At 67.7% G+C, this 57,671-nt stretch carries 50 protein-coding genes and 1 pseudogene; 33 read left to right on the top strand and 18 right to left on the bottom strand.

From position 1 onward, the window contains the following. Positions 1–187: 187 nt before the first annotated feature. The 7 genes from rpsM (at position 188) to N800_RS09975 (ending at position 5,414) form a co-directional block, all read left to right on the top strand. Positions 188–544, top strand: a complete 357-nt coding sequence (gene rpsM / locus N800_RS10005; protein WP_036137825.1) for a 30S ribosomal protein S13 — start codon at positions 188–190, stop codon at positions 542–544. Between the two features lie 12 nt (positions 545–556). Continuing rightward, positions 557–949 carry a 30S ribosomal protein S11 gene (gene rpsK, locus N800_RS10000; RefSeq protein WP_036137822.1) on the top strand — a complete coding sequence of 131 codons (393 nt, stop codon included), beginning with the start codon at positions 557–559 and terminating at the stop codon, positions 947–949. A 14-nt stretch (positions 950–963) separates the two neighbouring features. After that, complete coding sequence (rpsD, locus tag N800_RS09995; protein WP_036137819.1) at positions 964–1,593, top strand: 30S ribosomal protein S4; 630 nt, start codon at positions 964–966, stop codon at positions 1,591–1,593. Positions 1,594–1,645: 52 nt separating this feature from the next. After that, positions 1,646–2,644, top strand: a complete 999-nt coding sequence (locus N800_RS09990) for a DNA-directed RNA polymerase subunit alpha (protein ID WP_036137816.1) — start codon at positions 1,646–1,648, stop codon at positions 2,642–2,644. Positions 2,645–2,840: 196 nt separating this feature from the next. Next, on the top strand, positions 2,841–3,212 hold the full coding sequence (gene rplQ / locus N800_RS09985) for a 50S ribosomal protein L17 (RefSeq protein ID WP_036137814.1): 372 nt from the start codon (positions 2,841–2,843) through the stop codon (positions 3,210–3,212). 220 nt (positions 3,213–3,432) lie between these two features. Further along, positions 3,433–3,933, top strand: a complete 501-nt coding sequence (locus tag N800_RS09980; RefSeq protein ID WP_036137812.1) for a disulfide bond formation protein B — start codon at positions 3,433–3,435, stop codon at positions 3,931–3,933. Positions 3,934–4,025: 92 nt separating this feature from the next. Beyond that, entirely contained in the window at positions 4,026–5,414 is a 1,389-nt protein-coding gene (locus N800_RS09975; RefSeq protein ID WP_036137810.1) for a class II 3-deoxy-7-phosphoheptulonate synthase, read from the top strand. A gap of 490 nt (positions 5,415–5,904) precedes the next feature. On the opposite strand, the pseudogene N800_RS09970 reads toward N800_RS09975, so the two are convergent. The 3 genes and pseudogenes from N800_RS09970 to typA all read right to left on the bottom strand — a co-directional run. After that, positions 5,905–7,563 (bottom strand): annotated as a pseudogene (locus tag N800_RS09970) (amidase); the annotation flags it as partial. A 171-nt stretch (positions 7,564–7,734) separates the two neighbouring features. After that, a complete protein-coding gene (locus N800_RS09965; RefSeq protein ID WP_036137807.1) occupies positions 7,735–8,205 on the bottom strand; it encodes a DUF2127 domain-containing protein in 471 nt (156 codons plus the stop codon). A 20-nt stretch (positions 8,206–8,225) separates the two neighbouring features. Beyond that, positions 8,226–10,073, bottom strand: a complete 1,848-nt coding sequence (gene typA, locus N800_RS09960) for a translational GTPase TypA (protein ID WP_036137804.1) — start codon at positions 10,071–10,073, stop codon at positions 8,226–8,228. A gap of 183 nt (positions 10,074–10,256) precedes the next feature. Here typA and N800_RS09955 point away from each other — a divergent pair, with 183 nt between their 5' ends. The 4 genes from N800_RS09955 to N800_RS09940 all read left to right on the top strand — a co-directional run bounded on the left by N800_RS09955 (position 10,257) and on the right by N800_RS09940 (position 13,602). Further along, positions 10,257–10,763: a peptidylprolyl isomerase gene (locus N800_RS09955; RefSeq protein ID WP_036137801.1), complete on the top strand. Its 507-nt coding sequence runs from the start codon at positions 10,257–10,259 to the stop codon at positions 10,761–10,763. Positions 10,764–10,980: 217 nt separating this feature from the next. Continuing rightward, entirely contained in the window at positions 10,981–12,186 is a 1,206-nt protein-coding gene (locus N800_RS09950) for a pyridoxal phosphate-dependent aminotransferase (RefSeq protein ID WP_036137798.1), read from the top strand. Positions 12,187–12,201: 15 nt separating this feature from the next. Then, positions 12,202–12,558, top strand: a complete 357-nt coding sequence (locus tag N800_RS09945; protein ID WP_036137796.1) for a glutaredoxin family protein — start codon at positions 12,202–12,204, stop codon at positions 12,556–12,558. A gap of 60 nt (positions 12,559–12,618) precedes the next feature. Next, complete coding sequence (locus N800_RS09940; protein WP_036137794.1) at positions 12,619–13,602, top strand: malate dehydrogenase; 984 nt, start codon at positions 12,619–12,621, stop codon at positions 13,600–13,602. A gap of 107 nt (positions 13,603–13,709) precedes the next feature. Here the strand turns inward: N800_RS09940 and N800_RS09935 are convergent, their stop codons facing one another. The 3 genes from N800_RS09935 to N800_RS15385 all read right to left on the bottom strand — a co-directional run bounded on the left by N800_RS09935 (position 13,710) and on the right by N800_RS15385 (position 16,810). Beyond that, a complete protein-coding gene (locus N800_RS09935; protein ID WP_156962950.1) occupies positions 13,710–14,786 on the bottom strand; it encodes a DUF5694 domain-containing protein in 1,077 nt (358 codons plus the stop codon). Between the two features lie 177 nt (positions 14,787–14,963). Next, the gene (locus tag N800_RS09930) at positions 14,964–15,710 is read right to left on the bottom strand and encodes a LytR/AlgR family response regulator transcription factor (protein ID WP_198032519.1); all 747 of its coding nucleotides are present in this window, start codon (positions 15,708–15,710) and stop codon (positions 14,964–14,966) included. A gap of 23 nt (positions 15,711–15,733) precedes the next feature. Next, positions 15,734–16,810, bottom strand: coding sequence for a sensor histidine kinase (locus N800_RS15385; RefSeq protein WP_156962949.1), 1,077 nt, complete (start codon positions 16,808–16,810; stop codon positions 15,734–15,736). 329 nt (positions 16,811–17,139) lie between these two features. Here N800_RS15385 and prpE point away from each other — a divergent pair, with 329 nt between their 5' ends. The 3 genes from prpE to prpC all read left to right on the top strand — a co-directional run bounded on the left by prpE (position 17,140) and on the right by prpC (position 21,465). Continuing rightward, positions 17,140–19,038 carry a propionate--CoA ligase gene (gene prpE / locus N800_RS09920; RefSeq protein WP_036137786.1) on the top strand — a complete coding sequence of 633 codons (1,899 nt, stop codon included), beginning with the start codon at positions 17,140–17,142 and terminating at the stop codon, positions 19,036–19,038. 141 nt (positions 19,039–19,179) lie between these two features. Beyond that, on the top strand, positions 19,180–20,064 hold the full coding sequence (gene prpB, locus N800_RS09915) for a methylisocitrate lyase (RefSeq protein WP_036137783.1): 885 nt from the start codon (positions 19,180–19,182) through the stop codon (positions 20,062–20,064). A 249-nt stretch (positions 20,065–20,313) separates the two neighbouring features. Next, positions 20,314–21,465: a bifunctional 2-methylcitrate synthase/citrate synthase gene (prpC, locus tag N800_RS09910; protein WP_036137781.1), complete on the top strand. Its 1,152-nt coding sequence runs from the start codon at positions 20,314–20,316 to the stop codon at positions 21,463–21,465. Between the two features lie 264 nt (positions 21,466–21,729). Here prpC and N800_RS09905 read toward each other — a convergent pair whose 3' ends face one another. The 3 genes from N800_RS09905 to N800_RS09895 all read right to left on the bottom strand — a co-directional run bounded on the left by N800_RS09905 (position 21,730) and on the right by N800_RS09895 (position 25,289). After that, a complete protein-coding gene (locus N800_RS09905; protein WP_036137779.1) occupies positions 21,730–22,347 on the bottom strand; it encodes a glutathione S-transferase family protein in 618 nt (205 codons plus the stop codon). Positions 22,348–22,463: 116 nt separating this feature from the next. After that, positions 22,464–22,922, bottom strand: coding sequence for a cell wall hydrolase (locus N800_RS09900; RefSeq protein ID WP_036137777.1), 459 nt, complete (start codon positions 22,920–22,922; stop codon positions 22,464–22,466). Between the two features lie 336 nt (positions 22,923–23,258). Then, positions 23,259–25,289 (bottom strand): NADPH-dependent 2,4-dienoyl-CoA reductase, encoded by a 2,031-nt coding sequence (locus N800_RS09895; protein ID WP_036137775.1) that lies wholly within the window; start codon positions 25,287–25,289, stop codon positions 23,259–23,261. Between the two features lie 346 nt (positions 25,290–25,635). Between N800_RS09895 and N800_RS09890 the strand changes: the two genes are divergently transcribed. The 4 genes from N800_RS09890 (at position 25,636) to N800_RS09875 (ending at position 28,707) form a co-directional block, all read left to right on the top strand. Then, a complete protein-coding gene (locus tag N800_RS09890) occupies positions 25,636–26,730 on the top strand; it encodes an OmpA family protein (RefSeq protein WP_036137773.1) in 1,095 nt (364 codons plus the stop codon). 220 nt (positions 26,731–26,950) lie between these two features. Next, positions 26,951–27,475, top strand: coding sequence for a hypothetical protein (locus tag N800_RS09885; protein ID WP_036137772.1), 525 nt, complete (start codon positions 26,951–26,953; stop codon positions 27,473–27,475). A gap of 90 nt (positions 27,476–27,565) precedes the next feature. Further along, entirely contained in the window at positions 27,566–28,294 is a 729-nt protein-coding gene (locus N800_RS09880; protein WP_036137771.1) for a pseudouridine synthase, read from the top strand. 161 nt (positions 28,295–28,455) lie between these two features. Next, positions 28,456–28,707 carry a hypothetical protein gene (locus N800_RS09875; RefSeq protein ID WP_036137769.1) on the top strand — a complete coding sequence of 84 codons (252 nt, stop codon included), beginning with the start codon at positions 28,456–28,458 and terminating at the stop codon, positions 28,705–28,707. A gap of 80 nt (positions 28,708–28,787) precedes the next feature. Here the strand turns inward: N800_RS09875 and kbl are convergent, their stop codons facing one another. Both kbl and tdh read right to left on the bottom strand, forming a co-directional pair. Then, the gene (gene kbl / locus N800_RS09870; RefSeq protein WP_036137902.1) at positions 28,788–29,996 is read right to left on the bottom strand and encodes a glycine C-acetyltransferase; all 1,209 of its coding nucleotides are present in this window, start codon (positions 29,994–29,996) and stop codon (positions 28,788–28,790) included. A 149-nt stretch (positions 29,997–30,145) separates the two neighbouring features. Then, on the bottom strand, positions 30,146–31,183 hold the full coding sequence (gene tdh / locus N800_RS09865) for an L-threonine 3-dehydrogenase (RefSeq protein ID WP_036137767.1): 1,038 nt from the start codon (positions 31,181–31,183) through the stop codon (positions 30,146–30,148). Between the two features lie 276 nt (positions 31,184–31,459). On the opposite strand from tdh, the gene N800_RS09860 reads away from it, so the two are divergent. The 11 genes from N800_RS09860 (at position 31,460) to N800_RS15380 (ending at position 47,159) form a co-directional block, all read left to right on the top strand. Continuing rightward, positions 31,460–33,610, top strand: coding sequence for a S46 family peptidase (locus N800_RS09860; protein ID WP_036137899.1), 2,151 nt, complete (start codon positions 31,460–31,462; stop codon positions 33,608–33,610). Positions 33,611–34,414: 804 nt separating this feature from the next. Continuing rightward, complete coding sequence (locus tag N800_RS09855) at positions 34,415–36,577, top strand: S46 family peptidase (RefSeq protein WP_036137764.1); 2,163 nt, start codon at positions 34,415–34,417, stop codon at positions 36,575–36,577. Between the two features lie 243 nt (positions 36,578–36,820). Then, complete coding sequence (locus tag N800_RS09850) at positions 36,821–37,462, top strand: histidine phosphatase family protein (protein ID WP_036137761.1); 642 nt, start codon at positions 36,821–36,823, stop codon at positions 37,460–37,462. A 53-nt stretch (positions 37,463–37,515) separates the two neighbouring features. Beyond that, positions 37,516–38,802, top strand: a complete 1,287-nt coding sequence (gene folC, locus N800_RS09845; RefSeq protein WP_036137896.1) for a bifunctional tetrahydrofolate synthase/dihydrofolate synthase — start codon at positions 37,516–37,518, stop codon at positions 38,800–38,802. A gap of 81 nt (positions 38,803–38,883) precedes the next feature. Beyond that, a complete protein-coding gene (locus N800_RS09840; RefSeq protein ID WP_036137758.1) occupies positions 38,884–39,885 on the top strand; it encodes an SPOR domain-containing protein in 1,002 nt (333 codons plus the stop codon). 36 nt (positions 39,886–39,921) lie between these two features. After that, on the top strand, positions 39,922–40,485 hold the full coding sequence (locus tag N800_RS09835) for a CvpA family protein (protein WP_052108137.1): 564 nt from the start codon (positions 39,922–39,924) through the stop codon (positions 40,483–40,485). Positions 40,486–40,521: 36 nt separating this feature from the next. Continuing rightward, complete coding sequence (gene purF, locus N800_RS09830; protein ID WP_036137756.1) at positions 40,522–41,991, top strand: amidophosphoribosyltransferase; 1,470 nt, start codon at positions 40,522–40,524, stop codon at positions 41,989–41,991. Then, positions 41,988–42,788 carry a ferritin-like domain-containing protein gene (locus tag N800_RS09825; RefSeq protein WP_036137754.1) on the top strand — a complete coding sequence of 267 codons (801 nt, stop codon included), beginning with the start codon at positions 41,988–41,990 and terminating at the stop codon, positions 42,786–42,788. Before purF ends, N800_RS09825 begins: the two co-directional genes overlap by 4 nt. Before the next feature lie 195 nt (positions 42,789–42,983). Further along, positions 42,984–45,287 (top strand): TonB-dependent receptor family protein, encoded by a 2,304-nt coding sequence (locus N800_RS09820; protein WP_156962948.1) that lies wholly within the window; start codon positions 42,984–42,986, stop codon positions 45,285–45,287. 54 nt (positions 45,288–45,341) lie between these two features. Beyond that, a complete protein-coding gene (locus tag N800_RS09815; RefSeq protein ID WP_198032518.1) occupies positions 45,342–46,577 on the top strand; it encodes an alkaline phosphatase D family protein in 1,236 nt (411 codons plus the stop codon). Positions 46,578–46,676: 99 nt separating this feature from the next. Next, positions 46,677–47,159, top strand: coding sequence for a COG3650 family protein (locus tag N800_RS15380; protein ID WP_052108136.1), 483 nt, complete (start codon positions 46,677–46,679; stop codon positions 47,157–47,159). A gap of 1 nt (position 47,160) precedes the next feature. On the opposite strand, the gene lpxH is transcribed toward N800_RS15380, so the two are convergent. Continuing rightward, the gene (gene lpxH, locus N800_RS09800) at positions 47,161–47,889 is read right to left on the bottom strand and encodes a UDP-2,3-diacylglucosamine diphosphatase (protein ID WP_036137749.1); all 729 of its coding nucleotides are present in this window, start codon (positions 47,887–47,889) and stop codon (positions 47,161–47,163) included. A 184-nt stretch (positions 47,890–48,073) separates the two neighbouring features. Between lpxH and gltX the strand changes: the two genes are divergently transcribed. After that, positions 48,074–49,480, top strand: a complete 1,407-nt coding sequence (gltX, locus tag N800_RS09795) for a glutamate--tRNA ligase (RefSeq protein ID WP_036137747.1) — start codon at positions 48,074–48,076, stop codon at positions 49,478–49,480. Between the two features lie 9 nt (positions 49,481–49,489). Next, positions 49,490–49,987, top strand: a complete 498-nt coding sequence (locus N800_RS09790) for a transcriptional repressor (protein WP_036137745.1) — start codon at positions 49,490–49,492, stop codon at positions 49,985–49,987. Between the two features lie 79 nt (positions 49,988–50,066). Here the strand turns inward: N800_RS09790 and N800_RS09785 are convergent, their stop codons facing one another. From N800_RS09785 to N800_RS09775, 3 genes are all read right to left on the bottom strand, one after another. Then, entirely contained in the window at positions 50,067–50,621 is a 555-nt protein-coding gene (locus N800_RS09785) for a DUF1003 domain-containing protein (protein ID WP_036137741.1), read from the bottom strand. A gap of 75 nt (positions 50,622–50,696) precedes the next feature. Then, positions 50,697–51,932, bottom strand: coding sequence for an MFS transporter (locus N800_RS09780; protein WP_036137739.1), 1,236 nt, complete (start codon positions 51,930–51,932; stop codon positions 50,697–50,699). A gap of 145 nt (positions 51,933–52,077) precedes the next feature. After that, positions 52,078–54,261 carry a TonB-dependent receptor gene (locus tag N800_RS09775; protein ID WP_084087470.1) on the bottom strand — a complete coding sequence of 728 codons (2,184 nt, stop codon included), beginning with the start codon at positions 54,259–54,261 and terminating at the stop codon, positions 52,078–52,080. Positions 54,262–54,344: 83 nt separating this feature from the next. Here N800_RS09775 and N800_RS09770 point away from each other — a divergent pair, with 83 nt between their 5' ends. Both N800_RS09770 and N800_RS09765 read left to right on the top strand, forming a co-directional pair. After that, positions 54,345–54,755, top strand: coding sequence for a MerC domain-containing protein (locus N800_RS09770; protein ID WP_036137736.1), 411 nt, complete (start codon positions 54,345–54,347; stop codon positions 54,753–54,755). Between the two features lie 143 nt (positions 54,756–54,898). Beyond that, positions 54,899–55,090, top strand: a complete 192-nt coding sequence (locus N800_RS09765) for a 30S ribosomal protein THX (protein WP_036137733.1) — start codon at positions 54,899–54,901, stop codon at positions 55,088–55,090. 128 nt (positions 55,091–55,218) lie between these two features. Here the strand turns inward: N800_RS09765 and hutI are convergent, their stop codons facing one another. From hutI to N800_RS09750, 3 genes are all read right to left on the bottom strand, one after another. After that, complete coding sequence (gene hutI / locus N800_RS09760; RefSeq protein ID WP_036137730.1) at positions 55,219–56,448, bottom strand: imidazolonepropionase; 1,230 nt, start codon at positions 56,446–56,448, stop codon at positions 55,219–55,221. 9 nt (positions 56,449–56,457) lie between these two features. Further along, on the bottom strand, positions 56,458–56,964 hold the full coding sequence (locus N800_RS09755) for a methylated-DNA--[protein]-cysteine S-methyltransferase (protein WP_036137727.1): 507 nt from the start codon (positions 56,962–56,964) through the stop codon (positions 56,458–56,460). Further along, on the bottom strand, positions 56,961–57,671 hold a 711-nt coding region (locus N800_RS09750; RefSeq protein ID WP_198032517.1), incomplete at its 5' end, for a DNA-3-methyladenine glycosylase family protein. The genes N800_RS09750 and N800_RS09755, both read right to left, overlap by 4 nt.

Raw genomic sequence — 57,671 nt, 5'->3', positions numbered from 1 at the left:
GTTAGACAGCCTCTCCCAGACAGCTCCCTCTCGTCGCCGGAGCATGGGCACACTCCCCATGCCGGAGTACCTGCGGTGCCTTCGGGCTCCGCAGGGCTTCCTGTTGAAACGAGACTTTGATAAACTTGTCGATTCACTCCGCCGGGTGACCTCAATCCGGCCGCCAAACCTAGTTGGAGATCGCGTTATGGCGCGTATTGCTGGCGTCAACCTGCCTGCCCAGAAGCATGTCTGGGTCGGGCTGCAAAGTATTTACGGCATTGGCCGTACCCGTTCGAAGCAGGTCTGCGATGCCGCAGGCGTGACTTCGACCACCAAGATCCGCGACCTGTCCGAGCCTGAAGTCGAGCGCTTGCGCGCCGAGATCGGCAAGTACGTGGTCGAGGGCGACCTGCGCCGTGAGGTGGGTATCGCCATCAAGCGCCTGATGGACCTGGGCTGCTACCGCGGCCTGCGTCACCGTCGCGGCCTGCCGCTGCGCGGCCAGCGTACCCGGACCAATGCCCGTACCCGTAAGGGTCCGCGCAAGGCCATCAAGAAGTAAGGGGTATAGATCATGGCCAAGCCTGCTGCAGCCAAGACCAAGAAGAAGATCAAGCGCGTCGTCACCGACGGCATCGCCCACGTCCACGCTTCTTTCAACAACACCATCGTCACGATCACCGACCGCCAGGGCAATGCACTGAGCTGGGCGACCTCGGGCGGCGCCGGTTTCCGCGGCTCCCGCAAGTCGACCCCGTTCGCGGCCCAGGTTGCCGCCGAAAAGGCCGGTCGTGCTGCCCTCGATTACGGCCTGAAGACGCTCGAAGTGCGTATCAAGGGTCCGGGTCCGGGTCGCGAGTCCGCCGTTCGTTCGCTGAACAACGTCGGCTACAAGATCGCCAACATCATCGACGTCACGCCGATTCCGCACAACGGCTGCCGTCCGCCGAAAAAGCGCCGCGTCTGAGGAGCTGAAGAGACATGGCACGTTATATTGGTCCCAAGTGTAAGCTCTCCCGCCGCGAAGGCGCCGACCTCTCGCTGAAGTCGCCCGTCCGCGCCCTGGATTCGAAGTGCAAGCTGGAGCAGAAGCCCGGCCAGCACGGTCCGACTGCCCGCAAGGGCAAGCTGTCCGACTACGCCACCCAGCTGCGTGAAAAGCAGAAGGTCAAGCGTATCTACGGCCTGCTGGAGCGCCAGTTCCGCAATTACTACAAGAAGGCCTCGAACAAGAAGGGCAACACCGGTGAAAACCTGTTGCAGCTGCTCGAGACCCGCCTGGACAACGTCGTCTACCGCATGGGCTTCGCGGTGACCCGTCCGGCCGCCCGCCAGCTGGTCTCGCACCGTGGCGTGACGGTCAACGGCAAGTCGGTGAACCTGCCGTCTTACCAGGTCAAGGCCGGCGATGCGATCGCGCTCTCCGAGCGTGCCCAGAAGCAGCTCCGCGTGCAGGAATCCCTGTCCGTGGCGCAGCAGATGGATCTGTCGCCGTCGTGGGTCGAGGTGGACAGCAAGAAGTTCGCGGGCGTCTTCAAGGCCGTCCCGGACCGCGCTGACCTGCCGGCCGACATCAACGAAGCGCTGATCGTCGAGCTGTACTCGAAGTAATGACTTTGAATCCCCCGGCCCCCGCCGGGGGAACCGCAGGAGACACCACCCAATGACGGTAACCGCAAACCAGGTTCTGCGCCCCCGCGGTCCCCAGATCGAACGCCTCACGGGCAACCGTGCCAAGGTCGTGATCGAGCCGCTGGAGCGTGGCTACGGCCACACCCTCGGCAATGCGCTGCGTCGCGTGCTGCTGTCGTCCATCCCCGGCTTCGCGATCACGGAAGTCGAGATCGACGGCGTGCTGCATGAGTACACCACCGTGGAAGGCCTGGAAGAGGACGTGCTGGAGGTTCTGCTGAACCTCAAGGACGTCGCGATCCGCATGCACACCGGCGACGCGTCGACCCTGTCCCTGTCCAAGCAGGGCCCGGGCGTCGTCACCGCCGGCGACATCAAGACCGACCACAACGTCGAGATCCTGAACCCGGAACATGTGATCTGCCACCTGACCAAGGACACGGCACTCAACATGCGCCTGAAGATCGAGCGTGGGTTCGGCTACCAGCCGGCCGCCGCCCGTCGTCGCCCGGACGAGGAGACCCGCGCCCTGGGTCGCCTGATGCTGGACGCCAGCTTCTCGCCGGTCCGCCGCGTCGCGTATGCCGTGGAAGCGGCCCGCGTGGAGCAGCGCACCGACCTCGACAAGCTGGTGCTCGACATCGAGACCAACGGCACGATCGATGCCGAGGAAGCCATCCGTACCGCCGCCGAGATCATCACCGACCAGTTGTCTGTGTTTGGTGACTTCACCCAGCGCGGTCCGGGCACCCAGAAGCCGGCCACGGCCGGTATCGACCCGATCCTGCTGCGTCCGATCGATGACCTGGAGCTGACGGTGCGTTCGGCCAACTGCCTGAAGGCCGAGAGCATTTACTACGTCGGCGACCTGATCCAGAAGACCGAGGTCGAGCTGCTCAAGACCCCGAACCTGGGCAAGAAGTCGCTCACCGAGATCAAGGAAGTCCTCGCCCAGCGTGGTCTTTCGCTCGGCATGAAGCTTGAGAACTGGCCGCCGGCGGGCATCGCCTCGCACGGCATGATGGGCTGAGTTCAGCAGTAACGTGGACCCCCGCCCGCAAGGCGGGGGTTCATTGCAACACCGCAGTACCCCGCCGACAGGCCCCAAGGCCCGCGGCATGTCCGGTCACGGAGGGCCGGCACGGACCATCCGCAGTCCAAGCAGCAACGCCGGGATGGCGACAGCGAAGTTCAACAGTCACAGCATTCACTAAGGAAACCGACCCATGCGCCACCAGAAGTCCGGCCGCAAGTTCAACCGCACCAGCGCCCACCGCGATGCTATGTTCACCAACATGGCCGCCTCGCTGATCAAGCACGGCCTGATCCGCACCACCCTGCCGAAGGCCAAGGAGCTGCGCCGCGTCGCCGAGCCGCTGATCACCCTGGCCAAGGTGGATGGCGTTGCCAACCGCCGCCTCGCCTTCTCGCGCCTGCGCGACAAGGAAGCCGTGGGCACCCTGTTCACCACGCTGGGCCCGCGTTACGTTGCGCGCAACGGCGGCTACACCCGCATCCTGAAGTGCGGCTTCCGCGCTGGCGACAACGCGCCGATGGCCTACGTCGAGCTGGTCGATCGTCCGGCTGCTGCGGAGTAATCCGCACGCCACAACGCCGGCACTTCGATGCCGACGCACCGCAAAGCCCCGGTTCGTCCGGGGCTTTTGCTTTTCTGGCGCCGCCACCGGGATTCCGATCGAACCCTGCGGCCTTGGCGCCGGTATTCCTCGACGCGTCGAGGGTGGTGGGCCGACGCGCGGAGCTTTCGCGGCGTCGTGCGGGTTCCGCACCCTTGCATGCAGCGGTTAAGCTGCGCGAATGATCAACTCTATTCTGCGCGGTTCTTTCCGCACCCAGTTCCTGCTCGGTTTTGCCGCGTGCGTAGCGCTGCTGGCGTACGCGATCTACCTGCAGCTCCACGATGGCCTTGAGCCCTGCAACCTGTGCATCTTCCAGCGTCTGGCGTTCGCCGGGCTGGGTCTGGTCTTCCTGCTGGGTGGCCTGCACGCGCCACGGGCGGGTGGGCGCCGCGCCTATGGTGTATTCGCTGGGCTGGCGGCGCTGGCCGGCATCGCCATCGCCGCGCGCCACGTGTGGATCCAGCTGTTCCCATCGCCCACTGCCAGCTGCGGCGTGCCGCTGTCGTTCATGCGCGAGACGATGTCCACCACCGACGTGATCCGCAAGGTGATGACCGCAACCGGCAACTGCGGCGACATCGACTGGACCTTCCTCGGGCTGTCGATGCCATGGTGGAGCCTGGTGTGGTTTGTGCTGCTCGGTGCGTGGGCGTTGTTCGCGGCGTTCCGGCGCGGCTGAAAGCGCGTTCAAGGTTGCCCACGTAACGGTTGCAGGCCGGTGGAGTGGGGCGGATGATGGGTTGCTGCTCCGCAACAACCGCCGTGAACGCCATGCCCAATGCCCCCCGCAACCTGCAATCCGTGAACCTGCCCAGCGAGTGGACGCCGTCGTCCTGGCGCGCCTATCCGGCGCTCCAGCTGCCGCAGTACCCGGATGCGGAGGCGCTGGAGGAGGCCTTGGTGGAGCTGCGCACGCTGCCGCCGCTGGTGACCTCCTGGGAGATCCTGGCGCTGAAGCAGCAGATCGCCGATGCGCAGGAAGGCAAGCGCTTCCTGCTGCAGGGTGGTGATTGCGCGGAGACGTTTGCGTCGTGCTCGTCGGAGGTCATCTCCAACCGGCTGAAAGTGCTGCTGCAGATGAGCCTGGTGCTGGTGCACGGCCTGCGCAAGCCGGTGGTGCGCGTGGGGCGCTTCGCCGGCCAGTATGCGAAGCCGCGCTCCTCGGATACCGAGACCATCGAAGGAGTGACGCTGCCAAGCTACCGGGGCGACCTGGTCAATGCGCCGGCGTTCACCGCCGAAGCCCGCGTTCCCGACCCGCGTCGGATGATCAAGGGCCATGCTCGGTCGGCGATGACGATGAACTTCGTCCGCTCGCTGATCGATGGTGGGTTCGCCGACCTGCACCATCCGGAGTACTGGAACCTGAGCTGGGTAGGTCACTCGCCGCTGGCGGACGAGTACCGGCGGATGGTGAATGGCATCGGCGATGCCGTGCGCTTCATGGAGACGCTGTCGGGCTCGCAGGTCCACAACCTCAATCGCGTGGATTTCTACACGTCGCACGAGGCGCTGTTGCTGCCATACGAGGAATCGCAGACGCGGCAGGTGCCGCGTCATTGGGGCTGGTTCAACCTCAGCACCCACTACCCGTGGATCGGCATGCGTACGGCGGCGGTGGATGGCGCGCACGTGGAGTACTTCCGCGGCATTCGGAATCCGATTGCGATCAAGGTCGGACCTTCGGTCACGGCGGACCAGCTGCTGCGCGTGATCGACGTGCTGAACCCCGAGGACGAGCCGGGCCGAATGACCTTCATCCACCGGATGGGTGCGGCGCAGATCGCCGAAAAGTTGCCGCCGCTGTTGGAGGCCATGCGTCGCGACGGCCGCCGCGTGCTTTGGGTCTGTGACCCCATGCACGGCAACACCGAGAGCACCACCAACGGATACAAGACGCGTCGCTTCCGCAACATCCGCAGTGAGCTGGAGCAGTCGTTGGACCTGCACGCGGCCGCCGGCACGCGTCTGGGTGGCGTGCACCTGGAGCTCACGGGCGAAGACGTCACTGAGTGTCTGGGCGGCGCGCGCGAGCTGACCGAAAGCGATCTGGAGCGCGCCTACCACTCGACGGTCGACCCCCGTCTCAACTATGAGCAGGCGCTGGAAGTGGCCATGCTGATCGTGCGCAAGCAGGAGCAGATTTCCGCGCCGGTTTGAGGGTGGCGGGAGCGCTGCGTGGCGGCGTGGTCGTTGCGGAGAGAGCCAAAAAAAGGCCGCGGGGTGACCCGCGGCCTTTTGCCATCTGCGAACGCGATCAGCGGGGCTGGTCGGTGGACGCGCCGGGCAGGGTGGTGGCGCGGGGGCGCGGACGCCCCGGACTGGTCGCAGTCGCCGTACCCGCGGGAGGTGGGCTGGTGGTCGACGCGGCATCAGTCTCCAGCCTGGAGGCAGTCGGCGCCAGCGCAGAGGTCGTTTGCGGCGCCGTTGCCGTTCCTGGCCTCGTTGCCGTTGTCGGGGCGACTGCCGCTGCAGGTGTCGGCGCCCTTGCCGGCACGGGCGCACTCGTTGTTGCCGGAGCGGTGATGGGCGCTGCGGGCCGTGCGGCCGCCGCCGTCGTGGCGGCCGCACCCGGCGAGGTGGCTTGGGCGGCGGCCGGGGCCGCCGGCGCGACTGCTGCGGCTGAGGGCGCAGTGGCGGCGTTGGGCGCGTTGCTCGCAGCCATGGCAACTTGTTGTGGTGCCGACGATGCTGGATCCGGACCGATGCTGGCCACGAAGCGCGGTGCTTTCCGGGCCTTGGCAGCCTGTTCGAAACTGTAGGCCAGCCCCAACAGCCGCGGCTCGCTCCAGGCGGGCCCCATGAACACGACGCCGACCGGAAGGCCTTTCACGTCGCCCATGGGCACCGTCACGCTCGGCGTGCCGGCCACGGCCGCCAAGCCATAGCCGGCCCCCAGGAAGTGGTCGCCGTGCGCGAGATCGGTGCGCCAGGCCGGGGCGGTGGCCGGCGCAATGAGGGCGTCCAGGTCATGGGCTGCCAACGTGGCGTCCAGCCCTTCCGTGCGTGCCAGACGCCGGGCTTCGGATCGCGCGGACAGGTAGGCCGGATCCCCCAGCGAGCCCTTGGCCTGTGCCTGTTGCAGCAGGTCCTGGCCAAAATAGGCCATCGTGGTCTGGTGGTGACGCTGGTTGAAGTCGATGACGTGGGTCAGCGTGGTCACGGGCGCACCGCTGTTGAGCAGGTAGTGCTCCACGCCGGCCTTGAACTCGTAGAGCAGGACCTGGAGCTCGGCGTCATCCCATTGGCCCCACGTGGGGACGGTGACGTCGACCACTTGGGCGCCCGCCTTGCGCATGCTGGTGATCGCGCGCTCCATGACGGCGTCGGTCGCGGCGTGATAGCCCATCGCCTGGCGCACCACGCCAAGGCGCGCACCGCGCAGGGCATCCGGGCGCAGGCGCGCCTCGTAATCGAAGACGGCGCGCCCGGCGCTGTCACCGGTGATGGGATCGCGCTCATCACGTCCCACCATCACCGACAGCAGCGCGGCGGCATCGGCGACGGAGCGTGCCATCGGCCCGGCGGTGTCCTGCGTGCGCGAGATGGGGATGATGCCGGTGCGGCTGACCAGGCCAACGGTGGGCTTGATGCCGACCAGGCCGTTCGCGGCCGACGGGCAGATGATGCTGCCGTCGGTCTCGGTGCCCACGCCAACGGCGGCCAGGTTGGCGGCGATGGCCACGCCGGTGCCGGAGCTGGAACCGCACGCATTGCGGTCAAGGACGTAGGGGTTGCGCGTCAGCCCGCCGCGGCTGCTCCAGCCGGAGGTGGAGTGGGTCGAGCGGAAGTTGGCCCATTCGCTGAGGTTGGTCTTGCCCAGTATCACCGCGCCGGCATCGCGCAGGCGTCGCACGACGTGGGCATCTGCCTTGGGCTGGTGATCGGCCAGCACCAGTGAGCCGGCCGAATTGGCCATCGGCGTGGCGTCGATGTTGTCCTTGACCAGCACCGGGATGCCATGCAGCGGCCCACGGACGCGCCCGGCGCGGCGTTCGGCATCGCGCGTTTCCGCCTCCTGCAGCGCGCGCGGGTTGGTCTCGATGACGGCGTTGAGCTTGGGGCCGGCGTCGTCGATGGCGGCGATGCGGTCGAGGTAGGCCTGGGTCAGCGCCCGGCTACTGAGCTCGCCGTGCGACATGCGCGCCTGCAGGCTGGCGACATCGGCCTCGGCATACGCAAAGTCGTCGTCGCCTGCCGGTGCGGGCGCATCGGCTTTGTCGGTGTCGCTCAAGGACAGTTTCGGCGTGGACACGCGGTCGCAGGCAACCGTGGCGGCGACCAGCGCAGCCAGGACAAGCACTCGCATTGCGATTCCCCTTTCGCAGATTTGCCTGCCGAGAATAGCGTTACCGGGGGGGGCGCTGGCGGAACGAGTGCCCAGAGTGCGACCACGGTCAACTGACGCGGCGATCGCATCGGCAGCCGGTGGGCACAGGCCGGCTTCTGAAAGGGGCAGGGAGGCGGGGGGGCGGTCCCGTTACCGGCGGCGTTTGGCCAAGTCGCGGCCCAGCACCCAGACCACCAGCAGATTGACGGCGAGTACGCCGGCCTCAAGCCAGCCCGGGTGGGCGACAAGCGCGTACAGCTCGAAGGGCAGGTAGATGGCGGCGCCGATACAGCCCAGCCATGAGCCCCACGCCTTGGCCCGCCACAGCCCCCATGCCTCGACGAAGCGCATCAGCGCATAAGCCAGGGTGACGGCGATGGCCACGCCAAGGGATTCCGGGTTGATGCCCCGCAGCAGCGAAGCAACGGGCCCGTGCGAGGGGTTGAGGTGCAGCTTCACCGCCACGCCATCGAGGGTGTGTTGCAGGGCGGTGGGCCCCGCCCACGCGAGGCCCGCGGCGGCCAGAAGGGCGATGACGCCCTTGGCCGCCTCGAACACGGCGATGGCATGCAGTCCCGGATGCGCATGCGGATCCGGGTTGTAGCGGGACTGCGCCTCCACCGTCGTGCCGCGTGCCGCTATCAGGCCGCGCGCGAAGCGCGCTTGCGGTCGTTCTCGGTGCGGAACTTCTTGCGCAGGCGAATCTGCTTGGGCGTGACTTCGACCAGTTCGTCGTCGTCGATGAACTCCAGCGCCTGCTCCAGCGACAGCTTGATCGGCGGGATCAGGCCTTCGTCCTTGTCGGTACCGGAGGCGCGGAAGTTGGTCAGCTGCTTGCCGCGCAGGGCATTGACGGTCAGGTCGTTGTCCTTGGCGTTGACGCCGACGATCTGGCCTTCGTAGATCTCCTCGCCCGGCTCGATGAACAGGCGGCCGCGCTCCTGCATCGCGATCTGCGCGTAGGCCGGTGAAGGGCCGGTGCCGTTGGAGATGAGCACGCCGTTCTGGCGCTGGCCGATGGTGCCGTCCATCTTCGGTCCGTAGTGGTCGAAGACGTGGAACAGCAGGCCTGTGCCCGCGGTGAGGGTGCGGAACTCGGTCTGGAAGCCGATCAGGCCACGCGCCGGGATGATGTAGTCCAGGCGCACGCGGCCCTTGCCGTCGGGCTCCATGTTCTGCAGCAGTGCCTTGCGCTCGCCCAGGCGACCCATGACGCCGCCTTGGAACTGCTCGTCCATGTCCACGACCAGCGACTCGTACGGCTCCTGCATGATGCCGTCGATTTCCTTGATGATGACCTCGGGACGCGATACGGCCACCTCGTAGCCTTCGCGGCGCATGTTCTCGATCAGGATCGACAGGTGCAGCTCGCCGCGGCCGGAGACCTTGAATTTGTCGGCGTCGGCGGTGTCTTCGACCTTCAGCGCCACGTTGTGCGCGGTCTCGCGGGTCAGACGGTCACGCAGCTGGCGCGAGGTCAGGAACTTGCCGCCGCTGCGGTCCTTCACGCCGGCGAACGGCGAATCGTTGACCTGGAAGGTCATCGAGATGGTCGGCTCGTCCACCGCCAGCACCGGCAGCTGTTCCACCGCCGATGGGTCGCACAGGGTGTCGGAGATGCCGATGCCCTCGATGCCGCTGAACGCGATGATGTCGCCGGCCTGCGCTTCCTGCACCTCGACGCGCTCCAGGCCCATGAAGCCCAGCACCTGCAGCACCTTGCCGCTGCGGGTCTTGCCCTCGCGGTCGATCACGGTGACGGTCTGGTTGGGCTTGACCTTGCCGCGCTGGATGCGGCCCACGCCAATGATGCCGACGTAGTTGTTGTAATCCAGCGAGGTGACGCGCATCTGGAACGGGCCGTCCGGATCGACCGGCGGCGCGGGCACGTGCTCGCAGATGGCCTCGAACAGCGGGGTCATGTCGCCATCGCGCACGCTCTCGTCCATGCCGGCGTAGCCCTGCAGGCCGGAAGCGTAGACGGTGGTGAAGTCGAGCTGTTCATCGGTGGCGCCAAGGCGGTCGAACAGGTCGAAGGTCTGGTCCAGCACCCAGCTGGCGCGCGCGCCCGGGCGGTCGACCTTGTTGACCACCACGATCGGCTTGAAGCCCATCGCGAATGCCTTCTGGGTGACGAAGCGGGTCTGCGGCATCGGGCCGTCCATCGCGTCGACCAGGATCAGCACCGAGTCGACCATCGACAGCACGCGCTCGACCTCGCCGCCGAAGTCGGCGTGGCCCGGGGTGTCGACGATGTTGATGCGCCAGTCCTCACCCGTCTTCGGGTTCTTCCAGCGGATGGCGGTGTTCTTCGACAGGATCGTGATGCCACGTTCCTTTTCAATGTCGTTACTGTCCATCACGCGGTCTGGGACCACGGCGCGCTCGCTCAGGGTGCCCGACTGCTTCAGCAGCTGGTCGACGAGGGTGGTCTTGCCATGGTCGACGTGGGCGACGATGGCGATATTGCGCAGGCGTTCGATGGACATCGGGAAAGGGCACCACGGTCGGTGGCGCCTGTTTTTGGAAGGAAGCGGACCAGTATACCGGATCAGGCGGCAGCGCCGTGGCCGCTTGCCTGAACGTCCCACCCCCTTGTGAGACGGGGGTGTCGTCTCCATGTCGCGCGGGATGGGCCCAGTGCCCCGACCCCAACCCGAAAGGAGACGGCCATGAGCCTGATTGCCCATTTTGATACTGAACGCGGCCCGATCCGCATTGAACTGGCCGCCGACAAGGCCCCGCTGACCGTCGCCAACTTCGTGAACCTGGCCCAGCGCGGCTATTACGACGGCCTGAACTTCCACCGCGTCATCGCCGACTTCATGATCCAGGGTGGCTGCCCGGAAGGCAGCGGTCGCGGCGGCCCGGGCTACCGTTTCGAGGACGAGACCCGCAACGGCCTGAGCCATGAGCGTGGCGTGCTGTCGATGGCCAATGCCGGTCCGTCGACCAACGGCAGCCAGTTCTTCATCACCCACGTGGCATGCCCGTGGCTGGACGGCAAGCACACCGTGTTCGGCAAGGTGACCGAAGGCCTGGACGTGGTGGACAGCGTGAAGCAGGGCGACAAGATCAACTCGGTGAAGATCGAGGGTGACGCCGCCGCCGCGATTGCCGCCAAGGCCGATCGCGTGGCCGAGTGGAACAAGACGCTGGACGCCAACGCGCGCGCTTGAGTTGTCGGCAAGTGTAGAAGGCGCGAGCGCCCGCCCGGAATCCGGGCGGGCGTTTTCGTGCCAGCCGGCGCCGTCGCCAGGGAGGTGGTTGCAGCGGAAACGGGCCTTGGGTGAGACCATCGTCGGCCCGGTCCGGACGGGGCCCGCGTGGTACCATTTCGGGGTTCTGTACCGGGCTTTCCGCCCTCCCTACACGCTTCCCACGAGGTTCCTCGCGATGCCCCAGCTCGCCGCGCGCATTGGACGTGCCAAGCCCAGCGCCATCATGGCCGTTGCCGAGAAGGCCAAGCGCCTGAAGGCCGAAGGCCGCGACATCATCAGCTTCTCCATCGGCGTGCCGAACTTCCTGCCGGGCCCGCACGTGTACGAAGCCGCGCGCCAGGCGGTCGACAAGGACAGCGGCCAGTACGGCAGCAACCGTGGTCCCGACGCGCTGCTCGACGCGCTGCTCGAGCACATCGAGCAGATCGGCCTCACCGGCTACACCCGCGCCAACTGCGCGACCGGCATCGGCGCCAAGCACGTGATCTACAACCTGGCCGAGGCGCTGCTGGACGAGGGCGACACGATCGCCTTCCCGGCGCCGTACTGGACCAGCTACGTGGACATCGCCGAGATCGTCAACGCCAAGATCCAGCTGCTGCCATGCCCGGCCAGCCAGAACTACAAGCTGACCCCACAGCAGCTTGACGAAGCGCTGGCGAAGAAGCCGAAGGTGTTCCTGTTCAACAACCCGTCCAATCCGACGGGCATGGTGTACACCAAGGACGAGATCGTCGCGCTGGCGGACGTGCTGGTGAAGTATCCGGACACCTGGGTCATCGCCGACGACATCTACAACCGCATGCTGTTCGACGGTCTGGAGTACTACAACTTCGTGCTCGCCCGCCCGGAGCTGCGCGATCGCGTGATCTTCCTTGACTCGCTGTCCAAGACCTATGGCATGCCGGGCTGGCGCCTGGGCTTCATGGTCGGGCCGGAGGTCGTGGCCAAGGCGCTGGTCACGCTCAACTCCAACCACATCACCAACGTGCCGGAAGTGGTCAACGCCGCCGGCATCGCCGCGCTGACCGGTCCGCAGGACGTGCCGAACCAGAAGCGCGTCGAGTTCCAGGCCAAGCGCGACCAGGTCATGGACGTGATGAACGCGATTCCTGGCCTGGTGTGCCCGCGCCCGCAGGGCGCGTTCTACGTGTTCCCGGACATCAGCTGCGCGTTCGGCAAGACCCATGGCCCAAGCGGCACGAAGATCGAGAACGACGTCGACTTCTGCAACGCGCTGCTGGAAGCCAAGGGCGTAGCCTGCGTGCCGGGGTCGGCGTTCGGCGAGCCGCGAGCGTTGCGCATCAGCTATACCTGCCCGACGCCGCAGCTGGCCCCGGGCCTGCAGCGGTTCCAGGAGTTCTTCGCGGAACTCGTCTGATCCGGAGCGTCGGTCATGCGCATTGTCTGGGTGCTGGTGGTGTTGGCGGCGATTGGCGGATGGATGCATTTCCGCGGCGATCGCGAGCCCACCCTGCACCCGGACGATCCGCGGGTCGCGACCGGCGATGACCGCATCGTGATGATGGCGGCCGAATGGTGCGGTTACTGCCGCAAGCAGCAGAAGGCATTCGAGCTTGCGAACGTGCGTTACCGCATCCTCGACGTCGACACGCCGGAAGGCGACCGTGCCATGCAGGCGCTGGGTGCGCGTGGCGTGCCCACCACCGTCATCGGCCAGGAGGTGGTGTATGGCTACAACACCGCTGAACTGAAAGAGAAACTCACCCCGTTGGGCTACCGCGTGTTCTGACGCGCTGGCCGGCTCCATCCCAATCCGCCCCACCCCAACCCGTTACGCAAGGAAACTTCCATGAAGACCCCCGTCCGCGTTGCCGTTACCGGTGCTGCCGGCCAGATCGGCTACTCGCTGCTGTTCCGCATCGCTTCCGGCGAGATGCTGGGCAAGGACCAGCCCGTCATCCTGCAGATGCTCGAGCTGCCGATGGAGAAGGCCCAGGCCGCGCTGAAGGGCGTGATGATGGAACTGGAAGACTGCGCGTTCCCGCTGCTGGCCGGCATGGTCGGCACGGATGACGCGGAAGTGGCGTTCAAGGACGCCGACATCGCCCTGCTGGTCGGCGCACGCCCGCGCGGCCCGGGCATGGAGCGCAAGGACCTGCTGCTGGAGAACGCCAAGATCTTCACCGCGCAGGGCGCCGCGCTGAACAAGGTTGCCAGCCGCAACGTAAAGGTGCTGGTGGTCGGCAACCCGGCCAACACCAATGCCTACATCGCCATGAAGTCGGCGCCGGACCTGCCGGCGAAGAACTTCACCGCGATGCTGCGCCTGGACCACAACCGCGCGCTGTCGCAGCTGGCCAACAAGGCCGGCGTGGCCGTCGCCGACATCGAGAAGCTGGTCGTGTGGGGCAACCACAGCCCGACCATGTACCCGGACTACCGTTTCGCCACCGTCAACGGCGAGTCGCTGAAGGACAAGATCAACGACGCCGAGTGGAACGCCAACACCTTCATCCCGCAGGTCGGCAAGCGCGGCGCGGCGATCATCGAGGCGCGTGGCCTGTCCTCGGCTGCGTCGGCCGCCAACGCCGCCATCGACCACATCCGTGACTGGGTGCTGGGCACCAACGGCAAGTGGGCGACGATGGGCGTGCCGTCGGACGGCAGTTACGGCATCCCGGAAGGCGTGATCTACGGCGTGCCGGTGACCTGTGCCAACGGCGAGTACACCCGCGTGGAAGGCCTGCCGGTCGACGAGTTCAGCCGCGCGGCAATGGACAAGACGCTGGCCGAGCTCGAGGAAGAGCGCGCTGGCGTGGCACACCTGCTCTGATCGCAGCCAGGCTGGGACAGTGACAATGAAAGGGCGGCCTTTGGGCCGCCCTTTCTCTTTTGCGGAGATTGATTCGGGGCTGTCGTTGCTTGATGCGCGCAGGAACCTCAAGGGCCGAGTACGGCAGCGACGTCGACGACCTCCACGTCGCTCATCTGGCGGGCCCACTGGTCGTACCACGGCTTGTGCGAGGCGCCGACGATGTTCAGGACGCGCACGCCGGGAGTGCGGCTGATGGCTCCGCGGATGTTCGCGGCCATGCGCAGGTTCCGGGTTTCCCACCAGCCGACATACTGACGCCCGAAGCGTTTGGAGTGCGGGTCGGTGAGCGCACCGCCGAAGTCGAGCTGGATCGTGTCGTCGTTTGCGTGCGCGGCGTTGATAACCCTGTAGTAGGCCAGCAGGCTTTCACCGTCGTGCACGTGTTTTTCGACTTCGGATTGCTGGACCAACTGCGGCGAGGGCACGATGGCTTCGTATCGCGCTTGCTGCCACGGCTCGAAGGCCGGGTCCTGCATGCTGAAGATGGCGTCGCTGGTGTGATCGTCGACGGCATGGAGGCGATCCAGTCCTACGCTCGCGGCGACTTCCGCGGCGACGTCGATGCTTTCGTTCATGGTGCCCGACGAGCGCGTGAGGTGCTTCACCGCTCGCTCGCTCAGGGTGTCTCCCGCGCGGCGCTCGGCCGGCGGCAGCCGCAACCATTGGACCATCGCGGAGCCGAAGTCGCCGGCCGCCAGGAACAGCATCGCCAGTTCGCGGCGCTGGGCGGGCGTTGGCGTGCGCGGCCAGGTGGCCAGTTGCTGCTCCGCGCGTGCTTCGGCTTCGGCCTGGGTCAGTTTGAGGCTGCGTTGGAAGGGCGTGGCGTCCGTGCAGTAGGTGTCGTACGTCTCGGCGTAGCGTCCAGGCAGGGCGCGCATCATTTCGCATTGCGAGCCGGAGAGGTTTTCGATCGTGATCAGTTGCGGGCGCCAGGCGATGATTCGCGCGCGCAGGGGGGTGAGCCACGCAACCTGCCAGTCTCCGGAGTGGCCGGAAAGGTGGATGCTGGCGAGCGTCGCCATCTGCGTCCGCGCACCGGCAACTTCCGGCCGGGCGCCAAGCGGCGGGGCAAACTGGGCGTGACAGGGGGCGACCTGGGCTGCGACGGAGACGGCGAGCAGCACTGGCAACAGATATCGCATGTGGGAACACCTGGTCTTGGTGACGGGCGAGGCGAGGTGCCGCGCACGGCCCGGTCGAGGGCGAAGCCAGCATGGCCGCAGCTGCACTACGTGACGCGCGGAAACGATGCGAAGCGGGAAATGCGTGGCGTGAACCTGCGCAAGCCACACTCGAAGCCAGCAATCCAACCAGGGGATTCAGCGATCCAGCCAGTCGCGCAGCGCCCCTGCGCGCTCCTGGCTGACGGTGCAGGCTTCGGCCAGCGGCGGGGTGAGGGTCAGTTCGAGTCTGCTCTTGAAGCCTCGATCGATCCTTGCGATTGCCTCCGCCCGGACGATCACTTGCCGGTTGACCCGAATAAAGACGGTCGGGTCCAGCGTCTGTTCAAGTTCGTCCAGGCTCTGCGAAACCGGGTAGGCACGGCCGCCGTGGGTCACCACGCGAACGACCAGGGCTTTGTGGAAATACGCGACGTCTTCGAGTGCGAGGGAAACCAGCGTCTCCCCCGACTGCACCAGGATGCGCCTGCGGTACTGCCGGGATGCGTGAAAATAGTGGCGAGCGGCAGCAGGCCCCGTGGGCGGGTCTGCCGGGATGTTCGACTCGCGCAGCCGGCGCCACTTCGCGAGCGCGGTGGCCAAGCGCGCCGGACGGATCGGCTTGAGCAGGTAATCAATGCCGAAGGCCTCAAACGCCTGGAGTGCGAACTGATCGTACGCCGTGGTGAAGATCACCGGCGATGTTGGTGGCAGGGCATCAAATATTTCGAAGCACAGGCCATCCGCCAGGTGCACGTCCATGAAGACCAGGGCCGGCGGAGGCGCCTGCGCGAGCCGTGCTATCGCCGGCGCAATGGCGCCGATGGAGGGCTCCAAGGTCAACTCGGGCGCGAACTCGGTGAGCAGCGCGCGCAAGGTGTCGCCCGCGACCGGCTCGTCTTCCACGATCAACGCATGCAGGGGGGCGGTCATGGGGAGGTTGCCTTGGGGCGTGCCAGCAGCCCGAGCTCGACGATGAAAGCATTGCATTCACGGGCCACGCGGATGCCCTCGGTGCCGAGCAGGCGATAGCGCTGCTCGATGTTGGACAGTCCGGTGCCCGCGCCGGGATTGGGGCTGTGCCGCGGCTTGATCGGATTGGAGACGATGATGCCCCGATCGCCCAGGCGGACGTCCACGACCAGTGGATCGTCCTCGCGGGTGCGGTTGTGGCGGACCGCATTCTCCACCAGGACCTGGAGACTCATTGGTGGAATCATCATGTCGCTGGAACCGTCCATCGGCTGGATGTCGACGCGGAGGCCTTCGCCGTGCCGTGCCTGCAGCAGGGCGCGGTAGGCGTGGAGGAACTCCAGCTCACGAGCCAGCGGTACCAAGTCGTGGTGCGAATGGCCCAGGGCGTAACGCAGGACATCGCTCAGTTCCAGCAACAGTCCGCGGGCCAGCGCCGGATCCTGCGCGATCAACCCGTGCACGGTGTTGAGGCTGTTGAACAGGAAGTGGGGGTTGATCTGCGCTTTCAGCGCGTCGAGTTCCGCGCGCAGCATCGCGGCCTGCATGTCTCGGGTGTCCTGCTGCGCGCGCTGCAGGCTGGCATGGAAGTCGAGCGTGACGTGCAACGCGTTCAACGCCAGCGAGAACACCGTGGCGATGAGGGCCGTCACCGTCAGGTGCGGCCAGCCGATGGTGTCGTTGGCACCGTTGCGGATTTCGTGGAGTTTCAGCGGGACGTAAACCATCAGGCTGAAGGCAATGATGGCGAGGGTCGATCCTCCCACCTGCAGGACCAGGCGATGGGCCGGACGGGCGTGCCAGGGCCAGCGGCGTTCCAGCCAGCGCGAGTAGTGCCGGATTGCTTCGCTGAGCAGCGCGACCCAGGCGATGAAGCCCAGTGCGGCGGCGATCGTCAGCTGGGGTGGTTCGTCGAAGAGGCTGGATACCCAGAGGGTCGCGGAGACGATGACGGCCACCGCCGCGGGATACAGCACCCGCGCGATCCGATCGATGGGCAGCAATGGCGCGCTGGCTGGAGGCGATGTACGCATCCGGGGATGGTCCGACGGTCGGGCGACGTTTGCCAAGCCTCGACTCATCGAAACCGGATTTCGTTTGGTTGAAACGGACAGCCGGGGCTGGGGAGCCGGTCAGGAAGGGGCGGCTCTTCGGGCTTCCCGGCGAGGCGAATCCCATTCGCATTGGCGCGGAAACCTGCATGACGCGTCGCAGCATTCTGCGGCGCGCCGGTGTCGTCTGATCTCGCGGCACGCGCTGAAAACGGCATGCCACAGGGCTCCGGCATTTTTTCGACCAATGTCTTAGCGCGGCAGCATGCTGCGCCGCGATAGCCTCGATGTATTGTCGTGGAGGAATGGACATGCGGTACGAGGAGTTCTATCGCCGTTCGATCGAGCAACCGGAAGCCTTCTGGGCTGAACAGGCGGAGGCCATTTACTGGCACCGAGTGCCAGACAGGATCCTGGACGACTCGCGGCCGCCGTTCCGCAAGTGGTTCGTCGGTGGCGAAACCAACCTCTGCTACAACGCAGTGGACCGTCACCTCAAGGCGCGTGCCGACCAGTTGGCGCTGGTCACGATCTCAACCGAGACAGGCCTCACCCGCGAGATCACCTACCGTGAACTGCACCGAGAGGTGAACACCTTCGCCGCCGTCATCCGGGCACTGGGCGTGGAGCGGGGCGACCGCGTCATCATCTACATGCCCAACATGGCCGAGGCGGTGTTCGCGATGCTGGCATGCGCACGCATCGGCGCGGTGCACTCGGTGGTGTTTGGCGGTTTCGCGGCGCACAACCTGGCGCTGCGCATCGATGATGCCGAGCCTAAGCTGCTGATCTGCGCCGATGCCGGCATGCGCGGTGGCAAGGTCATCCCGTACAAGCCGCTGGTGGATGCGGCCTGCGCGGAGGCCCAATCTCCACCTGGGCACGTGCTGATCGTCGATCGCGGCCTGGACAACGCGCTCACGCGTATCGATGGCCGTGACGTGGACTACGCCAGTCTGCGCGCGCAGCACGACGGTGCGGAGGTCGAAGTCGCCTGGCTGGAATCCAACGAGCCGAGCTACCTGCTTTACACCTCCGGCACCACCGGCAAGCCCAAGGGCGTGCAGCGCGACGTGGGCGGCTACGCGGTGGCGATGGCGATGTCGATGTGGTCGATCTACGACATCCAGCCCGGCCAGGTGATGTTCTCCACTTCGGACGTGGGTTGGGCGGTGGGGCACAGCTACAACGTGTATGGACCGCTGATCGCCGGCGCCACGTCGATCCTCTACGAAGGGCTGCCGGTCAACCCGGATCCCGCTATCTGGTGGCAGATCTGCGAACGCTATGGCGTGCGCACGATGTTCTCCTCGCCTACCGCGATCCGCGTGCTGAAGAAGCAGGACGCGGCGTACCTCAAGCAGCATGACCTGTCCGCGCTGAAGTACCTGTTCCTGGCGGGCGAGCCATTGGATGAACCGACCGCCCAGTGGATCACCGAGGGCATCGGCAAGACGATCATCGACAACTACTGGCAGACCGAGACCGGCTGGCCAGTGCTGGCGCTGATGCCGGGGGTTGAGATGAAGCCGGTGAAATTCGGTTCACCGGGCCTGCCCACCCCCGGCTACAACCTGCGGGTCATCAACGAAGCCACCGGCGAGGACGTGGCGCCCGGCGAGAAGGGCGTGCTGGTGATGGTGCCGCCGCTGCCGCCGGGGTTCATGACCACGATCTGGCGCGACGACGCGCGCTTCGTGTCCAGCTATTTCGGTCATTTCAAGGAGCTGCTGTACAGCTCGCTGGACTGGGCCATCCGCGATGCCGATGGCTATACCTTCATCCTCGGGCGCACCGACGACGTGATCAACGTGGCCGGGCACCGCCTGGGCACGCGCGAGATCGAGGAGTCGGTGTCCACCCATCCCTCCGTGGCGGAAGCCGCGGTGGTGGGCGTGCACGATGAACTCAAGGGCCAGGTGCCCGTGGTGTTCGCCACGCTGAAGCAGGGCGCCGAGGGCATGAGTGCGGTCGAGATCGCGGTGGCGATGCAGAAGCGCGTGGTGGAGCAGCTGGGTGCCGTGGCCCGCCCGTCGCGGGTGTACGTGGTGAATGCACTGCCCAAGACCCGCTCCGGCAAGCTGCTGCGGCGTTCCATTCAGGCGCTGGCCGAGTCCCGCGATCCGGGTGACCTTTCCACGCTGGATGATCCGGGGGCGCTGGAAGAGGTGCGCCGCGCCCTGGGGCGCGATGCGGACGCGGGCAGTTGAGTCCCGGATTCCGGGGGGCATGGCCGTCGTTGCAAGCCCTGCCATCCCCGGGCATGGAAGGGCGCGTGTAGGGCATCGCGTCGCACCGGAACCCGAGCGCGTGCTCTCGGCTAAAATAACGGGCTGAACAAAGGAGACACCATGGCCCTTGCACCGTCCGCCGGCGCGCGCTTCCGCGCCGCCCTCTCCGAAGAAACCCCGCTGCAGGTGATGGGTGCCATCACCGCCTATGCCGGCCTGATGGCCAAGCGCGTGGGTTACAAGGCCCTTTACCTGTCCGGTGGCGGCGTCGCCGCCAACTCGCTGGGCATGCCGGACCTCGGCATCAGCACCATGGAAGACGTGCTCACCGACGCGCGACGCATCGTCGACGCGACGGGCATGCCGCTGCTGGTCGACATCGACACCGGTTGGGGCGGTGCCTTCAACATCGGCCGCACCATCCGCAACTTCGAGCGCGTTGGCGTTGCCGCCGTGCACATGGAGGACCAGGTCGGGCAGAAGCGTTGCGGCCATCGTCCGGGCAAGGAGGTCGTGACCCGGGACGAGATGGTCGATCGGGTCAAGGCCGCGGTCGATGCGCGTACCGACCGGGATTTCGTGATCATGGCGCGCACCGACGCCGCCGCGGTGGAAGGCATCGACAGCGCGATCGAGCGCGCCGTGGCCTACGTCGAGGCCGGTGCGGACATGATCTTCCCGGAGGCCATGAACACGCTGGACGACTACCGCAAGTTCAAGGCGGCCGTGAAGGTGCCGATCCTGGCCAACCTGACCGAGTTTGGCAGTACGCCGTTCTTTACCACCGACGACCTGCGCGGCGCGGGCGTGGACATTGCCTTGTACTGCTGCGGTGCCTACCGCGCCATGAACAAGGCCGCGCTCAACTTCTACGAGACCGTGCGTCGCGAAGGCACGCAGAAGAACATCATCGACACGCTGCAGACGCGCGCCGAACTGTACGACTACCTGGGCTACCACGCGTACGAGGACAAGCTCGACGCGCTGTTTGCCCGGGAAAAGTAATTCATGGCGAAAAGGTCGGCCGACGGAGCGTACAGGACCCCATGATGTCGGGTTCCCCTGTCCCCCTCCGCCGGCGCGTCCATCCGCCCCCGACCGCAGCGGGCGCGATCTGGCCCGCCACGGTCGCTGCGACATGCCAGTCGCAAAAGAGGCTTTTTTCCACTTTGTTTCCTAGCGATTGATAACGCTGCGCGCCAAGCTGACCGGACAATCTGGTCACTGCACGCTACTTCCATCAGGAGTTATCCCATGACTGAATCTGCCCAGGTGCTGCCCAAGGCCAAGAAGTCCGTCGCGCTGAGCGGCACGGCTGCCGGCAACACCGCGTTGTGCACCGTCGGCCGCAGTGGCAACGACCTGCACTACCGCGGCTACGACATCCACGACCTCGCAACGAAGTCGTCGTTCGAGGAAGTAGCGCACCTGCTGGTGCACGGCGCGCTGCCGACTACGTCGCAGCTGAAGGCTTACCGCACCAAGCTCAAGCGCCTGCGCGGCTTACCCGCGATCGTCGCCGAGGCCCTGGAGCTGGTGCCGGCCAACGCCCATCCGATGGACGTGCTGCGCACCGGTTGCTCGGTGCTGGGCACCGTGCTGCCCGAGCGCGAAGGCCACCCGGCCAACGAGGCGCGCGATATCGCCGACAAGCTGATCGCCAGCTTCGGTTCGATGCTGCTGTACTGGTGGCACTTCACCCGCAACGGTCGCCGCATCGACGTGGAGACCGACGACGAGACCACCGCCGCCCACTTCCTGCACCTGCTGCACGGCGAGGCACCGAGTGCGCTGCACGCCGAGTCGCTGGACAAGTCGCTGGTCCTGTACGCCGAGCACGAGTTCAATGCGTCGACGTTCACCGCGCGCGTGATCGCCGGTACCGGCTCTGACCTGCATTCGTGCATCACCGGCGCCATTGGTGCGCTGCGTGGCCCGAAGCACGGTGGCGCCAACGAAGTGGCGATGGACATCATCAGCCGCTACGGCGACGCCGATGCTGCCGAAGCCGACATCCGCGCGCGCATGGAGCGCAAGGAGATCGTCATTGGCTTTGGCCACCCGGTTTACACCATCGGCGATCCGCGCAACCCGATCATCAAGGAAATCTCGCGCAAGCTGTGCGCCGACGGCGGCAACCAGACGCTGTTCGACGTGTCCGAGCGCATCGAGAACCTGATGATGGACACCAAGAAGATGTTCCCGAACCTGGATTGGTACAGTGCAAGCGCGTACCACATGATGGGGATCCCGACGCCGATGTTCACGCCGTTGTTCGTGATCGCACGCACCACGGGCTGGAGCGCGCACGTGATCGAGCAGCGCGAGGACGGCAAGATCATCCGGCCGAGTGCGAATTACACGGGACCGGAGGATCAGGCTTACGTGCCGATCGAGAAGCGTTGAGTTGGATGAGGGGCCACGCGGTTGCGTGGCCCTTCTGCTTTTTGGGGGGTGACGGGCGGGCGGAGGAGCGCAGGGCGCCACAAGTCGCGGCCCGTTATCCGCTTGGTTGTGACGCCCTGCGCTCCTCCGCCCTGTGAGGGCACCGGTAAAGCAGAAGAGCCACGCAATCGCGTGGCTCTTTCTGTGTCGGGGGGCAGGGAGGGGGAGACATGTCAGCCAAGCCGTTCGCGAGTCCCCTTGGCAACGGGCAGCCGCGTGGCTGGATCAGGCGGTCAAGCCCTCGGCCTTCAGGGTGGCCTGCACGCCAGGGTCCTGGTCCATGCGCGCCTTGAACGCCTGCAGGCGCTCCAGGCCGGACAGGTCCACTCCGGTGCGCTCGGCCCAGCCCAGCGTCACATATAGATAGGGGTCGGCGAAGCTGCGGAAGCCGGCGAGCCAGTCGTGGGCTTCCAACTGCTTGTCGGCGCGCTCGTACAGGCCGCGCAGGCGCTTGCGGGCGGCCTCGCGCACGCCGTCATGCTGGTCGGCGTCACCGTGGAAGGCGGCAGGGGCGAAAAGCGGTACGTAGGCCGGGTGCACGTCGGAGTTCACGAACGCCAGCCAGCGGGTCGCCTCGGCGCGCTGACGGGCGCTGCCGTCGCCGGCAAGGCCGGCTTCGGGCTGGCAGTCGGCCACGTAGCCCATGATCGCCGCGTTCTGCGTGAGCACGAAGTCGCCGTCGACCACCGCAGGCACGGCGCCGGCCGGGTTGACCGTCAGGAACGCCGGCGACTTGAGGGCCGCGTAATCCGCAAGCACCTCGAACTCGTAAGGCTGGCCGCTCCACTGGAGGGCGATATGGACGGCCGTGGAGCAGGCGCCAGGCTTGGTGTACAGCTTCATGCAGTCTCCGGAACGGAATCGGGCCGTCCATGGTGGACGACCCGATCGGAGCGGCTCAATGCCGTGCATGCAACGCTGCGTCGCAGGCGCGCGGGTTGCACGCGCCGGGAAGGCCCTCAGCCGCGGCGCGGCTTGAGCGATTGCACCTTCAGGAAGGTGTGGTCGCCGATGGTGGCCACCTGGTAGGCGTTGCGCCAGCTTGGGCTGGCGATGGCATGGGCCAGGAAGTGGCTCGCGCCGGGCACGATCTCCTTGCGCTGGCCGGGCGGCAGGGCCCAGTTGCGCTCGGCCTCCAGGGCGATGGTCACCGACTCCGCCCACGCCTCGGTGTTGCTCAGGCGGGTGGACGGCGACACCAACGTCGGGGCGAACTGCTTCTTGGCGGTCACCACGTCACAGACGGTGTTGCCCCACAGGCCACTGTCACGACGGCGCAGGGCCACTTCGGCGACGGCTTTCTGGCCACGGACGGACTGGTCGCGGGCTTCCAGGTAAACGGTGGTACTCAGGCACAGCGAGTCTGCTGTCTGCGGCGGCAACACGGAGGCCAACCACAGGATCCAGGCCAACTTCATTCGAACTCCTTGCTCCGTTGCGCCCGTTCGTCTCGCGGCTTCCATCCCCTCGGGGATCTGCTGGAAGCCACTGCTCGGACCGGCATGGCGTACTGGGGAGGGCGGCGGCTCTTCGGCGCGCTTTGCCCCGTCACCTAAACCGCACGGGAGTGTGCGGCCGGTGTGGGTTCCGCCAAGTCGGGGCGGAAAAAGTTGGCGCAAGGTACTGGCGCCAACATAAACGTCACGTGAATGGCGAAAATATAACCTACGGAAAAATCTGGAGTTTTTATTCGGCAGGTCAGGCTGAAGCCCTTGCGTGGCAAGGGTTTGGCGCTGTCAAGAGCGAGGCGATGGTCACAGATTGGCTGCCAGTTGGCTGCCCTGGGCGATGGCCCGTTTTGCGTCCAGTTCCGCCGCGACATCGGCCCCGCCGATGACGTGGACGGTCGCCGGACCGCCTTCCAGGGCCTTGAGCAGGGGTTTGAACGGTTCCTGGCCGGCGCAGATGACCACGTGATCCACCGGCAGCACCTGTTCCTGCCCGTCCACGCGGATGCGCAGGCCGGCATCGTCCACCCCGACGTATTCCACGCCCCCCAGCATCGTCACGCCCTTGGCCTTGAGGGTGGCGCGGTGGATCCAGCCGGTGGTCTTGCCCAGCCGTGCTCCCGGTTTGCCGGGGCTGCGCTGCAGCAGCCACACCCGGCGGGCGGCGGCCTCTGGCGCAGGCACGGTCAGCCCACCGCGGTTGCTGGCATACGCCAGGTCCACGCCCCACTCGGCCCGCCAGCGGGCGGGGTCCAGGCTGGGGGAGGGGCCTTCATGCACGAGGAACTCGGCCACGTCGAAGCCGATGCCGCCCGCACCGATGAGGGCGACCCGCTCGCCCGGCACCACTTCGCCGCGCAGGACCTGCAGGTAGCTGACCACCTTGGAGTGGTCGACGCCGGGGAAATCCACCTGGCGCGGCACGATGCCCGTGGCCAGCACCACGTCGTCGAAGCCGGTCAGGTCCGGGCCGGTCACCCGGGTGCCCAGGCGCTGGTCGACACCGGTCTGCTCCAGTCGCCGGCGGAAGTAGCGCAGCGTCTCGTGGAACTCCTCCTTGCCCGGAATGCGCCTGGCGAGGTTGAACTGGCCGCCGATCTCGTCCGCGGCGTCGAACAGGGTGACCCGGTGGCCGCGTTCGGCGGCCACGGTGGCGCAGGCCAGCCCGGCGGGGCCCGCCCCGACCACGGCGACCCGACGCGGTTGCGTGGTCGGGCGGTAGACCAGTTCGGTCTCGGCGCACGCGCGCGGGTTGACCAGGCAACTGGCGGTCTTGTTTTCGAAGACGTGGTCCAGGCAGGCCTGGTTGCACGCTATACATGTATTGATGTCTTCGGCGCGCCCGCTACGCGCTTTCGCCACCCACTGGGGGTCGGCCAGCAGCGGCCGCGCCATCGACACCATATCCGCCTCGCCGCGCGCGAGGATGCCTTCGGCCACGTCGGGCATGTTGATGCGGTTGGTGGTGACCAGCGGAACGGTCACCTCCGGCTTGAGCCGGGCGGTGATGCCGGTGAACGCGCCACGGGGCACCGAGGTGGCGATGGTGGGCACCCGTGCCTCGTGCCAGCCGATGCCGGTATTGATAAGCGTGGCGCCTGCGGCTTCCACGGCCTTGGCCTGCGCGACCACTTCGTCCCAGCGGTTGCCTTCGTCCACCAGGTCCAGCATGGACAGGCGGTAGACGATGATGAAGTCGGGGCCGCAGGCCTCGCGGATGCGGCGCACGATTTCCACCGCGAAGCGCATGCGTCTGGCCGTGTCGCCACCCCAGGCGTCCTCGCGCCGGTTGGTGCGAGGTACGGTGAACTGGTTGAGCAGGTAGCCCTCCGAGCCCATGACCTCCACCCCGTCATAGCCGGCTTCCCGGGCCAGGCGCGCGCTACGCGCGAAGGCGCGGATCTGCCGTTCGACGCCCGCGGCGGACAATGCCCGCGGCGTGAACGGATTGATCGGGGCCTTCAGCCGCGAGGGGGCCACCTGCAGCGGGTGGTAGCCGTAGCACCCCGAGTGGAGGATCTGCATGCAGATGCGACTGCCGTGCTCGTGCACGGCGCGGGTGACCTGACGGTGCTTGCCCACCTCCCAGGACCAGCTGAGCTTGCCGCCCATCGGCTTGAGCCAGCCCGCGATGTTGGGCGCGAAGCCACCGGTGACGATCAGCCCGACCCCGCCGGCCGCGCGTTCGGCGAAGTAGGCCGCCAGCCGTGGGAAATCCCTCGCCTTGTCTTCCAGCCCCGTGTGCATGGAGCCCATGAGCACGCGGTTGGGCAGGGTGCAGAAACCCAGGTCGAGGGGGCGGAAGAGGTGGGGGTATTGGGGTTGGGAGGGCGGCATTCGCGTACGCATGCGTATGGAATGTGCCACGATGCCGGGAAATGGGCCGGTGGGCAAGCGGTGGATTGCTATCCGGCGAGCGGCCCGGGCGGGTCCCTGGAGACTGGGCGGTGGCCGGCCCTCCCTGCTTTCACCGTGCTTCCACCGGGCCTGCTGTCCAATGTGAACCAACGCTGAGGTACGGTTGCGATTTCCGGGAACTTGGCGGATTGTTAGACGCGTGTTAACGCGGCTTTCACACCTGTAAACTTAACCTGCGCGGGATGGCGTCGTACTAGATCGCCGTCTCGAACGGTGAGGAACCCCTGTGACGCGGTTTCCATTTTTGATCCAAGGAGAGATGAGAATGAACAAGAAGCTTCTTTGTGCCGCCCTGCTGGGCGGTCTGTCGGTTGCCCAGGTCGCGGGCGCCCAGGAGTTTGATGACCGCTGGTACCTGACCGGTTCGGCCGGTTTCAATATCCAGGACAACGCGCGCGGCACCCGCAACGCGCCGTTCGTGGGTCTGGGCCTGGGCAAGATGATCAGCCCGAACTGGTCGCTCGACGGTGAACTGAACTACCAGAACCCGAAGTTCGACGACAACCAGGACATGCTGTGGAGCCAGTACGGCATCTCGCTGGACCTGCGTCGCCACTTCATGCAGGAAGGCCGCAACTGGAACCCGTACGTGCTGATGGGCCTCGGCTACCAGCGTTCGGAAGAAGAGTACGACGCCTTCCCGAGCCCGGACTCGCCGGGTCAGCGTGAAGACGGCAACCTGGCCGCCAAGGTCGGTCTGGGCGTGCAGGGCGGCGGTGATCGCGTGAAGATCCGCACCGAGCTGGCCTATCGCTTTGACATGGATGACTCCAGCGTGGCTGCTCCGGATGAGGACAGCTTCGGCGACGTGCTGGCTTCGGTCGGCGTGATCATCCCGCTCGGCGCTGCCGCCGCCGCTCCGGTGGCTCCGGCTCCGGCCCCGGAGGCACCGAACTGCGCCGACCTCGACGACGACGGCGACGGTGTCAACAACTGCGACGACAAGTGCCCGGGTTCGCAGGCTGGTCAGACCATCGGTCCGGACGGTTGCCCGGTGCCGGTGTCGATCGACCTGAAGGGCGTGAACTTCGACTATGACAAGTCGAACCTGCGTCCGGATGCCGTTGCCATCCTGTCGGAGGCCGTCGAGATCCTGAAGCGCTATCCGGAGCTGAAGGTCGAAGTCGCTGGCCACACCGACTCGAAGGGCACCGACGCCTACAACCAGTCGCTGTCGGAGCGTCGCGCCAAGGCGGTGTATGACTACCTGACCAGCAACGGTATCGACGCCTCGCGCATGACCGGTCCGAACGGTTACGGCGAGAGCCGTCCGATTGCCCCGAACACCAACGAAGATGGTTCGGACAATCCGGAAGGCCGTGCGAAGAACCGTCGCACCGAGCTGAACGTCCAGAACTGATCTGGATGAATGGCGGGTGCGCATGCACCCCCTGCGGTATCCCGAAGCCCGGCCTCGCGCCGGGCTTCGTCGTTCATGTCCTTGAATGGGAGACGTGGGTTCAGGGTTGATCGTGCAGCATGTGGCAAGCCGCCCGGATTGTGGCCGCCTTCACTTTTTTGCGCTGGGCAAAGCGCGCGCCCGCGGCTACAGTCTGCCTACACCACAAGGGAAATCCACCATGCGCCGTTTCTTGCTTGCCGTGCCGATGCTGTTGCTGTCCGGCCTCGCGGCCGCACAGGACGGTGCATGTGGTGCCATCGTCCAATCGCAGTCCGCGGCCAATGCCGTTGCCCCGGAGCTGGCCGCGCGTGGCGCGCGCCTGGGTGCGCCCGCGGGCGTGCTGGCCCAGGCCTATGACGAGTCGCAGTCGGTCGACAGCGTGCTGAACCGGAAGCGGCTGAGTGAATGCCGCAGTGTTGCAGCCAAACGTTCCAGCCAGCCAGCCGCCGCGACGGACTCGGCGGCGGCCCCCGCCGCGGCACCTGCCGCCGCTGCACCGATCGATCCGGCCACCTACAAGCCGAAGACCAAGGACGACAACACGCCCTGGCGCTTCGACATGAGCCAGAACGGCAAGCGCATGACCGCCGAGGAGTTCGACGCCTGGATGAAGGCGCGCGGCGTGCGCGTGGCCAAGGGGGCGCCAGCCCCAGTTGCCAAACCCGCCGATGCGCCGGCCCCGGCCGACAACACGGCGAAGTGATGACCGGCGACGTCCGGCTCGCATCGGACGTCGCATTTCCCTGCCGATGCGCAGGAGTGACGGCCGCGGAAGCGGCCGTTTCTTCAGGCAATGATGAACAAGGCACCACGACACGGATTGGCACGCGTGCTTTCGAAGCACGGCGTGTGCTCACGCACCCAGGCGGCCCAGTGGATTCTCGCGGGACGCGTATCGGTGGATGGCAATGTCGTCCGCAACCCCGAATTTCCGGTGGTGCGCGGACAGCATCACGTTGAGGTCGACGGCCAGGCGCTGGACGGCGCCGCGCGGCTGTACGTGATGCTCAACAAGCCGCGCGGGCTGGTGACCACCGCGAAGGACGAGCATGGGCGCGACACCGTCTACCGCTGCTTTGACGATGCCGCGATGCCATGGCTGGCCCCGGTGGGGCGCTTGGACAAGGCCAGCGAGGGGTTGTTGCTCTTCAGCAATGACCCGGAATGGGCGGCCCGCATCACCGATCCCCTGCGGGGCTTGGACAAGACCTACCACGTCCAGGTCGACACGATTCCCACCCCCGAGTTACTGCAGGCATTGCATGCCGGCGTGGACGAGGATGGCGAATGGTTGGCCGCCAAGCGGGTGACGCTGTTGCGCACCGGCGCCAGGAACGCCTGGCTGGAAATCGTGCTCGACGAGGGGCGGAACCGGCAGATCCGGCGGCTGTTGGCGGCCCATGACGTGGGCGTGTTGCGCCTGGTCCGCGTGCGGATCGGTGGGCTGGCATTGGGCGACCTGCCCAAGGGCGGCTGGCGTCTGCTGACCGAGCCGGAGGCGGTGGCGCTCGCCGCCCGCTGATCCACCTGTCCCGGGCGTGCGCCGCGACGCGTCTGAAAAAGCGCCCGGGATCACAGCTCGCAGCTTCGGCGCCTGGATTCAGCGCGTACTGTGCGCTCACGCAATGTTTGCGTTTACCGCTTCCCTAACACTTCGACTACCACTCGAAGGGGACGGAAGCGATGAACAAGTACCTGTTGACGACCATTCTGGCTGTCGTGGCCGCCAATGCGCAGGCCGCCCAGCCTACGCCGAGCACGCAGTACAAGCCGCGCACGCAGCAGCCGGCTGACGCCAACCGCTTCTACATGGAGCAGAACGGCAAGCGCATGAGCGCGGAAGAATTCGATGCCTGGATGAAGTCGCGCGGCATTCGCGTGGCCACCGGCAAGCCGGCCAAGCCGGCGGACAAGCCCGAGTCCGACAAGAAGTAATGCAGTCGTCGGGGCCGCGGCGCCATCGCCGCGGCCCTATGCCCAGCCGACGCGGTGTCGGCGGGGCGGGTAGATCAGCATCAACCCTTGATCACGCCCAGTTCGCGCCCGATGCGGATGAACGCATCGATGGCGCGATCGAGGTGCGCGCGCGTATGTGCGGCTGACATCTGCGTACGGATGCGCGCCTGGCCCTGCGGCACCACCGGGAAGAAGAAGCCGATCGCGTAGATGCCTTCTTCGAGCAGTCGCTCGGCAAAGCGTTGAGCTAGCGGCGCGTCGTACAGCATCACCGGGCTGATCGGGTGCACGCCCGGCTTCACGTCGAACCCGGCGGCGGTCATCTTCTCGCGGAAATAGGCGGTGTTGTCCGCAAGTTGCTCGCGCAGGTTGCCTGCGGTGGACAACATCTCGAAGGCCTTGATGCCGGCGGCCACCACGTGCGGCGGAAGCGAGTTGGAGAACAGGTAGGGGCGCGAGCGCTGGCGCAGCATTTCGATCACTTCGCGCTTGGCAGTGGTGAAACCGCCCAGCGCACCGCCCATGGCCTTGCCCAAGGTGCCGGTGAAGATGTCGATCTTGTCCATCACGCCCTTGACCTCGGCCGAGCCGCGACCGGTGGCACCGAGGAAGCCGGTGGCGTGGCATTCGTCGATGTGCACCAGCGCGCCGTATTGCTGGGCGAGGCGGGTGATCTCGTCGAGCGGGGCGATGAAGCCGTCCATCGAGAACACGCCGTCGGTGGTGATCATGATGGTGCGCGCACCGTCGGCCTTGGCCTGCTGCAGCTGCTTCTCCAGGTCGGCCATGTCGCAGTTGGCGTAGCGGTAGCGCTTGGCCTTGCACAGGCGCACGCCATCGATGATCGAGGCGTGGTTGAGCGCGTCGGAGATGATCGCGTCCTGCTCGCCCAGCAGCGGCTCGAACAGACCACCGTTGGCGTCGAAGCAGGCGGCGTAGAGGATGGTGTCCTCGGTGCCGAAGAAGTCGGCAATGGTCTTTTCGAGCTGCTTGTGCAGGTCCTGCGTGCCGCAGATGAAACGCACCGAGGCCATGCCGAAGCCGTGGGTATCCAGGGCCTCCTTTGCGGCAGCGATCACGTCCGGGTGGTCGGCCAGGCCCAGGTAGTTGTTGGCGCAGAAGTTCAGCACCGTGCGGCCGTCGGCGAGGGTGATCTCGGCCGACTGCGGGCTGGTGATGATGCGTTCGGACTTGAACAATCCCTGCGCGCGGATCGCGTCGAGTTCGTCGGCGTAGCGGGCGGTCAGGGAGACGGTGGCGTCGGACATGGCGGATTCCGTGTAGGGCGCGAGGGCGGGGCGCATTCTAGTCAATGTGCCGTTTGGGGCGGCTGCGGGCACCGCGGACCACCGTGGCGACCAGGCCGAGCAGCAACACCGCCACCACCGAACCCAGCACCACGGCAGTCATTGGGGTCTTAGTTCCAACTGAGCACGACCTTGCCGGCCTTGCCCGATTCCATCAGTTCGAAACCCTCCTGGAAGGAATCGATCGGCAGCTGGTGCGTGAGCACCTTGCCGAGCGGGAAGCCGCCCAGCACGAGCTGCGTCATCTTGTACCAGGTCTCGTACATCTTGCGGCCGTAGATGCCGTGCAGGGTCAGGCCCTTGAAGATGATCTTGTCCCAGTCGGCGCCGGCGCCCTTGGGCATGATGCCGAGCATCGCGATCTTGCCGCCGTGGTACATGCAGTCGAGCATGTCGTTGAACGCGCGCGGATTGCCGCTCATCTCCAGGCCCACGTCGAAGCCTTCCATGTGCAGGTCGGCCATCACGTCCTTCAGCGAGGTGTTGGCGACGTTGACCACGCGCGTGGCGCCCATGTCGGCGGCCAGCTTGAGGCGGTAGTCGTTGACGTCGGTGACGACCACGTTGCGCGCGCCGATCTGCTTGCAGATGCCCGCGGCGATGATGCCGATCGGGCCGGCGCCGGTGATCAGCACGTCCTCGCCGACCACGTCGAACTCAAGGGCGCAGTGCGCGGCATTGCCGTAGGGATCGAAGAACGCAGCCAGCTCCGACGGGATCTGGTCGGGGATCGGCCACAGGTTGCTGGCCGGCATCACGATGTACTCGGCGAAGGCGCCGTTGCGGTTCACGCCAATGCCCACGGTGTTCGGGCACAGGTGCTGGCGGCCGGCGCGGCAGTTGCGGCAGTGGCCGCAGACGATGTGGCCTTCGGCCGACACACGCTGGCCGACCTTGTAGCCGGTGACGCCAGCGCCGAGCTCGACCACCTTGCCGACGAACTCGTGGCCGATGACCAGGCCCGGCTTGATGGTGCGCTGGCTCCATTCGTCCCACAGGTAGATGTGCAGATCGGTGCCGCAGATCGCGGTCTTCTCCAGCTTCACCAGCACTTCGTTCGGGCCGGGGGCGGGGATCGGCACCTCCTCCATCCAGATGCCCTTGGTGGCTTCGCGCTTGACCAGCGCCTTCATCATCGTCTGCGTCATGGAGGTGTCCTTCGGGGGCGTCCAGCGGGGACGCCGGGGGCCGCAATTATACGCGGGTGCCCGTGGGCGGCCCGGGGTGGAACGAGGCGCCGTGGCGCGCTGGATCACGTCGCGGGATACGGCAGCGCATGCCGGTTGCGCCATCCATCCACGATTTTGCCGCACGTGGCGGAAGCGCCATGGGCGGTCGTCGGCCCGCGTCCGGCGGGCGGTCCGGGTTTGCCGCGCGGGGGCGCGCTGGCCTATCGTGCCAATCCCGCTTACACCGGAACGACCATGCGCCGCCGTCTGCTTGCCCTGTCACTTTCCCTGGCCGCCACCGGCGCCGTCGCCAACGAGGGCATGTGGATGCCGTCGCAACTGCCGGACATCGCCAAGCAGCTGCGCCAGGCGGGCTTCCAAGGCAAGGCGGCCGAGTTGGCTGGCCTGGCCCAGCCGCCGATGAACGCAGTGGTCAAGGTCGGCGGCGGCACCGGCGCATTCGTGTCCCAGGATGGCCTGGTGCTGACCAACCACCACGTCGCCTTTGGCGTGATCCAGTACAACAGCAAGCCGGGCCGCGACCTGATCCAGGACGGCTACATCGCCGCCGATCACGCGGCCGAATTGCCGGCCAACCCCGACTACCGCGTGCTGGTCACCACCGGTTTCGACAAGGTGACCGACCGCATCCTGGCTGATGCGCGTGGCAAGCAGGGCCGGGCCTATTTCGACGCGGTGGATACCGCGACCAAGGCAGTCGTCGCCGAGTGCGAACGCGACGCGGGCTACCGCTGCAGCGTTGCCAACATGTACTACGGCACCGACTTCTACCTGGTGAAGCAGTTGGAGCTGCGCGACGTGCGCCTGGTGTACGCACCGCCGAACGACATCGGCAACTACGGCGACGAGATCGACAACTTCATGTGGCCGCGCCACACCGGCGACTTCACCCTGCTGCGTGCCTACGTGGGCACGGACGGCAAGCCCGCCGACTACTCGCCCGACAACGTGCCCTACGTGCCGCCGTCGCACCTGCAGGTGTCCACGCGCAACGTGAAGGAAGGCGACTACGCGATGCTGGCCGGCTACCCGGGCGTGACCTTCCGCCACCGGATGGCGTCGGAGTTCGGCAACCAGATCGAATGGCAGTTGCCGTCGCGGGTGGCGCTGTTCGACGGCATGATCAAAACCATTGAAGCGGCCAGCGCGAAGGACGAGGACGCGCGCGTGCGTTACGCCTCGCAGGTGAAGAGCTTCAAGAACTCGCTCAAGCGCGCGCAGGGCGAATTGGACGGGCTGCGTCGCAGCAATGCCGTCGCTGTCCGTCGCGACGACGAGACTGCCATGTATGCGTGGCTGGAGCGCCAGGCCGATGCGGCGGCCATCCGCGCCGACATCGCCGCGGCGCAGGCAGTACTGGATCGCGGGGTTGCCACCCGCGAGCGCGACCAGCTGTTGGCGGCCATCAACGGTCAGACCCAGCTGCTGCGTTCGGCGATCACCGTCCAGCGTCTGGCACGCGAGCGCACCAAGCCCGATGCGCAGCGCGAGTCCGGCTTCCAGCAGCGCGACGAGGTGCTGATCACCGGCCAGCTGAAGCAGGTGCAGCGTCGCTATTCGCCCGTGATCGAGAAGGCCCTGCTGGCGCACCTGTTGGCCCAGTACCAGGCGCTGCCGGCCGCCCAGCACGTGGCCGAGTACGACGCGGTGTTCGGTACCACGGCGGAACAGGCGAAGGCCAAGCTGGATGCGCTCTACGCCGGCACCGGCCTGGGTGAGGAGGCCGCGCGCCTGCAGGCGATGCAGGCGGACGTTGCCACGCTGCAGGCATCCAAGGACCCGCTGCTGCAGGCCGCAGCCACCTTGCTGCCCGCCATCCTGCGCCTGGACGACGAATCCAAGGCCAGCGCGGGCGAACTGTTGCGCCTGCGCCCGGCCTACATGCGCGCGCTGATTGGTTTCCGCAAGTCGCAGGGCAGGGCGGTCTACCCGGATGCCAACTCCACCCTGCGCGTGAGCTACGGCCGGATCCAGTCGATGGACCCGCGTGACGGCATCCATTACACCCCGCTGACCACGGTACAGGGCATCGTCGAGAAGCACACCGGCGTGGATCCATTCATCGCGCCCAAGCCGTTGCTGGATGCCATTGCCAAGGGCGATTTCGGCAGCACGGCCGAGCCAAGCCTGAAGACGCAGACGGTCAACTTCCTCACCAACCTCGATACCACCGGTGGCAATTCCGGTTCGCCGGTGCTGGACGCGAAGGGGCGGTTGATCGGGCTGAACTTCGATAGCAACTGGGAGGCGGTGAGCGCGAGCTGGATGTTCGATCCCCGCTACAAGCGGGCGATCCACGTGGACATGCGCTACATGCGCTGGCTGATGGCGAAGGTGTACCCGGCGCCGCACCTGCTGGCTGAGATGGGATTGCCGGCCGAGTGAGGTTTGACTTCGGATGGGGCGGGAGGTGTCCCCAGCGGGCATTGCTCCGGCGCTCCGTCCGCGCAGTCCTGCGCGGAGTCGCGCCGCGCGCCATCCATGGCGCGCTTCTCCGCGTTACCCACTGGGGACACCTCCCTCATCGACGCATCGTTGGGGTGGGCTCACGGTTGCGTTTGGACGGCAACTCGGGGACTGGGACGTATTCTCGCTGACGCATCGACCTCAAGGCGCGAAGCGTCGGCCCCAAGAGATCCGAGCTCGGACCCTCAGGCTCCAACCGCCGAGCCCGATGCTCGAAGCTCCCACCCTGAGAGGTCCAAGTTCGGACCCTTGGGTACCACCCCCCCCGATCTCAAATCTCCAAGTTCCGACCCTGAGGGGTCCAAGCTCGGACCCTTGGAGGTCCAGCCCCCGCGCTCAAAGCTCCAGGGGCCAACCTTGGGAGGTCCACACCCGGACCTCCGGGGGCCAGCTGCCGGGCTCCAAGCTTCAACCTCTGCATTCAAAGCGTGACGGTTGTAGTGCCGGTCTGTTGCCGTGCCGCAGCTCTGGCTCTTGCTCTCAACACCAAGTTCCGGGGAGCGGTTGGGGGAGGGTGGCGATGGGGGTATTGCGGAAAAGCGGGCCATGGATGGCCCGCGGCGCGACTCGGCGCAGGACTGCGCCGACGGAGCGCTGGAGCAGTACCCCCATCGCCACCCTCCGCCCACCAACCCACCCCAACCCCGTGCCAGAAGTCACAGGCTAACGCCCCCCGTTCCCCGCTAGACTCGCCCATTCGATTTTCGCAATGGGAGTACGTGCATGCGTCATACGGTGTTGGCCACGGCGATCGCGCTGGCCGGAATGGGGGCCGCGGTGGCGGGCGAGGGCATGTGGGTGCCGCAGCAGCTGCCGGAAATCGCCGGCCCGCTGAAGAAGGCAGGCCTCAAGCTGAGCCCCAAGCAGCTGTCCGACCTCACCGGTGACCCGCTGGGTGCCGTGGTCTCGCTGGGCGGCTGCACCGCCGGCTTCGTCTCCCCGCAGGGCCTGGTTGCCACAAACCACCATTGTGCCTACGGCGCCATCCAGCTCAACTCCACCGCGGAGAAGAACCTGATCCGCGACGGCTTCTATGCCGCGACCCCGGGCGAAGAGCTGTCCGCCGGACCCAACGCGCGCATCTACGCGCTGGACTCCATCCAGGACGTGACCGCGCAGGTCAAGGCCGCCGTGGCCGCCGCGCCGGATGCGCTGGCCCGCACCAAGGCGGTGGACGCGCTGGAGAAGAAGCTGGTGGCCGAGTGCGAGGCCGAAGCCGGCTACCGCTGCCGGTTGTACAGCTTCTCTGGCGGCAACGTCTACCGCCTGTTCCGCAACCTTGAAATCAAGGACGTGCGCCTGGCCTACGCCCCGCCGAGCAGCGTGGGCAAGTACGGCGGCGACGTCGACAACTGGATGTGGCCGCGCCACACCGGCGACTTCTCGTTCTACCGCGCCTACGTGGGCAAGGACGGCAAGCCGGCGGCGTTCTCGCCGGACAACGTGCCGTACCAGCCCAAGCACTGGCTGAAGATCGCCGACAAGCCGCTGGGCGAGGGCGACTTCGTGATGGTGGCCGGCTACCCGGGCCGCACCGCGCGCTACGCGCTGGCCACCGAGTTCGACGACACCGCCGGCTGGACCTACCCGACCGTGGGCCAGCACTACAAGAACACGATCGCGATGATCGAGGCCGCCGGCGCCAGGAACCCGGACATCGCGGTGAAGTACGCCGCGACGCTGGCCAGCCTCAACAACACGATGAAGAACTACGAGGGCCAGCTCGAGGGCTTCAAGCGCATCGGCGCCGCCGAGACCAAGCGCAAGGAAGAGGCCGAAGTGTTGGCGTGGCTGCGCGCGCAGGGCGAAGCGGGCAAGGCCGGTCTGGACGCGCACGCCAAGCTGGTCGAACTGGGCGATGTGGCCCGCGCCACGCGCGAGCGTGACCTGGTGTTCGCCAACCTGCGCAGCACGGGCGTGTTGGGCGCGGCGTCGCAGCTGTACCGCCTGTCCATCGAGAAGGCCAAGCCCGACGCCGAACGCGAGCAGGGTTACCAGCAGCGCGACATGCCTGCGCTGGAAGGCGGCATGAAGCAGATGGAGCGCCGCTACCACCCCGACATGGACCGCGAGCTGCAGCAGTACTGGCTGCGCGAGTACATGAAGCTGCCGCAGTCGCAGCGCGTGGCGGCCGTGGACAAGTGGCTTGGTGGCAACGACGAGAAGGCCATCCAGCGCGCGCTGGACAGCCTGGCCAAGAGCGAGCTGCGCAACGCCGACAAGCGCATGGCGCTGATCGGTGCCGACCGCGCCGCGTTCGAGGCCAGCAAGGACCCGGCCGTGCAGTTCGCCGTGGCGGTGATGCCGACCGTGCTGCAGCTGGAGGAGACAAGCAAGACCCGCGCCGGCGAATCGCTGCTGGCGCGCCCGGCGTACCTGCAAGCGATTGCCGACTACAAGAAGAGCAAGGGTGAGTTCGTCTACCCGGACGCCAACTCCAGCCTGCGCATCACCTTCGGCAACGTGACCGGCTACACCAAGCTGGACGGCAGCAAGCAGCAGCCGTTCACCCTGCTGGAGCAGATCCCGGCCAAGGACACCGGCGTGGATCCGTTCGACGCGCCGAAGGCGCAGCTGGACGCCATCGCCGCCAAGCGCTACAGCGGCCTGGCCGACAAGCGCCTGGGCACGGTGCCGGTCAACTTCCTGTCCAACCTGGACATCACCGGCGGCAACTCCGGCTCGCCCGTGCTGGACGCGCAGGGCAAGCTGGTCGGCCTGGCGTTTGACGGCAACTGGGAATCGGTCAGCTCCAACTGGGTGTTCGACCCGGTCATGACCCGCATGATCGCCGTCGACCAGCGCTACATGCGCTGGATCATGCAGGAGGTGTTCCCGGCCCCGGCGCTGCTGAAGGAAATGAACGTGGCGCCGAAGGGCAAGTAAGCCCTCGCCCACAGGCGCAGTGCGAAGAACGCCGGCCCCGCGCCGGCGTTTTTCTTGCTGCGCGGCAAGTAACGCGGAGCAACGTTAGCGTGATGCGGTCACTCGTTCGCCCTGGTCGCGCGTCGGCGCGACGACAGGCATTTGCGACCGTCGCCGTACACAAGGTTGCGACCGCAACCGTTGCAGCGCCGAAGCGGTCTGCTAGGCTCCGTTCTCCCGCGACATCCCCACGTCAGAGTCACCATGCGCATCCTGCTTGCACGCCACGGCGAGACCCCGTGGAACGCCGAGGGCCGGTACCAGGGCCAGGAAGACATCCCGCTCTCGCCGGTGGGCGAGGGCCAGGCCCGCGCGCTGGGCGAGCGCCTGCGCGAAGTGAGCATCACCCGTGCGGTGGCCTCGCCATTGCGCCGCGCGCGCTACACCGCGGAACTGGCGCTGGGCCAGCGCGACCTGCCACTGACCCTGGACCCGGGCCTGATGGAAATCGCCCACGGCACGTGGGAAGGCCTGCTGGCCAGCGAGATCCGCGAGACTGACCCCGAGCGCCTGCGCCAGTGGCGCGAGGCACCGCACGAGGTGCTGATGCCCGAGGGTGAGTCGCTGCAGCACGTGCTCGACCGAGCTTGGCCTGCTTTTGCCCGCGCCACCGAGGGCCTCGGCGATGGCGACACGCTGCTGGTGGTCGCCCACGATGCGGTCAACCGGGTATTGCTGTGCAAGATCCTGGGTATCCCGTTGGCGCAACTGTGGGGTTTCCGCCAGGCTCCGACCACCATCAACCTGCTCGAAGGCCCCGACGTGGACCACCTGGAGGTGGTGCGGCTGAATGACTGCAGCCACCACACCGCGCTGTTCGGGGAAGCGGTGCACCGGGCGTTGTGATGCAATAGGCGCCCCCAACGCTGCATTCCGCCCCTCGGGGCGGGCCCGTGACCTTGAGCAAGCCCACCACGCTGGCCGACTGGCTGGCCCATATCGAACGCCAGCACCCCAAGTCCATCGACATGGGGTTGGACCGCGTGCGCGCCGTCGCCACCGCCATGGGGCTCGATCGCCCGGCCAAACGGGTGATCACCGTGGGCGGGACCAACGGCAAGGGCTCCACGGTGGCCTTCATCGAGTCGATCGCGCGCGAGGCGGGCTGGAAGGTCGGCGCCTACACCTCGCCGCACCTGCTGGCCTACAACGAGCGCGTGCGTCTCAACGGCGCCGACGCCGACGATGCGTCGCTGGTCGCCGGTTTCGAGGCGGTCGAGGCCGCGCGTGGCGACGTGCCGCTGACCTATTTCGAGTACGGCACCCTCTGTGCCCTGTGGCTGTTCCAGCGCGCCAAGCTCGACCTGGCGGTGCTGGAGGTGGGGCTGGGCGGGCGGCTGGACGCGACCAACCTCGTGGAGCCGGACGTGGCGGTGATCACCACCGTCGACCTCGACCACCAGGACTACCTGGGCGACGACCGCGAGGCCATCGGCGCGGAGAAGGTGGGCATCGCGCGGGCCTGGAAGCCGCTGGTGCTGGGCGACGACATGCCGCCGTCGAGCGTCCTCGGCCACGCCTACGCCATCGGCGCCTCGGCGGTGCGCGCGCGCTGTGACTTCTTCTTCGAGCCGGTGGATGCAGATACCTGGCGCTGGCGCGAGGTAGGTTTCCGCGTGACCCTGCCGCGTCCGCAACTCGCGGCTCCGGTGCAGCTGCGCAACGCGGCCATTGCCATTGCCGCCGTGCGAGCGCTGCCCAAGCCGCCGCCGCGGCAGGCGCTGGTGGCGGGTGTCGCCAACGCGCGGCTTGCGGGCCGCCTGCAGCGGTTCGAGCGCGACGGCGTGGAGATCGTGGTCGATGTGGGCCACAACCCGCAGGCCGCCGGCGAACTGGCCGAGTGGCTGAAGTCGTTGCGGGCCCAGCCGGATGCCGCTGCGGGCGTGACCCGGGTGGTATACGCCGCGCTGGCCGACAAGGACGCGTCCGGGGTGGTCGAAGCCCTGGCAGGGCAGGTGGACAGCTGGTATCTCGGCGGCCTGGACGAGCACGGCCCACGCGGCACCAGCGTGACCGCGCTGGCGGCGCGGCTGGCCGGCACGGCCGCTGCGTCGGCCGCCCGGTTCACGGACGTGGCGCAAGCGCTCGCCGCCGCGCGTCGCGAGGCCAAGGCAGGTGATCGCATCCTGGTGTTCGGCTCCTTCCATACCGCGGCGGACGCGCTCGTGGCGTTGGCGGCTGAATGAACCGCCACCCGGGCGGCCGGTCCCCGGCCCGCGCCCGGGTATAATTCGCCCGGCATTTCCGCCCGTGGCGTGCGAGATCCGATGGAACCTGCCCTGAAACAGCGACTGATCGGTGCGACGGTGCTCGTCGCCCTCGCGGTGATCTTCCTGCCGATGCTGATCAAGGGGCCTGCGCCGGAGAGCGGCGTTTCCGACGTGCCACTGCAACTGCCGGACACGCCGGAAGGCGATTACGAAACCCGTGAACTGCCGCTGGTGTCGCCGGGCGCGACCCCGGCTGGCGGAGCGCTGGGCATGGAAACTGGCCCGGACAAGCTGCCCACCGTGGACGCCGATGCCGCCGTCGCTGCCCCGGCCGACAGCGGGATGATGCCCGCGCCAACCGCCGGCGGCAGCCATGCCGTCACGTTCGGCAGCTATGCCACCGCTGCCGACGCCGAGCGGGTGGTCGCGGCCCTGACCGCCTCGCAGCTGCCCGGTTACCAGGCGCCGGTGAAGACCGCCAGCGGCCGCACCCTGTACCGCGTGCTGATCGGGCCTTATTCCAACCAGGCCATTGCCGAATCCGCGCGCCTGCGCGCCGCGCACGTGCGCGACGACATCGATGCCAAGGTGATCGTGCTGGACGCCGAGGCCGACAGCGGCACCGGCGCGCCGGCCACCGCCTCCGTGTCGCAGCCGGCGCCGCTGGCCTCGGCGTCGGTCTCCAAGCCCGTCGCGCTGGCCGAGGCCAAGCCTGCGGCGACCACGCGCCTGCCGGAGGCTGCGCCCAAGCCTTCGGCGACGACGGCCAAGCCGACCGCGGCGACGCCCGTGGCGGTGCCCACGCCCAAACCGGCCGCTTCCAATGTCGGCTTCGCCGTGCAGCTGGGCGCGTTCAGCAATGCCGACGAGGCCACGCGCTTGCGCGATCGCGCGCGTGCCGCCGGTTTCAGTGCCTTCGTCGAATCGGTGCGTACCGACAAGGGCACGCTCAGCCGCGTGCGCGTGGGGCCGGTGGCCGACCGCGCCGCTGCCGAGCGCCTGCAGGCGCAGGTGGCATCGAAGCTGGGCGTGAGCGGCATCGTCCGCCCGCATCCCTGACGTCGCGTTACTCCTGCTTTCGAGGCGCGCGACCGGATGGGTGCAGTTGACTGGGTATTGCTGGCCATCATCGGTGCGTCGGCCCTGCTGGGCGTGATGCGCGGGTTTGTCGGCGTGGTGGTCTCGCTGCTGGCGTGGTTGCTGGGCGGCTGGGTGGCGTTCCGCTACGGCGGTGACGTTGCGCTGCTGCTGGCCTCCGACGGCGAGCCCGGGGCGACCGGGTTGTTCGCCGGCCACGCGCTGGCCTTCATCGCGGTGATGGTGGTGGTGGGCGTGGTGGGCTGGGTGGTGCGCAAGCTGGTGCAGTCGGCCGGCCTGGGTGGCATGGACCGGACGCTGGGCCTGGTGCTGGGCGTGCTGCGCGGCGGTTTCATCGCCTGCGCGCTGGTGCTGGTGCTGGCGCTGACCTCGCTGCCGCGCGAACCGCAGTGGCGCGCCTCACCGGTGGTGCCGGTGCTGGTGCCCGGCGCGCAGTGGCTGCGTGGCTGGCTGCCCGACTGGGTGGCGGCGCAGGTGGATTTCAATGGCGAAAGCGGTGCGATGGCACCGGATTCGCAGGACAAGGCGGGGGCATTGCCGGCGCCCGCAATCGGCGGCTGAGTCCGCACTCATTCCAGATCAGCAGGATTACTTCCCATGTGCGGCATCATCGGTATCGTCGGCCAGAACGACGTCGCGGCCCAGCTCTATGACGGACTGACGGTGCTGCAGCACCGCGGCCAGGATGCGGCGGGCATTGCCACCGCGGACGGGCGCAAGCTGCGCGTGCACAAGGGCAATGGCCTGGTCAGCGACGTGTTCAACGAAAACGCCATGGGCCTGTTGCAGGGGCACATGGGCATCGGCCATTGCCGCTACCCGACCGCCGGCAGCGAAGGCTCGGACGAGGCGCAGCCGTTTTACGTCAACTCGCCGTTCGGCATCGCGCTGGCGCACAACGGCAACCTGATCAACACCGAAAAGCTGCGCCGCGAGGTCTTCGAGGAGGACCGGCGCAACGTCAACACCGAGTCCGACTCGGAGGTGTTGCTCAACGTCTTTGCCCACGAGCTGGACGGACAGAATGCGCTGACGCCGGAAGCCGCATTCAAGGCGGTGGAAGGCGTGACCCGGCGCTGCGTGGGCGGCTATGCGGTGGTGCTGACCGTGCTGGGCCTGGGCCTGGTGGCGTTCCGCGACCCCAACGGCATCCGCCCGCTGGTACTGGGCAAGCGCGTGGTCAACGGCCGCGACGAGTACGCGGTTGCCTCCGAGTCGGTGGCGCTGGACCTGATCGGCTTCGAGCGCGTGCGCGACGTGCGCCCGGGTGAAGGCGTGGTGATCACCACCGAAGGCCAGCTGCATACCCGTCAGTGCGCCGAGCCGGGCAAGTTCGCGCCGTGCATTTTCGAGTACGTGTACTTTGCCCGTCCGGACTCGATGATGGACGACGTGTCGGTGCACAAGGCGCGCATGCGCATGGGCCAGGCGCTGGGCGAGAAGATCCTGCGCCTGATGCCCGACCACGACATCGACACGGTGATCCCGATCCCGGACACCTCGCGTGATGCCGCGCTGGAAATAGCCAACACCATCGGCGTGAAGTACCGCGAGGGGTTCATCAAGAACCGTTACGTGGGCCGCACCTTCATCATGCCGGGGCAGGGCCAGCGCGCGAAGTCGGTGCGCCGCAAGCTCAACCCGATTCCGCTGGAGTTCCGCAACCGCGTGGTGCTGCTGGTGGACGACTCGATCGTGCGCGGCACCACGTCGCAGCAGATCGTGCAGATGGCCCGGGATGCCGGTGCGCGCAAGGTGTACCTGGCCTCGGCGGCGCCGCCGGTGCGCTATCCCAACATCTACGGCATCGACATGCCGTCGGCCGAGGAGCTGGTGGCGCACAACCGCACCGAGGAAGAGGTGCAGAAGCTGCTGGGTTGCGATTGGCTGATCTACCAGGACCTGGATGCGCTGGAGACCTCGGTGTCGGGGCCGAAGCACCGGATCGAGAGCTTCGACTCGTCGTGCTTCAACGGGGAGTACGTGACCGGGATCGAGGAAGGGTATTTCGAGCGCATCAAGCAGATGCGGTCGGATGAGGCGAAGAAGGTTCGGCGCTCGGCTTGAACCTGTTTGACGCCGCGCGCGCATGCCTGGACGCCGCCTCTCCCGAGGGGAAGGTGGCGGCCACGTTCGCGGCGGCCGAGTCGTTTGAGCGCGATGAGTTGGCGATTCCGGAGGACGCACCGGCGCCTGGGGCGATTCGCATGCCGGGGCGGCCGGAGCGGCCGTTGCTGGTGCATCCGCGCGATCTGCCGAAGCGCGGCCTGGGCACGCCCGAGGGGCGTGCGGCGTTCGTGCACGCCATCGCGCACATCGAGTTCAACGCCATCGACCTGGCGTGGGATGCGGTGTACCGCTTCCGTGGATTGCCACGTGAGTTCTACGCGGACTGGGTAGAGGTGGCGCGCGACGAGGCGCGGCACTTCGAATTGTTGCGTGCGCGGTTGCAGCAACTGGGCCACGACTACGGTGACTTCGACGCCCACAATGGCTTGTGGGAAATGGCGGAGAAGACCGCGCACGACGGCCTGGCGCGCATGGCGCTGGTGCCGCGGGTGCTGGAGGCGCGTGGCCTGGACGTGACGCCGGGGATGATCGTGAAGCTGCGCGCGATGGGCGATGCGGACACGGTCGCCATCCTCGAGGTGATCCTGCGCGAGGAAGTGGCCCACGTTGCCGCTGGCTCGCGCTGGTTCCGCTGGTATTGCGAGCGCGTGGGCGTGGAACCGCGCAGCACGTTCCGGGCGTTGCTGGCCGAATACGCGCGCGCGGTGCTGTATGGCCCCTTCAACATTGAAGCGCGCGCCGCGGCCGGTTTTGACGAGGACGAACTGGCCGCACTGAGCCAGTACGCGGGCTGATCCGCGGCCCTCATCGGCGTGCAGGGCAGGGTGCGGCTGCTTTGCTGCGTTGGCCGCGCATGTTTGCATTTTCAGCGTTCTGCAAGATCGCTGACACATCGCTTTCATCCGATGTGTTCAAGCTGCGGCGCTTCGCTCTGTACGCCGCCGTAGGGCGAACCACTCACGTGGCGGCCTCTGATGGAACTCCTGAACATGACGACGAAGACGACGATCCTCGCCGCCTCGATCCTGCTGTGCCTGCACGCCGGGATGGCGAACGCGGAAGCGGTCAGCAACGAAGCCCAGACCCTTGCCGGCGCGGCCGGCGCCACCGCCGCAGGCGACGACGCCACCACGCTGGACACGATCTCGGTGGTGGGTACGGGGCAGACCCGCCAGGTGCAGTCGATCGGCGCGGTGGAGCTTGAGCGCGCCGCTGCCGGCACCAGCCCGCTGAAGGCGATGGCCAAGCTGCCGGGCGTCAACTTCCAGAGTTCCGACCCGTGGGGCAACTACGAGTGGTCGAGCAAGCTGAGCATCCGCGGCTTTTCGCAGCAGCAGCTCGGTTTCACCCTGGACGGCGTGCCGCTGGGCGACATGAGCTACGGCAACCACAACGGCCTGAGCATCGGCCGCGCCACGATCAGCGAGAACCTGTCGGCGGCCGAGCTGTCGCAGGGCAGCGGCGCCATCGACACCGCATCCACCGGCAACCTGGGCGGTACGCTGCGCTTCTTCACCGCCGACCCGTCCACCGAGTACGGCGTGCGCATCGCGCAGACGCTGGGCAGCAACGGCACCACCCGCACCTATGGCCGCCTGGATACCGGCGACCACGGCGGCTTCAGCGCCTACCTCAGCGGCAGCTTCCACGATGCCGACAAGTGGAAGGGCGATGGCCCGCAGCGTAACGCCCAGGTCAACGCCAAGGCGGTGTACGCCACCGACAGCCTGACCCTGAAAGGCTACGTGGCGACCTCGCGCCGCCGCGAAACCGACTACGCCGACCTGTCGCTGCAGTCTGCCAAGCGCCTGGGCATGGACTGGGACAACTTTGCCTATGACTGGCAGCGCGCCATCGACGCGGCCAACTGCTACCAGGCCTACAAGGCCGATGCCGCCGCGCAGAAGGCGTGCCTGCAACAGAACGCCGGCGTGGACAGCATCGACGACGCGTACTACATCGCCCGCGGCGTGCGCGACGACGACCTGGCCTATGTCAGCGCTGAATGGCAGGCCAGCGAGCGGGTGACGCTGGGTGCCACCACCTACTACCACCGCAACGAAGGTCAGGGCCACTGGGCCACGCCGTACGTGCCGTCGCCAAATGTGCCGATCTCGGTGCGCACCACCGAGTACGACATCGAGCGCACCGGCGTCATGCCGACCGTGGCCTTCGACCTGGGCGCGCACCGCCTCGAGGCCGGCCTGTGGCTGGAGAAGAACGCCCACGGCGTGCAGCGCAACCACTACTTCGTGCCGCCCGACAGTCCGCCGGACGGCCTGCACTTCCTGCGCCAGCCGGACATCCGCGTGTTCCGCCAGCGCTTCGATACCGACACCCGCCAGTACTACGTGATGGACCACATGGAGTTCGCCGATGGCGACTTCGCCGTGGACGCGGGCTTCAAGGGCACGCGCGTGGAGATAGACGGCAAGCGCCTGATCGGCAGCCGCGCCGGCGGCAAGCTGGAGGCCGAGGACAACTTCCTGCCGCAGGTCGGCGCGCGCTGGCGCTTCACCGCCAACGAGGAGCTGTTCGGTTCGTACAGCGAAAACATGTCGGCGTTCCGCAGCGGCGTGAACGGGCCGCACTCCACCTCGCAGGCGGCGTTTGACGCAGCCGTGGCCGATCTGGAGCCGGAAACCTCGCGCACCATCGAGGCCGGCCTGCGCACCAGCCGCGATGCGTTCCAGGCCTCGGTGGCGCTGTACCGAGTGGACTTCGAGAACCGCCTGCTGGCCATCGCCCGCTGCGCCGGCATCGTGGGCTGCGCGGCGTCGTTCGCCAATGTCGGCGACGTGGAGACGCGTGGTGCCGAGCTGGTGGCGCAGTGGAACCCGACTTCGGCATTCACCTGGTACAACTCGCTGTCGTTCAACCAGTCCGAGTACGCCTCGGATTACGTGGATGGCGTCAACGTGATCCCGGCCAAGGGCAAGCAGGTGGTGGACGCACCGGAACGCCTGTTCGCCACCGAGCTGCGCTGGGCGCAGGGCGGCTTCGAGGCGCAGCTGGGCGCCAAGTACACCGACGAGCGCTACCTCACCTACCTCAACGACTCCAAGGTCGATGATTTCTGGGTGGCCGATGCGTCGGCGTCGTATCAGTGGACGGGGTTGTCGTGGGCGGAGTCGCTCAAGCTGCAGCTGAACGTGACCAACCTGTTCGACAAGGAGTACTTCTCCAGCCTCGGCACCAACGGCTTCGTCACCTCGGATCCGACCGGCCTGAACTACACGCTGCAGGCTGGCGCGCCGCGGCAGGTGTTCCTGACCGCCGACATCCGCTTCTGACCCACGTTGCAGGTGTCCGGGCCGGTGTGGCCCGGGCACCGCTGGAGAGATCACATGCGAATCATGCAATGGGCCGCCATGCTGACGCTGGCGGCATGTGCGCTTCCGTTTGTTGCCACCGCCACCGCTGTCCCGATCGCTGCTGCCCCAGTTGTCGCGACCGGTAGTTCCCATGCGGTGGCTGCCACGCGACCCGGCCCGGACGTGGTGGCGATGTCGTCGTCCACGGCCATGGCCACGGCTGGCGCCAATGAAACCGCCCCTTGGCCCGTCGCCGACGCGGCGATGACCCGCATCGCCTTCGGTTCATGCTCCAAGGAGTCGCTGCCGCAGCCGATCTGGGATGCGGTGCTGGCCGCGCAGCCGGAGCTGTTCGTGTTCCTTGGCGACAATGTCTACGGCGATACGCGCGACATGGCGGTGTTGCAGGCCAAGTACCGCAAGCTGGCCACCATCGACGGCTTCCACCGCCTGCGCACCACCACGCCGGTAGTGGCAACCTGGGACGATCACGACTTCGGCGAGAACGACGCCGGCGGCGACTACCCGATGAAGGAGCAGAGCCGGCAGATCTTCCTGGACTTCTGGGGCGAGCCGGCGGAGTCGCCGCGCCGTGCGCGCGACGGCGTTTACGACAGCTACACCTTCGGCCCCGAAGGCCGGCGCGTGCAGGTGATCCTGCTGGACCTGCGTTACAACCGCACGCCCATCCGCACCTCGCCGTTCCTCAAGGACGAGGCTGCCTACCGGTCGTGGGCCAAGCGCGAAGGCGATGCCGGCCGCGAAGTGCCGGGTCCCTACGTTCGCGAGCCCGATCCCGCCGCGACCATGCTTGGCGAGAAGCAGTGGGCGTGGCTGGAGGAACAACTCCGCCAGCCGGCCGACGTGCGCCTGATTGGCTCCAGCCTGCAGGTGTTGGCCGACTTCCCCGGCTGGGAGGCGTGGGTCAACTACCCGCACGACCAGCAGCGCCTGTTCCGGATGATCCGCGACACCCGTGCCAACGGTGTGGTGCTGCTCAGTGGTGACACTCACTACGGCGAGCTTTCGCGGCTGGAGGGCAACGTGCCGTATCCGATGTACGACCTGACCAGCAGCGGCCTGACCCAGGTGTGGCACGTGCCGGTGCCCAATGCGTTGCGCGAAGGCGGTTCCTTGTTCCGCCAGGCCAACTTCGGCCTGGTCGAGATCGACTGGGAACAGCGTCGGCTCGCACTGAACCTGCGCGATGCCGAAGGCAAGGCGTTGTTGCGACGCGAGATCCCGCTGGCGGAACTCAAGGTCGATTGAACATAACGGTGGCCGCGTTCGCGCCTGCATGCCCGCATGCCTGCGCGGGCGCGGTGCGGCATGGGTAAGATGAGTCACACCCTTTCCGTGGGCATTTCCATGCGAACCATCGCCGTGCTGCTGGCCGTCAGCCTGGGCTTGCTGGCCTGTTCCAAGGAGGCGGCCGATGCGTCGGCTCCTGCCGCGGGCCCCTACGGTGACGCGGTGTCGGCACCGCCGGCCGAAGAAGTGCCACAGCCCGCTGCCGATGGCAGTGCACCCGGTCCGACCGGTCCGGAGGCCGACGAAACGGCCGCCACCTTCAAGGCGCGCGGCAACGAGCCGTTCTGGTCCGTGCAGGTCGAAGGCACCACCCTGACCTACGCCACGCCGGAACTGCTGCCGGGCAAGGTGCTGCAGGCGCAGCGCCAGAACCACGCCACGGGCGTGACGTTCAGCGGTCAGGACGACGGCGGCGCGTTCACCCTCGATATCGAACGCCGCCCGTGCCAGGACACCATGTCCGACGAGTCGTTCGAGTTCACCGCCACGTTCCGCTACGGCGGGCAGACCCTGCAGGGGTGCGCCAGCCGCGGGCCGTGATTCAGGCCAGCGCGGCCAGTTCCATGCCGCTGGCGTCGACCCGCAGCACCGAGCCCTGGTCGTACCAGTCGCCCAGCACCACGCGGCGGCGCTCGCGCCCGCCAGCCTGCAGCGCATGCACCGCCGGGCGATGGGTGTGGCCGTGGATCAGCGTGTCCACGCCGTAGCGCGCCAGCGTGGCCTCCACCGTGGTCGGTGCGACGTCGGTGATGGTTTCCATGCCGCCCTGCATGCCCGCCTGGTGCGCCTTGCTCGCCGCGCGCGCCTGTTGGGCGAAAGCGAGGCGGGCCGCCAGCGGCTGCGACAGGAACTGGCGCTGCCACTCCGGGTTGCGGGTCTGCGCACGGAAGGCCTGGTAGGCGGTGTCGTCGGTGCACAGCAGGTCGCCGTGCATCAGCAGGGTGGGCTTGCCGTACAGCACCACCACCGCCGGGTCGGGCAGCAGCGTCATCCCGGCGCGACGCGCGTAGTCGGCGCCCAGCAGGAAATCGCGGTTGCCGCGCATGAAGTACACCGGCACTCCCGCCTCGCGCAGCGCGCGCGTGCCCGTGGCCACCGCCGCTCCGACATCCGACGGGTCGTCGTCGCCCACCCAGGCCTCGAACAGGTCGCCGAGGATGTACAACGCGTCGGCCCGTGTCGCCTCCTCGCGCAGGAAGCGCAGGAACAGTTCGGTGACGGCCGGGCGCTCGGCATCCAGGTGCAGGTCGGAGATGAACAGCGTGGTCATCGGCAGATTGTAGAAGCTCGTGCTGCCGGCGTCGTGTGCGCAACCACCGGCTACCGTTGGGGGCACCGGCTGGCGTGGCCGGTGCCGGGGAGCAGAGCCGAGGTCGGCCAGCGCCCGTGGGCGGTGCGGGGGTTCGCCGCCAACTGCGGGTAAAATGACGCCTTTCCGCCCGAGTCGCCCCCGCATGACCTGCCGCACCCGCTTCGCTCCCAGCCCCACCGGATACCTGCACATCGGCGGTGCCCGCACCGCGCTGTACTGCTGGCTGGAGGCGCGCCGCCGCGGCGGCGAGTTCGTCCTGCGCATCGAGGACACCGACCGCGAGCGCAGCACGCAGGAGGCCATCGACGCCATCCTGCTGGCGATGGACTGGCTGGGGCTGGACTATGACGAAGGCCCGATCTACCAGACCCACCGGGTCGCCCGTTACAAGGAAGTGGCGGAGCATCTGATCGCCGCTGGCAAGGCGTACTACGCCTACGAGTCGAAGGACGAACTGGACGTGATGCGCGAGGCCGCCATGGCCAAGGGCGACAAGCCGCGCTACAACGGCGCCTACCGCGAACAGAACGCGCCGTACCGCGACGACCCCAACCGCGTCATCCGCTTCAAGAATCCGCTCGATGGCGTGGTGGCGTGGGACGACAAGGTGAAGGGCCGCATCGAGATCGCCAACAGCGAGCTCGACGACCTGGTGATCTTCCGCCCGGACGGCTACCCGACCTACAACTTCGCCGTCGTCGTCGACGATCTGGACATGCAGATCACCGACGTCGTGCGTGGCGACGACCACATCAACAACACCCCGCGTCAGATCAATCTGTACGAGGCGCTGGGCGCGCCGGTGCCGCATTTCGCGCACCTGCCGATGATCCTGGACCCGGAAGGCGCCAAGCTGTCCAAGCGCACCGGTGCCGCCGACGTGATGCAGTACCGCGACATGGGCTACCTGCCGCACGCGCTGCTGAACTACCTGGTGCGGCTGGGTTGGTCGCACGGTGACCAGGAAGTGTTCTCCATTGAGGAGATGACGCGCCTGTTCGACCTGAAGGACGTCAACTCGAAGGCGTCGCGCCTCGACCCGGCCAAGCTGGGTTGGCTCAACCAGCAGTACCTCAAGGCCGATGCGCCCGAGGCCGTGGCCAAGCACCTGGAATGGCACCTCAAGGCGCAGGGTTACGACCTGGCGCGCGGCCCCGCGCCGGCCGACATCGTCATTGCGCTGCGCGACCGCGTGCAGACGCTGAAGGACATGGCGGAGCGCGCGGCGGTGTGGTTCCAGCCGCTGACCGAGTACGACGACGCGGCCGTGGCCAAGCACCTGACTGCCGCCGCGCAGGCGCCGCTGGCCGACGCGCGCGCGCGCCTCGCTGCGTTGCCGGCATGGACCGCCGAAGCCGTGGCTGCCGCGCTGCACGAGGCCGCAGAAGCCTGCGGACTGGGCATGGGCAAGGTGGCCCAGCCGATGCGCGTGGCGATCACCGGCACCCAGGTCAGCCCGGACATCTCGCACACCGTGTACCTGGCCGGCCAGGCCGAGGCGGTGAAGCGCATCGACGCCGCGCTTGCAAAGCTGCCGGCGAGCGCCTAAATCAGGGGCATGAGCCACTCCCACGCCTGCACCGACCCGCAACACCACGTCCACGATGGCGATGCCTACGTGGCGGAGGTGGAGCGGGCGTGCGAGTCGCGTGGGCTGCGGCTCACGCCGCTGCGGGCCAGCGCACTGCGCCTGATTGCCGACTCGGGCAGGCCGATGAAGGCTTATGACCTGCTCGATCTGATGAAGCAGACCCATGACGCGGCCGCACCGCCGACGGTGTACCGCGCGCTCGATTTCCTGCTCGAGCACGGCTTTATCCACAAGCTCGCCTCGATCAACGCCTTCGTCGCCTGCCACCATCCGGGTGCGCCCGCGCACGCGGTGCCGTTCCTGATCTGCGACCAGTGCCAGAGCGCGACGGAGCTGGAGGACGAGCGCATCGTGCAGACCCTCGACACCCGTGCGCGGGCATTGGGTTTCACGCCACGCAGCCAGACGCTGGAAGTGCATGGCGTGTGTGCCCAATGCGCAGCCGCCAGCAAGGCAATCGACTGATCCAAGCGATACGTGTGGCGATTGCGGGGGGCGGGATTGCCACCCGTGCGTTTGCCGCACTCGTGCCCGTGCAGGCGCGCTAACCCCGCGCTTCGCGCTCCTGCAGCAACCGCTCGATCATCGCCAGCTGCCGTTGCTGCTCGGCGAGCATCGCGGCCAACTGCTCGTCGCGCATGCGATCCAGCTTCTCGTGCAGCGACATGATCTCCAGCTCCGCCTTCAGGTTGACCTCGTAGTCGTGCGCGGCCGTGACGCGGTCTTTTTCGGCCTGCCGGTTCTGCGACATCATGATCACCGGCGCCTGCACCGCTGCCAGCATCGACAGGATCAGGTTGAGGAAGATGAAAGGGTAGGGATCGAACGGGTGGCGCAGCACCACCACCGTGTTCAATACCACCCACGTCACCAGCACCAGCGCGAACAGCAGGATGAAGCTCCATGAGCCGCCGAACTTCGCGATCCGGTCCGCGAGTCGCTGGCCGAACGTCAGCCCCTCTTCGTAGTCCGCGTGTGGGTCGCGGGCGATGGGCTTGCGGTGCGAGAGCCGCACCAGCAAGTCGCGTTCGATCTCGGTGAGCTCGTTGCGGCCATGCTCCAGCAGTGACTGGGCTAGGTGCCGGATCTGTTCGCTCATGGCCGGGTCCTCGGCATGGATTGGGACCAGTCTAGTTCGCCGCGGGTGTGTTGCACGCACCCGCGCGGGCGGGTCTCACGCCGGCGCGGCTTCCAGCCCCAAGGGACGCTCGCGGATGGGCAGGTTGATGATGGCCGCCCCCAGCGCGAGGGCCATGTCGGCGTACCACATCCAGGTGTAGTCGCCGAAACGTTCCATCACCAAACCGCCCACCCAGGCGCCAAAGAAACCACCGATCTGGTGCGATAGCAGGGTGAGCCCGAAGAGCGTTCCCAGGTAGCGCGGTCCGAACAGCTTGGTGATGAGCCCCGCGGTGGGCGGGACCGTGGCAAGCCAGGTCAGCCCCAGTCCGGCCGAGAACAGGAAAAACGTCATCGGTGTCGGTGGCGAGAGCAGGTACACGGCAATCAGCAGCGTGCGGCTGGCGTACATGGCCGCGAGGATGTACTTCATGCGGTAGTGCTGGCCTAGCCAACCCGCGACCAGGCTGCCGCCGATGTTGAACAGGCCGATCAACGCCAGGCTCAGTGCCGATACGTTTGCCGACAGCCCGCACATTGCGATCTCGGTGGGCAGGTGGGTGACGAGGAATGCCACGTGCACGCCGCAGGTGAAGAAGCCCAGGTGCAGGTACCAGTAGCTGTGGTCGCGCGCGGCGATGCGCAACTGCTCGCGCAGTCCGAGTGCGGCGACGGCGCCACCGTCGGTTCCGGGAGTAGTCGCGGGAGTGGCGGCCTTCCGCCGTCGCAGGGGCCATGCCAGCGGCAGCGTGGCCAGCGCGGTGGCGGCGAGCGCCCACAGCGCGGCTGCCCATCCTGCGGCGGCAATCACCGCCTGCACGAAGGGCGCGAACAGGAACTGCCCGAGGGATCCGCCGGCATTGATCATCCCCGCGGTCATCGAGCGCTTCCGCGCGGGAATGTGTTGCGCCGTGGCGCCGATCAGGATGGAGAAGCTGCCCGCGCCCGCACCGGCCGAGGCCATCACCCCCAAGGTCAACAACAGGCCCCAGCCGCTGGGCAGCGCAGGGGCCAGCAGCAACCCCACCACCAGCAACAGGCTGCCGGCCACCAGCACCCGTCCGGGCCCGTGCTGGTCGGCGACGATGCCGAACAGCGGTTGCGACGCGCCCCACATCAGCTGGCCCACCGCGAGCGCAAAGCTGATCTCGGCGATGCCGAGGCCGGTATCACGGCCCAGCGGCGCCACCAGCAGCCCCAGCGACTGCCGGATGCCCATGGTCACCAATAGCGTGGCGGTCGCCGCAAGGACGAGGGGCCAATAGCGGGGTGCGTGAGCGGTGTGGGTCATCCTGTCGTTGATACACCGGCGTTCGCGCGGCGGTAAACACCACCATCGTCGCGAGGTACGGCGGGTGGGCGCAACGACGAAGGCCCGCCGTGGGGCGGGCCTCGCAGGATGGCGTGCCGGTTACGGCAAGGCGGGGCGCGCGCCGTCAGAAGAACGCGCGCACGCCCACCACCACGCCACGCCCCGACAATGGGGCCATTTCCTTCAGGAACGAGGTGTGCGGGCGGGCCTCCTCGTCGAGCAGGTTGCTGCCGTCGACGAAGAGCTCCAGACCGTTGCCGGCGGCGGTGTCCAGGTGCCAGGCCACGTGCGCGTCGACCAGCGTGTAGCCGTCGGTGGGCAGTTCGTGCGCGGCCACGCGGTCCTGCTTGGCGTAGCGCACCGCGCCCAGCGAGGCGCGCCACGGGCCGCGCTCCCAACGCAACTCGGCGCCGGCGCGCGACGGCGCGATGCGGGGCAGGTTGCCCCCCCGCGGCAGTTCGGCCACCAGCGTTTCCAACTCGCCTTCGTGTTCCAGGGGGAAAGCCACCTCGCGGGTGTCGTGACCGGCCAACGTGGCGCGAACCACGTCGCCGAACACACGCAGGTCCCACTGGCCGCTGGCGTTGTCGGCGAACGCCCAACTCGCCTCGGCTTCGGCCCCGTTGAAACGGGCGTCGCCCTGCGTCCACAGGCGGACCGGGACCTCGTGTTCAACGAGGCCGGTGTCCGCCAGGTAGATGTAGTCGTCGAAGCGCACGTGGTACACCGATACGCTGGCCTTGAACGGGCCCTGGTGCCAGTGGATGCCCAGTTCCGCGCGGTTGGCGGTTTCCACGTCCAGCGTCGGTGAGCCCATCTCGAAGCTGGCGGTGGCCACGTGCAGACCGCTGGAGTAAAGCTCCTCGGCAGAGGGCGCGCGCTGCGCGCGATCAAGCCCGAACATCACGTGGACCGGATCAATCGGCTCCCACTTCAGTCCCGCGGACAGGCTGGTGGTGTCGAACTCGCGATCCGGGCCGATGGCCACGGCATCGTCCACGTCCACGCGGTTGCGGTCGTGGCGTGCGCCGACTTCCAGCTTGAGCGGGCCGACATCACGCTGGCCGATCCAGAACAAGCCGGCATCACGCGACGTGGAACCGGGTACGAATGCCTCGTCGCCGATGGCGACGAATTCGCGCTGTCCCCATTGCAGGCCCAGCGCACCGTTCCAGCCGGCCAGCGGCCGGTGGACCAGTTCGAAGCGCGCCTCGGTGCTGTCGTTGTCGAACACCGTTCCGACGGCATCACCCTCGTACTCGGTGTGGGTGTACTCGGTGCGGGCGACCTTGGCACGCAGCGACTGGAACGGCCCGACCTCGTCGAGGCCCGCACGCAGCTCGGTGCGGCGCTGGTCCATGCCGATGTTGACGCCGTCGCCGTGGGCGTCGCCTTCCTCTCCTGCCTCACCGCCGTGGGCGTGGCCGCCGCCGGGGATGCCATAGCGCGAGTTGAACAGGCTGTAGCCCATGCCCACGAAACCGCGCGCGCCCACCCACGACACGCCCAGCGCACCGCTGTCGGTGCGCACGAAGCTGTTGGGCATCAGGCCTTCGTCGGCGGGGTCGGGCTGCTCGCCGTGTTCGGCCATCAGCCGCGCGCTTTCCGCGTGGCCGGGGATGTCGTAGTCGCCGGTCTCGCGATGCAGGGCGTCGAAATGGAAGACCATGTGCCCCGAGGCCGACGTGCCGTCCAGGCGCACCATGCCGGTCTTCTCGTCGTTGACGCTGCCGGTGCGCAGCTCGGCGCGGCCCTGCAGCGGCTGCGCGGTGGCGGCGGTGGGTACGCGGCCGTCGACCACGTTCACCGCACCGCCGATGGCGCCGCTGCCATACAGCAAGGTGGCGGGGCCCTTGAGCACTTCGATCTGGTCGGCCAGGAACGGCTCGATGCTGACCGCGTGGTCCACGCTGACCGTGGACACGTCGCCGCTGCCGAGGCCGTCACTGACCACCTGCACGCGCGCGCCGTCGAACCCGCGGATGATCGGGCGGCCCACGCCAGGCCCGAAGTAGGAGGACTGCACGCCCGGCAGCTTGTTCACGGTCTCGCCCAGCGAGTTGGCCTTGGCCTCGTCCAACTTCTCCCCGGTCAGCACCTCCACCGGGCGGGTGAGGTCCTCGGCGGTGCCGGCCAGCGGCGTAGCCTTCACCACCACCGCATCCAGGTCGACGGCGTCATGCTCGTGCTCCTGCTCGGCCTGCGACTGCTGGGGCGCGGCGGCGTGGACTGCGGGCAGGGTGAGGGCGAGGGCGATGGCCAGCGGCAGACGGGCGGGCAGGCGGGCTGGCAGACGAAGGCAGTTCATGCGGCGGTGGCGTTCCATGTGGCCAATTGCCCAGAATGTTATAGTATTGCAATTGTGGATTCACCCTCCCGGAAGTCACGGACATGCCCGTTCACCCCACTCGACGTCTGCTGGACCGCCTCGGCGCCATGGGTTCGCTGGTGTGCGCGGCGCACTGCGCGCTGATTCCGGTGGTCATCGCCCTGCTGCCGTCGCTGGGACTGGCCAGCCTCAACAGCGACGCCTTCGAGGCGGCGTTCGTGGTGTTTGCCACGCTGCTGGGGCTTTTCAGCATCGTCTGGGGCTACCGCCGGCACCACGCCATCCGCGCGATCTCGCTGCTGGCGCCGGGGCTGGTGGTGCTGTGGACGGGCGTGCTGTACGCCCCGCTGCATCACTCGCTGGTGCCGCACGCGGTGGCGATGACCCTGGGCGGCACGCTGGTGGGGCTGGCGCACCTGGCCAACCTGCGCCTGAACCACGGGCACGTGCACGACGCCCAGTGCGCGCATTGAGGCGGCCAAGGGGCCGCTTGTGCTAGGCTTTGCGGCCTCGCGCGCGACCGCCGCGATCCCGATTCGGTGCCGGTGACCGGGCAGGACGTCCGGGCGCGGCATCTATTTCCATTGTTTATCTGTACTAGTTCAGGAGCACGACCATGGGTAAGGGCGACCGCAAGACCGCCAAGGGCAAGCGCTACAACTCCAGCTACGGCAACGCCCGTGCGGCCAAGGCCGTGACCAAGGCGACCGGCAGCGCCGCTTCGCCGGTCGCGAAGAAGGCGACCAAGACCGTGGCCAAGGCTCCGGCCAAGAAGGTCGTGGCCAAGAAGGCTGCCTCCAAGGAGTAAGCGCCTCGCGGCGTTGACAAAAAGCCCCGCCATGCGGGGCTTTTTTGTGGGCGGCATCTGGCCCTGCGGATCGGCTGCGAAACCGCGGGGCCCCGATGGCCGGCGGCGTGAGCCGGCCCGGCCGGGCGTCAGCTGATGCGCCGACCACCCGCGTAGACCGCGTCGGCAAGGCGACCGCCCAGCCAGTAGCACAGCTCGGCCGGATGCCCCACCTGCCACTGGACGAAGTCGGCACGCGCACCCACGCGCAACACCCCGCGGTCGGTCAGGCCCAGCGCGTGCGCGGCATGCACGGTGGCGCCGCGCAGGGCCTCCTCGGGCGTCAATCGGAAGTGGGTGCACGCCAGCTGCATGGCCTGGCGCATCGACAGCAGTGGCGAGGTACCCGGGTTGCAGTCGGTGGCGACGGCCATTGGCACGCCGTGGACCCGGAACGCGTCCAGCGGCGGCAGCTTCGTCTCGCGCAGCACGTGGAACGCGCCCGGCAGCAGCACCGCGACGGTGCCGTGCGCGGCCATCGCCCGCACGGAATCCTCGCTGGTGTACTCCACGTGGTCAGCCGAGAGGCCGGAGAACTCGGCCGCCAGCGCCGCGCCGCCCAGGTCGCTCAACTGGTCGGCATGCAGCTTGACCGGCAGGCCCAGCGCGCGCGCCGCCTCGAACATGCGGCGGGTCTGCGCCGGGGTGAAGCCGATGCCTTCGCAGAAGGCGTCCACCGCATCGACCAGGCCTTCGGCATGCAAGCGTGGCAGCCAGTCGCAGGCGGCGTCGATGTAGTCGTCGGCACGTTCCTTGTATTCCGGTGGCAGCGCGTGCGCGGCGAGGTAGGTGGTGCGCACGGTGACGCCCAGTACCTCGCCCACGCGGCGGGCCACGCGCAGCATCTTGCGCTCGCTGTCGAAGTCCAAGCCGTAGCCGGATTTGATCTCCAGCGTGGTGGCGCCATCGGCCAGCAATGCGCGGGCGCGGGGCAGCGACTGCCGCAGCAGTTCGTCCTCGCTGGCTTCGCGGGTGGCGCGCACGGTGGACAGGATGCCGCCGCCGGCACGGGCGATGGCCTCGTAGCTGGCGCCCTGCAGGCGCAGTTCAAATTCGCGTGCGCGGTCGCCGGCGAACACCAGGTGGGTGTGGCAGTCGACCAGGCCGGGCGTGATCCAGCCGCGGGCCTCGATCACTTCGCGGGCAAGGCGATCCGGGCTGTCGGGCAACGCGTTGCGCGGGCCGACAAAGGTCAGCACGCCGTCGCGCCAGCCCAGCGCGCCGTCGGTGATTTCGCCGTAGCCGGTATCGCTGTCGAGCGTGGCCAGCGCGGCACCCAGGATCAGGCCATCCCAGGGAGGCGTCGGGGTATCGGTCATCCGCGCATTCTAAGCGGCCGGCGCGAACAGGTCGTCGCGCGGCAGCGCACCCTCCAGTTGCAGCAGGAAGCGCTTGGTCGGCAGGCCGCCGCCAAAGCCGGTCAGGCTGCCGTCCGCGCCGATCACGCGGTGGCAGGGCAGCACGATCGGCAACGGATTGCGGCCGTTGGCCGCGCCCACCGCGCGCATCGCCGTCGGCTTGCCCACGCGGTTGGCCAGCTGCGCATAGCTGATGGTCTCGCCGAACGGGATCGTCGCCAGCGTTGCCCACACGTCGCATTGGAACGCGGTGCCGCGCGGCGCCAACGGCAGGTCGAAGGCGCGCCGCGTCCCGGCGAAGTACTCGGCGAGTTGGCGTGCGGTTTCGCGCAGGACCGGGTGGTCGCCTTCCTGCCAGTCCGTGCCGCGGCGCACGCGGTGCCGCGACTCGTTGAACTCGATGGTGTGCAGGCCGCCGTCGTCCGCGGCGAGCAGCAACGGGCCGACGGGACTGTCGATGGTGGTGTGCCGGATCATGGCGTGGCTCCGGTGGAGCGGCCTCTCCGGGCCGGCTTGGCGATGGTGGGCGAAGGTGCGGGTGATGTGGACAAGGTGGACGAGATGCGAGCGGCGGGGGCGCTGGGTGCGTGCCGAGCGGCGCGGTTGGCCTGCGCCGGTCTGCGTGCGTCCGCCTTCGAAGCCGCATCGCGCCACAGGTGGATCACGGCGTAGGCGCGCCAGGGCCGCCAGTGTTCGGCGAGGGCGGCCAACGCCTTGCCCGTGATCGTGTCGCCTTCGCTCGCCTGCTGGCGCAGCACCAGGTCGTCGGTGGGGAAGGCGTCGGGGTGGCCGAGCGCGCGCATGGCGATGTAGTGCGCCGTCCACGGGCCGATCCCCGGCAGGGCCACCCAGCGTGCGACGAAGTCATCCAGCGTGCGCTCGGCATGGAAGTCGACGCGGCCGTCGAGCAGCGCCTGGGCCACGCCGCGCACGGTGTCGGCACGGCTGCGGGTCAGGCCGATGCTGGCCAGGTCGGCATCGGCCAGCGCCTCCGGTGTCGGGAACAAGCCGTCCAGGCCTTCGCCTAAGGGCGTGGGCAGCGGTTGGCCGTAGCGGTGGGCCAGCCGGGTGGCCAGCGTGCGCGCGGCGGCGACGCTGACCTGCTGGCCCAGGATCGCGCGCACCGCGATCTCGAAACCGTCCCAGCCGCTGGGCAGGCGCAGGCCCGGCTGCCGCGCCAGCAG

It is taken from the genome of Lysobacter daejeonensis GH1-9, assembly GCF_000768355.1.
In the GTDB taxonomy this organism is placed as follows: Bacteria; Pseudomonadota; Gammaproteobacteria; order Xanthomonadales; family Xanthomonadaceae; genus Aerolutibacter; species Aerolutibacter daejeonensis.
The sequence above is the reverse complement of the archived record's forward strand: the minus strand, read 5'-3'. Positions and strand labels throughout refer to the sequence as shown.

Bases quoted from the DNA above. Each gene is read 5' to 3' on its own strand.
- rpsM (WP_036137825.1), top strand. From the start codon at position 188: ATGGCGCGTATTGCTGGCGTCAACCTGCCTGCCCAGAAGCATGTCTGG.
- rpsK (WP_036137822.1), top strand. From the start codon at position 557: ATGGCCAAGCCTGCTGCAGCCAAGACCAAGAAGAAGATCAAGCGCGTC.
- rpsD (WP_036137819.1), top strand. From the start codon at position 964: ATGGCACGTTATATTGGTCCCAAGTGTAAGCTCTCCCGCCGCGAAGGC.
- N800_RS09990 (WP_036137816.1), top strand. From the start codon at position 1,646: ATGACGGTAACCGCAAACCAGGTTCTGCGCCCCCGCGGTCCCCAGATC.
- rplQ (WP_036137814.1), top strand. From the start codon at position 2,841: ATGCGCCACCAGAAGTCCGGCCGCAAGTTCAACCGCACCAGCGCCCAC.
- N800_RS09980 (WP_036137812.1), top strand. From the start codon at position 3,433: ATGATCAACTCTATTCTGCGCGGTTCTTTCCGCACCCAGTTCCTGCTC.
- N800_RS09975 (WP_036137810.1), top strand. From the start codon at position 4,026: ATGCCCAATGCCCCCCGCAACCTGCAATCCGTGAACCTGCCCAGCGAG.
- typA (WP_036137804.1), bottom strand. From the start codon at position 10,073: ATGTCCATCGAACGCCTGCGCAATATCGCCATCGTCGCCCACGTCGAC.
- N800_RS09955 (WP_036137801.1), top strand. From the start codon at position 10,257: ATGAGCCTGATTGCCCATTTTGATACTGAACGCGGCCCGATCCGCATT.
- N800_RS09950 (WP_036137798.1), top strand. From the start codon at position 10,981: ATGCCCCAGCTCGCCGCGCGCATTGGACGTGCCAAGCCCAGCGCCATC.
- N800_RS09945 (WP_036137796.1), top strand. From the start codon at position 12,202: ATGCGCATTGTCTGGGTGCTGGTGGTGTTGGCGGCGATTGGCGGATGG.
- N800_RS09940 (WP_036137794.1), top strand. From the start codon at position 12,619: ATGAAGACCCCCGTCCGCGTTGCCGTTACCGGTGCTGCCGGCCAGATC.
- N800_RS09935 (WP_156962950.1), bottom strand. From the start codon at position 14,786: ATGCGATATCTGTTGCCAGTGCTGCTCGCCGTCTCCGTCGCAGCCCAG.
- N800_RS15385 (WP_156962949.1), bottom strand. From the start codon at position 16,810: ATGCGTACATCGCCTCCAGCCAGCGCGCCATTGCTGCCCATCGATCGG.
- prpE (WP_036137786.1), top strand. From the start codon at position 17,140: ATGCGGTACGAGGAGTTCTATCGCCGTTCGATCGAGCAACCGGAAGCC.
- prpB (WP_036137783.1), top strand. From the start codon at position 19,180: ATGGCCCTTGCACCGTCCGCCGGCGCGCGCTTCCGCGCCGCCCTCTCC.
- prpC (WP_036137781.1), top strand. From the start codon at position 20,314: ATGACTGAATCTGCCCAGGTGCTGCCCAAGGCCAAGAAGTCCGTCGCG.
- N800_RS09905 (WP_036137779.1), bottom strand. From the start codon at position 22,347: ATGAAGCTGTACACCAAGCCTGGCGCCTGCTCCACGGCCGTCCATATC.
- N800_RS09900 (WP_036137777.1), bottom strand. From the start codon at position 22,922: ATGAAGTTGGCCTGGATCCTGTGGTTGGCCTCCGTGTTGCCGCCGCAG.
- N800_RS09895 (WP_036137775.1), bottom strand. From the start codon at position 25,289: ATGCCGCCCTCCCAACCCCAATACCCCCACCTCTTCCGCCCCCTCGAC.
- N800_RS09890 (WP_036137773.1), top strand. From the start codon at position 25,636: ATGAACAAGAAGCTTCTTTGTGCCGCCCTGCTGGGCGGTCTGTCGGTT.
- N800_RS09885 (WP_036137772.1), top strand. From the start codon at position 26,951: ATGCGCCGTTTCTTGCTTGCCGTGCCGATGCTGTTGCTGTCCGGCCTC.
- N800_RS09880 (WP_036137771.1), top strand. From the start codon at position 27,566: ATGATGAACAAGGCACCACGACACGGATTGGCACGCGTGCTTTCGAAG.
- N800_RS09875 (WP_036137769.1), top strand. From the start codon at position 28,456: ATGAACAAGTACCTGTTGACGACCATTCTGGCTGTCGTGGCCGCCAAT.
- kbl (WP_036137902.1), bottom strand. From the start codon at position 29,996: ATGTCCGACGCCACCGTCTCCCTGACCGCCCGCTACGCCGACGAACTC.
- tdh (WP_036137767.1), bottom strand. From the start codon at position 31,183: ATGACGCAGACGATGATGAAGGCGCTGGTCAAGCGCGAAGCCACCAAG.
- N800_RS09860 (WP_036137899.1), top strand. From the start codon at position 31,460: ATGCGCCGCCGTCTGCTTGCCCTGTCACTTTCCCTGGCCGCCACCGGC.
- N800_RS09855 (WP_036137764.1), top strand. From the start codon at position 34,415: ATGCGTCATACGGTGTTGGCCACGGCGATCGCGCTGGCCGGAATGGGG.
- N800_RS09850 (WP_036137761.1), top strand. From the start codon at position 36,821: ATGCGCATCCTGCTTGCACGCCACGGCGAGACCCCGTGGAACGCCGAG.
- N800_RS09840 (WP_036137758.1), top strand. From the start codon at position 38,884: ATGGAACCTGCCCTGAAACAGCGACTGATCGGTGCGACGGTGCTCGTC.
- N800_RS09835 (WP_052108137.1), top strand. From the start codon at position 39,922: ATGGGTGCAGTTGACTGGGTATTGCTGGCCATCATCGGTGCGTCGGCC.
- purF (WP_036137756.1), top strand. From the start codon at position 40,522: ATGTGCGGCATCATCGGTATCGTCGGCCAGAACGACGTCGCGGCCCAG.
- N800_RS09820 (WP_156962948.1), top strand. From the start codon at position 42,984: ATGACGACGAAGACGACGATCCTCGCCGCCTCGATCCTGCTGTGCCTG.
- N800_RS09815 (WP_198032518.1), top strand. From the start codon at position 45,342: ATGCGAATCATGCAATGGGCCGCCATGCTGACGCTGGCGGCATGTGCG.
- N800_RS15380 (WP_052108136.1), top strand. From the start codon at position 46,677: ATGCGAACCATCGCCGTGCTGCTGGCCGTCAGCCTGGGCTTGCTGGCC.
- lpxH (WP_036137749.1), bottom strand. From the start codon at position 47,889: ATGACCACGCTGTTCATCTCCGACCTGCACCTGGATGCCGAGCGCCCG.
- gltX (WP_036137747.1), top strand. From the start codon at position 48,074: ATGACCTGCCGCACCCGCTTCGCTCCCAGCCCCACCGGATACCTGCAC.
- N800_RS09790 (WP_036137745.1), top strand. From the start codon at position 49,490: ATGAGCCACTCCCACGCCTGCACCGACCCGCAACACCACGTCCACGAT.
- N800_RS09785 (WP_036137741.1), bottom strand. From the start codon at position 50,621: ATGAGCGAACAGATCCGGCACCTAGCCCAGTCACTGCTGGAGCATGGC.
- N800_RS09780 (WP_036137739.1), bottom strand. From the start codon at position 51,932: ATGACCCACACCGCTCACGCACCCCGCTATTGGCCCCTCGTCCTTGCG.
- N800_RS09775 (WP_084087470.1), bottom strand. From the start codon at position 54,261: ATGAACTGCCTTCGTCTGCCAGCCCGCCTGCCCGCCCGTCTGCCGCTG.
- N800_RS09770 (WP_036137736.1), top strand. From the start codon at position 54,345: ATGCCCGTTCACCCCACTCGACGTCTGCTGGACCGCCTCGGCGCCATG.
- N800_RS09765 (WP_036137733.1), top strand. From the start codon at position 54,899: ATGGGTAAGGGCGACCGCAAGACCGCCAAGGGCAAGCGCTACAACTCC.
- hutI (WP_036137730.1), bottom strand. From the start codon at position 56,448: ATGACCGATACCCCGACGCCTCCCTGGGATGGCCTGATCCTGGGTGCC.
- N800_RS09755 (WP_036137727.1), bottom strand. From the start codon at position 56,964: ATGATCCGGCACACCACCATCGACAGTCCCGTCGGCCCGTTGCTGCTC.